General features: G+C 55.3%; 47 protein-coding genes and 1 pseudogene (2 of these 48 only partly in view). 34 read left to right on the top strand and 14 right to left on the bottom strand.

Annotation, left to right across the window (positions count from 1 at the left end; genetic code table 11):
* Positions 1–1,412, top strand: the final stretch of a protein-coding gene (gene purL / locus HVX64_RS17085) for a phosphoribosylformylglycinamidine synthase (protein WP_044253138.1). It extends 2,476 nt beyond the left edge of the window; 1,412 of the gene's 3,888 nt are visible here — the last part of the coding sequence; its start codon lies off the left edge, out of view; it ends in the stop codon at positions 1,410–1,412.
* A 58-nt stretch (positions 1,413–1,470) separates the two neighbouring features.
* Here the strand turns inward: purL and HVX64_RS17080 are convergent, their stop codons facing one another.
* Positions 1,471–2,541 carry an aryl-sulfate sulfotransferase gene (locus tag HVX64_RS17080; protein WP_181825066.1) on the bottom strand — a complete coding sequence of 357 codons (1,071 nt, stop codon included), beginning with the start codon at positions 2,539–2,541 and terminating at the stop codon, positions 1,471–1,473.
* Positions 2,540–3,460 (bottom strand): annotated as a pseudogene (locus tag HVX64_RS17075) (metallophosphatase); the annotation flags it as partial. The pseudogene HVX64_RS17075 and the gene HVX64_RS17080, both read right to left, overlap by 2 nt.
* 133 nt (positions 3,461–3,593) lie before the next feature.
* Between HVX64_RS17075 and HVX64_RS17070 the strand changes: the two are divergent.
* From HVX64_RS17070 to glnB, 5 genes are all read left to right on the top strand, one after another.
* The gene (locus HVX64_RS17070; protein ID WP_052443872.1) at positions 3,594–4,841 is read left to right on the top strand and encodes an IS1 family transposase; all 1,248 of its coding nucleotides are present in this window, start codon (positions 3,594–3,596) and stop codon (positions 4,839–4,841) included.
* Between the two features lie 479 nt (positions 4,842–5,320).
* Positions 5,321–6,751: a two component system sensor histidine kinase QseE/GlrK gene (qseE, locus tag HVX64_RS17065; RefSeq protein WP_042999796.1), complete on the top strand. Its 1,431-nt coding sequence runs from the start codon at positions 5,321–5,323 to the stop codon at positions 6,749–6,751.
* Between the two features lie 21 nt (positions 6,752–6,772).
* A complete protein-coding gene (qseG, locus tag HVX64_RS17060; RefSeq protein ID WP_044253128.1) occupies positions 6,773–7,504 on the top strand; it encodes a two-component system QseEF-associated lipoprotein QseG in 732 nt (243 codons plus the stop codon).
* The gene (gene glrR / locus HVX64_RS17055; protein WP_086512879.1) at positions 7,504–8,838 is read left to right on the top strand and encodes a two-component system response regulator GlrR; all 1,335 of its coding nucleotides are present in this window, start codon (positions 7,504–7,506) and stop codon (positions 8,836–8,838) included. The genes qseG and glrR overlap by 1 nt, the downstream gene beginning before the upstream one ends.
* 60 nt (positions 8,839–8,898) lie before the next feature.
* Positions 8,899–9,237 (top strand): nitrogen regulatory protein P-II, encoded by a 339-nt coding sequence (gene glnB / locus HVX64_RS17050; protein WP_012906673.1) that lies wholly within the window; start codon positions 8,899–8,901, stop codon positions 9,235–9,237.
* Positions 9,238–9,333: 96 nt separating this feature from the next.
* On the opposite strand, the gene hmpA is transcribed toward glnB, so the two are convergent.
* Positions 9,334–10,524 (bottom strand): NO-inducible flavohemoprotein, encoded by a 1,191-nt coding sequence (hmpA, locus tag HVX64_RS17045; RefSeq protein WP_044253124.1) that lies wholly within the window; start codon positions 10,522–10,524, stop codon positions 9,334–9,336.
* A gap of 327 nt (positions 10,525–10,851) precedes the next feature.
* On the opposite strand from hmpA, the gene glyA reads away from it, so the two are divergent.
* Positions 10,852–12,105, top strand: coding sequence for a serine hydroxymethyltransferase (gene glyA, locus HVX64_RS17040; protein ID WP_042999800.1), 1,254 nt, complete (start codon positions 10,852–10,854; stop codon positions 12,103–12,105).
* A 48-nt stretch (positions 12,106–12,153) separates the two neighbouring features.
* Here glyA and HVX64_RS17035 read toward each other — a convergent pair whose 3' ends face one another.
* Both HVX64_RS17035 and HVX64_RS17030 read right to left on the bottom strand, forming a co-directional pair.
* Positions 12,154–12,576: a DoxX family protein gene (locus HVX64_RS17035; protein WP_042999801.1), complete on the bottom strand. Its 423-nt coding sequence runs from the start codon at positions 12,574–12,576 to the stop codon at positions 12,154–12,156.
* A 75-nt stretch (positions 12,577–12,651) separates the two neighbouring features.
* The gene (locus tag HVX64_RS17030) at positions 12,652–13,845 is read right to left on the bottom strand and encodes an ROK family transcriptional regulator (RefSeq protein ID WP_044253121.1); all 1,194 of its coding nucleotides are present in this window, start codon (positions 13,843–13,845) and stop codon (positions 12,652–12,654) included.
* A gap of 113 nt (positions 13,846–13,958) precedes the next feature.
* Between HVX64_RS17030 and HVX64_RS17025 the strand changes: the two genes are divergently transcribed.
* The 4 genes from HVX64_RS17025 (at position 13,959) to HVX64_RS17010 (ending at position 20,805) form a co-directional block, all read left to right on the top strand.
* A complete protein-coding gene (locus HVX64_RS17025) occupies positions 13,959–17,225 on the top strand; it encodes a DUF5107 domain-containing protein (RefSeq protein ID WP_044253118.1) in 3,267 nt (1,088 codons plus the stop codon).
* 70 nt (positions 17,226–17,295) lie between these two features.
* Complete coding sequence (locus HVX64_RS17020) at positions 17,296–18,735, top strand: sugar porter family MFS transporter (RefSeq protein WP_044253116.1); 1,440 nt, start codon at positions 17,296–17,298, stop codon at positions 18,733–18,735.
* Entirely contained in the window at positions 18,735–19,577 is an 843-nt protein-coding gene (locus HVX64_RS17015) for an aldose 1-epimerase (RefSeq protein ID WP_044253113.1), read from the top strand. Before HVX64_RS17020 ends, HVX64_RS17015 begins: the two co-directional genes overlap by 1 nt.
* 88 nt (positions 19,578–19,665) lie before the next feature.
* Positions 19,666–20,805, top strand: coding sequence for a 3-phenylpropionate MFS transporter (locus HVX64_RS17010; protein WP_044253110.1), 1,140 nt, complete (start codon positions 19,666–19,668; stop codon positions 20,803–20,805).
* Here the strand turns inward: HVX64_RS17010 and csiE are convergent.
* The 7 genes from csiE to HVX64_RS16975 all read right to left on the bottom strand — a co-directional run bounded on the left by csiE (position 20,797) and on the right by HVX64_RS16975 (position 29,094).
* Positions 20,797–22,077, bottom strand: coding sequence for a stationary phase inducible protein CsiE (gene csiE, locus HVX64_RS17005; protein ID WP_042999807.1), 1,281 nt, complete (start codon positions 22,075–22,077; stop codon positions 20,797–20,799). The genes HVX64_RS17010 and csiE overlap by 9 nt on opposite strands.
* A gap of 234 nt (positions 22,078–22,311) precedes the next feature.
* The gene (locus tag HVX64_RS17000) at positions 22,312–22,911 is read right to left on the bottom strand and encodes an SIS domain-containing protein (protein WP_044253106.1); all 600 of its coding nucleotides are present in this window, start codon (positions 22,909–22,911) and stop codon (positions 22,312–22,314) included.
* On the bottom strand, positions 22,908–24,545 hold the full coding sequence (locus tag HVX64_RS16995; protein WP_042999809.1) for an FGGY-family carbohydrate kinase: 1,638 nt from the start codon (positions 24,543–24,545) through the stop codon (positions 22,908–22,910). Before HVX64_RS16995 ends, HVX64_RS17000 begins: the two co-directional genes overlap by 4 nt.
* Positions 24,546–24,561: 16 nt before the next feature.
* A complete protein-coding gene (locus tag HVX64_RS16990) occupies positions 24,562–25,515 on the bottom strand; it encodes an ABC transporter permease (RefSeq protein ID WP_042999810.1) in 954 nt (317 codons plus the stop codon).
* Position 25,516: 1 nt separating this feature from the next.
* Positions 25,517–26,506, bottom strand: coding sequence for an ABC transporter permease (locus tag HVX64_RS16985; RefSeq protein ID WP_044253103.1), 990 nt, complete (start codon positions 26,504–26,506; stop codon positions 25,517–25,519).
* Entirely contained in the window at positions 26,499–28,007 is a 1,509-nt protein-coding gene (locus tag HVX64_RS16980; RefSeq protein WP_044253100.1) for a sugar ABC transporter ATP-binding protein, read from the bottom strand. Before HVX64_RS16980 ends, HVX64_RS16985 begins: the two co-directional genes overlap by 8 nt.
* A 103-nt stretch (positions 28,008–28,110) precedes the next feature.
* The gene (locus tag HVX64_RS16975) at positions 28,111–29,094 is read right to left on the bottom strand and encodes an autoinducer 2 ABC transporter substrate-binding protein (protein WP_042999813.1); all 984 of its coding nucleotides are present in this window, start codon (positions 29,092–29,094) and stop codon (positions 28,111–28,113) included.
* A 419-nt stretch (positions 29,095–29,513) separates the two neighbouring features.
* On the opposite strand from HVX64_RS16975, the gene HVX64_RS16970 reads away from it, so the two are divergent.
* Together HVX64_RS16970 and HVX64_RS16965 are read left to right on the top strand one after the other, a co-directional pair.
* Complete coding sequence (locus HVX64_RS16970; protein WP_228530483.1) at positions 29,514–30,152, top strand: DUF1007 family protein; 639 nt, start codon at positions 29,514–29,516, stop codon at positions 30,150–30,152.
* On the top strand, positions 30,143–31,123 hold the full coding sequence (locus HVX64_RS16965; RefSeq protein WP_044253094.1) for a nickel/cobalt transporter: 981 nt from the start codon (positions 30,143–30,145) through the stop codon (positions 31,121–31,123). The genes HVX64_RS16970 and HVX64_RS16965 overlap by 10 nt, the downstream gene beginning before the upstream one ends.
* A gap of 83 nt (positions 31,124–31,206) precedes the next feature.
* On the opposite strand, the gene suhB is transcribed toward HVX64_RS16965, so the two are convergent.
* Positions 31,207–32,010 carry an inositol-1-monophosphatase gene (suhB, locus tag HVX64_RS16960; RefSeq protein ID WP_042999816.1) on the bottom strand — a complete coding sequence of 268 codons (804 nt, stop codon included), beginning with the start codon at positions 32,008–32,010 and terminating at the stop codon, positions 31,207–31,209.
* A gap of 118 nt (positions 32,011–32,128) precedes the next feature.
* Here suhB and trmJ point away from each other — a divergent pair, with 118 nt between their 5' ends.
* From trmJ to sseB, 11 genes are all read left to right on the top strand, one after another.
* Complete coding sequence (trmJ, locus tag HVX64_RS16955) at positions 32,129–32,860, top strand: tRNA (cytosine(32)/uridine(32)-2'-O)-methyltransferase TrmJ (RefSeq protein ID WP_042999817.1); 732 nt, start codon at positions 32,129–32,131, stop codon at positions 32,858–32,860.
* A gap of 173 nt (positions 32,861–33,033) precedes the next feature.
* Positions 33,034–33,525 (top strand): Fe-S cluster assembly transcriptional regulator IscR, encoded by a 492-nt coding sequence (gene iscR / locus HVX64_RS16950; RefSeq protein WP_042317591.1) that lies wholly within the window; start codon positions 33,034–33,036, stop codon positions 33,523–33,525.
* 235 nt (positions 33,526–33,760) lie between these two features.
* The gene (gene iscS / locus HVX64_RS16945) at positions 33,761–34,975 is read left to right on the top strand and encodes a cysteine desulfurase (protein WP_042999818.1); all 1,215 of its coding nucleotides are present in this window, start codon (positions 33,761–33,763) and stop codon (positions 34,973–34,975) included.
* 25 nt (positions 34,976–35,000) lie between these two features.
* Positions 35,001–35,387: a Fe-S cluster assembly scaffold IscU gene (gene iscU / locus HVX64_RS16940; protein WP_002913991.1), complete on the top strand. Its 387-nt coding sequence runs from the start codon at positions 35,001–35,003 to the stop codon at positions 35,385–35,387.
* 19 nt (positions 35,388–35,406) lie between these two features.
* Positions 35,407–35,730, top strand: a complete 324-nt coding sequence (iscA, locus tag HVX64_RS16935) for an iron-sulfur cluster assembly protein IscA (RefSeq protein WP_003037681.1) — start codon at positions 35,407–35,409, stop codon at positions 35,728–35,730.
* Between the two features lie 76 nt (positions 35,731–35,806).
* The gene (hscB, locus tag HVX64_RS16930) at positions 35,807–36,322 is read left to right on the top strand and encodes a co-chaperone HscB (RefSeq protein WP_042999820.1); all 516 of its coding nucleotides are present in this window, start codon (positions 35,807–35,809) and stop codon (positions 36,320–36,322) included.
* Positions 36,323–36,337: 15 nt separating this feature from the next.
* Positions 36,338–38,188 (top strand): Fe-S protein assembly chaperone HscA, encoded by a 1,851-nt coding sequence (gene hscA / locus HVX64_RS16925; protein ID WP_044253086.1) that lies wholly within the window; start codon positions 36,338–36,340, stop codon positions 38,186–38,188.
* 1 nt (position 38,189) lies between these two features.
* Positions 38,190–38,525, top strand: a complete 336-nt coding sequence (fdx, locus tag HVX64_RS16920) for an ISC system 2Fe-2S type ferredoxin (RefSeq protein ID WP_042999822.1) — start codon at positions 38,190–38,192, stop codon at positions 38,523–38,525.
* An 11-nt stretch (positions 38,526–38,536) separates the two neighbouring features.
* Positions 38,537–38,737 carry a Fe-S cluster assembly protein IscX gene (gene iscX / locus HVX64_RS16915; RefSeq protein ID WP_042999823.1) on the top strand — a complete coding sequence of 67 codons (201 nt, stop codon included), beginning with the start codon at positions 38,537–38,539 and terminating at the stop codon, positions 38,735–38,737.
* 53 nt (positions 38,738–38,790) lie between these two features.
* Positions 38,791–40,074, top strand: a complete 1,284-nt coding sequence (pepB, locus tag HVX64_RS16910) for an aminopeptidase PepB (protein WP_044253083.1) — start codon at positions 38,791–38,793, stop codon at positions 40,072–40,074.
* A gap of 107 nt (positions 40,075–40,181) precedes the next feature.
* Complete coding sequence (gene sseB, locus HVX64_RS16905) at positions 40,182–40,958, top strand: enhanced serine sensitivity protein SseB (RefSeq protein WP_042999825.1); 777 nt, start codon at positions 40,182–40,184, stop codon at positions 40,956–40,958.
* A gap of 508 nt (positions 40,959–41,466) precedes the next feature.
* On the opposite strand, the gene sseA is transcribed toward sseB, so the two are convergent.
* A complete protein-coding gene (sseA, locus tag HVX64_RS16900; protein ID WP_044253079.1) occupies positions 41,467–42,318 on the bottom strand; it encodes a 3-mercaptopyruvate sulfurtransferase in 852 nt (283 codons plus the stop codon).
* A gap of 208 nt (positions 42,319–42,526) precedes the next feature.
* Between sseA and HVX64_RS16895 the strand changes: the two genes are divergently transcribed.
* The 10 genes from HVX64_RS16895 to der all read left to right on the top strand — a co-directional run.
* Complete coding sequence (locus HVX64_RS16895) at positions 42,527–47,470, top strand: alpha-2-macroglobulin (protein ID WP_181825065.1); 4,944 nt, start codon at positions 42,527–42,529, stop codon at positions 47,468–47,470.
* The gene (gene pbpC / locus HVX64_RS16890; protein ID WP_044253074.1) at positions 47,471–49,783 is read left to right on the top strand and encodes a peptidoglycan glycosyltransferase PbpC; all 2,313 of its coding nucleotides are present in this window, start codon (positions 47,471–47,473) and stop codon (positions 49,781–49,783) included.
* Positions 49,784–49,918: 135 nt separating this feature from the next.
* Entirely contained in the window at positions 49,919–50,350 is a 432-nt protein-coding gene (gene ndk / locus HVX64_RS16885) for a nucleoside-diphosphate kinase (protein ID WP_042999829.1), read from the top strand.
* 159 nt (positions 50,351–50,509) lie between these two features.
* Complete coding sequence (locus tag HVX64_RS16880; protein ID WP_042999830.1) at positions 50,510–51,676, top strand: bifunctional tRNA (adenosine(37)-C2)-methyltransferase TrmG/ribosomal RNA large subunit methyltransferase RlmN; 1,167 nt, start codon at positions 50,510–50,512, stop codon at positions 51,674–51,676.
* Positions 51,677–51,963: 287 nt separating this feature from the next.
* Complete coding sequence (gene rodZ / locus HVX64_RS16875; protein WP_044253072.1) at positions 51,964–52,956, top strand: cytoskeleton protein RodZ; 993 nt, start codon at positions 51,964–51,966, stop codon at positions 52,954–52,956.
* A 26-nt stretch (positions 52,957–52,982) separates the two neighbouring features.
* Positions 52,983–54,101 carry a flavodoxin-dependent (E)-4-hydroxy-3-methylbut-2-enyl-diphosphate synthase gene (gene ispG / locus HVX64_RS16870; protein ID WP_042999832.1) on the top strand — a complete coding sequence of 373 codons (1,119 nt, stop codon included), beginning with the start codon at positions 52,983–52,985 and terminating at the stop codon, positions 54,099–54,101.
* Between the two features lie 110 nt (positions 54,102–54,211).
* On the top strand, positions 54,212–55,486 hold the full coding sequence (hisS, locus tag HVX64_RS16865; RefSeq protein ID WP_042999833.1) for a histidine--tRNA ligase: 1,275 nt from the start codon (positions 54,212–54,214) through the stop codon (positions 55,484–55,486).
* Between the two features lie 13 nt (positions 55,487–55,499).
* A complete protein-coding gene (locus tag HVX64_RS16860) occupies positions 55,500–56,120 on the top strand; it encodes a YfgM family protein (RefSeq protein WP_042999834.1) in 621 nt (206 codons plus the stop codon).
* 10 nt (positions 56,121–56,130) lie between these two features.
* Positions 56,131–57,309, top strand: a complete 1,179-nt coding sequence (gene bamB, locus HVX64_RS16855; protein ID WP_044253070.1) for an outer membrane protein assembly factor BamB — start codon at positions 56,131–56,133, stop codon at positions 57,307–57,309.
* A gap of 118 nt (positions 57,310–57,427) precedes the next feature.
* Positions 57,428–57,671 carry the beginning of a ribosome biogenesis GTPase Der gene (der, locus tag HVX64_RS16850; protein ID WP_042999836.1) on the top strand. It continues 1,229 nt past the right edge of the window, so 244 of the gene's 1,473 nt are visible here — the first part of the coding sequence; it begins with the start codon at positions 57,428–57,430; the stop codon falls past the right edge of the window.

Below are 57,671 nucleotides of genomic sequence, written 5' to 3'. Positions count from 1 at the left end.
TGCTGCTGATCGACCTGGGCCGTGGCCACAACGCGCTGGGCGCGACGGCGCTGGCGCAGGTATACCGCCAGCTTGGCGATACGCCGGCAGATGTGCGTGACGTCGCGCAACTGAAGGGCTTCTACGACGCGATGCAGGCGCTGGTGGTGCAACGTAAACTGCTCGCTTATCACGACCGTTCCGATGGCGGCCTGCTGGTGACGCTGGCGGAAATGGCCTTTACCGGTCACTGTGGGGTGCAGGCGGATATCGCCGCACTGGGCGACGATCGTCTGGCGGCGTTGTTCAACGAAGAACTTGGCGCGGTGATTCAGGTTCGCGCAGCGGATCGCGAGGCGGTGGAAGCACTGCTGGCGCAACACGGTCTGGGCGATTGCGTACATTACCTGGGTCAGGCCGTCACGGGCGATCGTTTTGTTATCGAAGCCAACGGTCAGACCGTCTTCAGCGAAAGTCGCACGACGCTTCGCATCTGGTGGGCCGAAACCACCTGGCAAATGCAGCGTCTGCGTGATAACCCGGAGTGTGCCGATCAGGAGCACGATGCGAAAACCAACGATGCCGATCCGGGCCTTAGCGCGAAGCTGACCTTTGATATTAATGACGATATCGCCGCACCGTATATTGCGACCGGTGCGCGTCCGAAAGTGGCGGTACTGCGTGAGCAAGGGGTGAACTCTCACGTCGAAATGGCTGCGGCGTTCCAGCGTGCAGGCTTTGACGCGATTGACGTGCACATGAGCGATCTGCTCGGTGGCCGCACGGGTCTGGGTAACTTCCAGGCGCTGGTGGCCTGCGGCGGCTTCTCTTACGGCGACGTACTGGGCGCGGGTGAGGGCTGGGCGAAATCAATTCTGTTCAACAACCGCGTGCGCGATGAGTTCGAAACCTTCTTCCATCGTCCACAAACGCTGGCGCTGGGTGTGTGTAACGGCTGTCAGATGATGTCGAATCTGCGTGAACTGATCCCGGGCAGTGACCTGTGGCCGCGCTTTGTGCGTAACCATTCGGATCGCTTTGAAGCCCGCTTCAGCCTGGTTGAGGTGACCCAGAGCCCGTCTCTGTTGCTGCAGGGCATGGTCGGGTCAATGATGCCTATCGCCGTCTCGCACGGAGAAGGGCGCGTTGAAGTTCGCGACGCAGCCCATCTGGCGGCGCTGGAAAGCAAAGGTCTGGTCGCACTGCGCTTTGTCGATAACTTTGGCAATGTAACGGAAACCTACCCGGCTAACCCGAACGGCTCGCCGAATGGGATTACCGCTGTCACCACGGAAAGTGGTCGTGTGACGGTGATGATGCCGCATCCGGAACGTGTGTATCGTACCGTCAGTAACTCATGGCACCCGGAAAACTGGGGTGAGGACGGTCCGTGGATGCGTATCTTCCGTAACGCCCGCAAGCAGTTGGGATAAACCTTCTGAAACAGAAAAACCCGGTGAAATAAACACCGGGTTTTTTTACTGAACGGTATCAATTGTTCGCGGTATCAAACCCAACGTTGATCAGAGCGGTGAGTTCATTGCTGGCAAATAGCCTTGCCCGGTAGCATTCTCCAGGAAACTCCGGATAGCCATCCAGTGAACAGATAAGATCGTAAATCGTTGCAATGAAATTCCCGCTGGCGTCGCTGATAAAGAAAGAACGCGCGTGGTTGGTATAGATAGTGTAGTTGTCATTGTGATCAAAAACCGCCCCCATGAAGTCCGTTACTTGTGGGACACGGGCTGATGCCAATGAAATAGGTTCTGCTGCTTTCGTGATGGTTCTGGCCGTTAAATCAACGGCGTAAAACAAAACACGAGCTTCCAGGGTTTGATACTGCTTTGCAGCGTCTGCATCCGCGTCGATAGGGCGGATAACAGGCTGACCATCAGACGTTATGCAAGAGCGGTTATCAAAGACAGAAAGGACAAACTTCCCTGCGTTGTAATCTGTGAGACTGGAAAATGCGCTATTACTGGTGACTAAAACGGTATGGCCGCCGTTTTCATTATCGCCAATTCCGGTTGTACTGATATTTATAACCGATTGATCTGCAGGGAATTGTGGGTTGAAACCGCCAGTATCGATTGTCCAGAGAATCCGGCCATCTTCTGGCGATACGCCAAAAGTAACCCCGGCTGAACGGGTGTGGACAATAATAGCCTCACTGTTTTCAGAGCCTGCTGGGATCCAGGAGAGTGAGTTAAGATGCGCATCATTGGTTGGGCTATTATTCAGAATCGAGGCGTTATCGAAGGCGCGAGTGTAATTTTTGGCCCAGATCATTTTCCCCGACTGTTCATTGAATTTTAAGATCCAGGCATCCTGTCTCATTGTAGATGTCGAACGATCCGGTATATCGTTACCGATCATATAAAGGTTATTTGCCGAATCCCAGGCTAGATCGTGCGTATTTGCGTAAAGATTGCCATCACTATCGCGTAAATCATATTCAAGGATTTCATTGCCAAGAATATCAATTTTAAAGAAGCGACGGCCATACCAATGTTCGTCCTCGTCGCTACCTATGTAAAAATACCCATCGTGCGTTCTTAACATTTGGTTTCCATTCATCCGCAAAAATTGTTTTCAGTTCAAAGCTTTTAACCGTGTGACGATGATTTTTTGTGTTGACATCCAGCACCAGTTTACCGATATCAATGCCACCGCTGTCGGTCGAGAGGATGAGGGTATTGCCCACTTTAATTGGTTCTGGCGTGCCAACATGCGCATGGCCAGTAATGAGAAGATCGAGGCCTTTGACCTGTTTTGCGGTCTGAATATCCTTATCCAGCGCACGTCTGACGTCCGCATTGCCGATGCTGGACTGGCGCGCCGGTGTGCCTTCGTGCATTAACGCGACGGTGATATCCACTTTTCCACGCAGCTCATCCAGATAGCGCTGTAGATACTTGACTTCATCACGCGCTTCAATTCCCTGGCGCATGGCTGACGACACCGTATCGTCGAAGGCAAACACACCGTGCAAACCGATGACACCGATTTTGACGCCGTCTTTTTCCACAATAGTGTACGGTTTATTCCAGAAGGGCAGAGTGCTGTTCTTAAAAAAGACGTTACCCAATAAAATAGGGAACGTCGCCTGGCTGAACTGCAAAAGGGTATTATCCCAGCCATGGTCAAATTCATGATTCCCGACAGAGGCCGCATCCACCGACATTGTATTCATTATATCGATAATTGCTTTTCCTTTAGTCAAGCTGCTTATATATGGACCGGTAAAATAATCACCGGCATCAAAATAAAACGTCGCCTTATTTTTAGCTTTTTCCTGTTTAACCAGTGTGGAAATATTAGCAAAACCGCCAATCTCCCGTTTACCTTCAGCAATATACGGCAGTTTATACGGTTCAACGTGGGCGTGGAGATCATTGGTATAGATGACGGTAACATCCTGCGCACAGGCATATCCCGCATATCCAGCGATGAGTAACGAGGCAATCAAGCGTTTTTTCATTGTTTATCCTTAACGTATAAATGAGAGTGCTATTGTCGTTTCCGCTTGCCTGGATTTTGTGAGGCTCCTCACGACAGTAAATCTGAATAACCGCCAGAGTTATTCGACTGACAAAATCAGTTGGTCGAGTGAAATGGAAATCCAGGACAAAATACATCTCAATGTTTGTAAAAGTTGGTCGTGCCCCAATCTCGGCGTGGCGGAAGCGGCTGACTATCTTTATCCCGTTTATCGTCTGGGGTATGCGGCGCTGGAATGCCAGAAATGTGGCAGTCTGCCCCCCTTATTTAATGAGCGTGAATTTAACCACTGGTTTGCACGGTTAATAAAAAATAAACCGGACGCAACCGGAACAGAATGCCCGCGCTGCTCTGCCAGCGACGTGATTCGCTATGGGCGAACGCAGGCAGGTCATAGTCGATTCCAGTGTCGTCTTTGTCGGACGGTTTTCACTCCCCGACAGACGAAGCGCTGTTTCGAACGCACCATCGAGCCGTTTCTCTTGCGACTTCAGCAGGGTGATTACGCGGCAGAAACCACGCAATATCGACTGCTGGCGAAAGCGGTTAACTGGTGTGAGCAGCAAGCGCATCATGCTAACCGTGATGTGAAACGCGTTGCGACAAAGGTTCTGGCGTTGCCTTTCCAGGGACAGGCGGCAGAACAGCGGCTGTATGTGGTGATCAGCGCTGATGCCTGTTCTGGTCATATTCTCCAGGTCACAACTAACTACTGTGATGAGGCGGTAGGTGACTCTTTGCTTTATACCGGTTCGGCGAGTCCTGTGCCGCAAATGGCGCATGAGTGCTCGGTGGAGTCCCTTCGCTGGCAGGAAATGCAGTTCATGCAAAGATGTCAGTTTGATGAAATTCACTATGGCAGTGCGCGACTGAAAGGCAACGATCGCGGGTGTATCCTTCGCCCTGCGATCGCGATTCACGGTCATTTCCAGCGGTTGAAACGGCGGTTTCCTGCTATCACCGATCACTACCTGGCGCACGAGTGTGTGCTGCGTGGCGCAGCGATTACGGCCTGGTCAGCGGAAGTACAGCGTGGTACGACGAATCTGTGGTTTGTGCTGGAAGATGCCAACCCGCCATCCGGGACAGAGGCGGAGTACAGGCTGACAGGCAGGTGGAACATTGGGTGGTGGAACAATGTCTGGCAGCGGTGGAGTTGCGGCGGAGCGGATAAGATCGTCTGCTCATTAACCGGGCAAAAGCAGGCCGGGAACATTGCTCCGGTTTCTCTGCGCGCCAGCGATGTCTTTGTTCGCTGGCTGTATACGCACCCGTGGTCCTCGGGTCAGTCAGGATTAGGGCCGAAGGTGTTGAGCCGGCATGTCGTGTGCCTTGCGTATCTTTATAATCACTATCGTTAATTTGGTCTGTCGGGAATTCACGACAAATGCGCGCAAGGGGTGTCTCCAAAAAGAGACATATAACTTGTTGATTTTTATGGGGCTAAATCCATTTCGTTTAAGGTGTTGCTAATTGGCGACAGTTTGTATGAAAGTCGTTCACTGCATTAATCGATTAATTATCAATAAAAAACAATTAAATTCAGGGTGTTAATAATTTGTTTTGAATGTTGGCATAGTTACTGCATAATAGTAACCAGTGGCTCATTCACCTTCTTATGTCAGCCCCTTCGGGACGTGCTACATAAACTTCGAATGACGCACAACAAGGTGCCTGCCGTCCAACTTCTGATAATAGCGCTGCTTTATCAACCATCGGGCGAAACGTCGAGTTAGGCACCGCCTTATTCCATAACAAAGCCGGGTTCAGCCCGGCTTTGTTGTATCTGGCGTTTCCCTCAGTTAGCATCGTTCTATTCATCTCCTGTGAGAGTAATGCCTTGAAGCGCTGGTCTGTTTTTCCCCGGTCACTACGCCAACTGGTGACGCTGGCATTCCTGCTGATCCTGTTACCGCTGCTGGTCCTCGCCTGGCAGGCGTGGCAAAGCCTGAACGCGCTTAGCGCCCAGGCGGCGCAGACTAACCGTACTACCCTTATCGATGCGCGTCGCAGTGAGGCGATGACCAATGCCGCCCTGGAGATGGAGCGTAGCTATCGTCAGTATTGCGTGCTTGACGATCCGACGCTGGCAAAGGTGTATCAGAGCCAGCGCAAACGCTACAGTGAAATGCTGGACGCCCATGCGGGTGTTCTGCCTGACGATAAGCTGTATCAGGCGTTACGTCAGGATCTGAACGACCTGGCGCAACTGCAATGCCGGAACAGTGGGCCTGAAACCGCCGCGGCCGCGCGACTGGAAGCATTTGCCAACGCCAATACCGAAATGGTGCAAGCGACGCGTACCGTGGTTTTTTCACGCGGGCAGCAGCTACAACAAGAGATTGCCGAGCGTGGACAGTTCTTCGGCTGGCAGGCGCTGGTATTGTTTCTGGTGAGTCTGGCGATGGTGCTGTTGTTCACGCGGATGATTATCGGGCCGGTAAAGGGCATTGAGCGGATGATCAATCGTCTGGGGGAAGGGCGATCGCTGGGCAATACCGTCACCTTTACCGGACCGCGCGAACTGCGTTCCGTTGGGCAGCGGATCATCTGGTTGAGCGAGCGCCTCTCCTGGCTGGAGTCTCAACGCCATCAATTTTTGCGCCATCTCTCCCATGAGTTGAAAACCCCGCTGGCCAGCATGCGTGAAGGCACTGAACTGCTGGCGGACCAGGTAGTGGGGCCACTGACGCCGGAACAAAAAGAGGTGGTTGGCATTCTCGATGACAGTAGCCGTAACCTACAAAAATTGATTGAACAACTGCTTGATTACAACCGCAAACTGGCGGATAGCGCCATTGAAATGGAAAGCGTGGAGATTGAACCGCTGGTAGATATGGTGGTTTCCGCTCATAGTCTACCGGCTCGCGCTAAAATGATGCATACCGACATTGCGCTGGCGGCCGATCGCTGCCTGGCCGAGCCGATGTTACTGATGAGCGTACTGGATAATCTTTATTCCAATGCGGTGCACTATGGGGCTGAATCCGGTAACATCCGTATTCGCAGCCGCTTACAGGGATCAACCGTGTATATCGATGTTATCAACACCGGAACTCCTATTCCTGAAGCGGAAAGAACTATGATTTTCGAACCTTTTTTCCAGGGAAGTCATCAACGGAAAGGGGCAGTGAAAGGGAGCGGACTGGGGCTAAGTATCGCCAGAGATTGTATCCGCCGTATGCAGGGTGAGCTCTATCTTGTCGATGAACAGGCGCAAGAGGTTTGCTTCCGCATAGAACTGCCGTTATCTGCAACGAAAAACGACTAAATAATGCTAAGCCTGGTGAATATGCCACACGTTTTTTCTCACATTTTCCAACGTCTATTCTCCCGCCAGTTCATCCTGGCGGGAATGCCGTGCCTTGCGCTGATGGGGTGTACGCCGCATTCAGTGAAGCACATCACCGGGGATGCGCCGCAGGATGCCCTCCCGACGTATCAACTGGCGGATTATCTGTCTGTTGAGTGTACTGATATCTGGGCATTGCAGGGGCAATCGACGGATACCAACCCTCTTTACTGGCTGCGCGCCATTGACTGCGCAGATCGCCTGTTACCGGTGCAGTCGCGCAGCGAGGCCCGCTCGCTGAGTGACGACAGCTGGCAAAACGCTTTTAAGCGCGGCATCTTGCTGGCGAATGCCAAAATTACGCCGCTGGAGCGTCGCGAAAACGTCTCGCGACTGGATGCGTTCAGCCCGCAGATCCCGGCGCAGGTGCGCCCGCTTTATCAGGTCTGGCGCGACGGACAGTCGTTACAGCTCCAGCTCGCCGAAGAACGCCAGCGTTACAGCAAACTGCAGCAAACGACCGATGGCGATCTGGATACGCTGCGTCAGCAGCATCAGCACCTTCAGGCACAGCTCGATCTCACCACGCGTAAACTGGAGAACCTGACCGATATTGAGCGCCAGCTTTCCACCCGTAAACCGGCGGGAAATTACAATCCGGATGCGACGCATGGCGGCGACAAGTCTGAAGGACAAGCCCCGGAATCATCACAAGATGAGGTGACCCCATAATGAGTCGTAAACCGGCGCATTTACTGCTCGTGGATGATGATCCAGGCCTGTTAAAACTGCTGGGCATGCGTCTGACCAGTGAAGGCTATAGCGTGGTGACCGCAGAGAGCGGGGCAGAAGGGCTGCGTGTTTTGAACCGTGAAAAAGTGGATCTGGTGATAAGCGATCTGCGGATGGATGAGATGGACGGCATGCAGCTGTTCAGCGAGATCCAGAAGGTGCAGCCGGGAATGCCGGTCATCATTCTTACCGCCCACGGTTCGATTCCGGATGCGGTCGCGGCAACGCAAAAGGGCGTGTTCAGCTTCCTGACTAAACCCGTGGATAAAGATGCGCTGTATCAGGCGATTGACGAGGCGCTTGAGCAGTCGGCACCCGCCACGGATGATAGCTGGCGTGAATCGATTGTTACCCGTAGCCCGCTGATGCTGCGTCTGCTGGAGCAGGCGCGGATGGTGGCACAGTCCGACGTCAGCGTATTGATCAATGGTCAGAGCGGTACCGGGAAAGAGATCTTCGCCCAGGCTATTCACAATGCCAGCCCGCGCAGCAGTAAACCGTTTATTGCCATCAACTGTGGGGCGCTACCGGAACAATTGCTGGAGTCGGAGTTATTCGGCCACTCGCGCGGCGCGTTTACCGGCGCGGTGAGTAACCGCGAGGGGCTGTTTCAGGCGGCGGAAGGCGGGACGCTGTTCCTGGACGAGATTGGCGACATGCCCGCGCCGCTACAGGTCAAACTGCTGCGCGTCTTGCAGGAACGCAAAGTCAGACCGCTTGGCAGCAACCGCGACATCGATATTGATGTGCGTATTATCTCGGCAACCCACCGTGACTTGCCGAAAGCCATGGCGCGCGGCGAGTTTCGTGAAGATTTATACTACCGCCTCAACGTGGTAAGTCTGAAGATCCCGGCGCTGGCGGAGCGGACCGAAGATATTCCGCTGCTGGCAAATCATCTGCTGCGCCAGTCGGCGGAGCGGCATAAGCCGTTTGTGCGGGCGTTTTCGACGGATGCAATGAAGCGGCTAATGACCGCCAGTTGGCCGGGCAACGTGCGTCAACTGGTGAACGTGATTGAACAGTGTGTGGCGCTGACCTCTTCGCCGGTTATCAGCGATGCGCTGGTGGAACAGGCGCTGGAAGGGGAAAATACCGCGCTGCCGACTTTTGTTGAAGCGCGTAACCAGTTTGAACTGAACTATCTGCGCAAGTTGCTGCAAATCACCAAAGGCAATGTGACGCATGCGGCAAGAATGGCGGGCCGTAACCGGACGGAGTTCTACAAACTCCTGTCACGCCATGAGCTGGATGCAAACGATTTCAAAGAATAACGTTGCGTAATATGTTACGTTTACCCGATTAAAAGACAGGCGACCTTTTCAAGGACTAGCATGAAAAAGATTGATGCGATTATTAAACCCTTCAAGCTCGATGATGTTCGTGAAGCGCTGGCTGAAGTCGGTATTACCGGGATGACCGTCACCGAAGTGAAAGGCTTTGGGCGTCAGAAAGGGCATACCGAGCTGTACCGCGGCGCGGAATACATGGTGGATTTTCTGCCGAAGGTGAAAATTGAAATCGTCGTACCAGACGATATCGTTGAAACCTGCGTGGATACCATTATTCGCACAGCGCAGACGGGCAAAATCGGCGATGGTAAGATCTTCGTCTTTGATGTGGCGCGCGTGGTGCGTATCCGTACCGGTGAAGAAGACGACGCGGCAATTTAAGCCGCGCCGTGCGCATGCCGGATGGTGGCGTAAACGCCTTATCCGGCCCTGCATCCTATAGGCCGGATAAGCACAGCGCCATCAGGCATGACATCATTACAAGACCTTATGCGGGCCGAAGCATTCGTAATGAATGTTTTCGTTTTTCACACCCAGCTCAACAAGCTGCTTCGCGGCAAACTGCATAAAGCCCACCGGACCGCACAGATAAAACTGCATCGCCGGATCGCTGATTGCGCCTTCCAGTTTGTTCAAATCCATCAGCCCAACGCTATCAAACGCGCCTTTCGCGCGATCGGCTTCGGTTGGCTCACGATACCAGGTGTGGGCGCTAAAGCGTGGCAGCATTTTACCCAGTTCACTCACTTCATCGGCAAACGCATGGACGTCGCCGTTTTCTGCGGCGTGGAACCAGTTGACCTGCGCGGTGTGGTTTGCTTTTGCCAGCGTATCCAGCATTGCCAGCATGGGCGTTTGACCGACGCCAGCAGAGATCAGGGAAACCGGCGTATTCGGGGTGACTGCCATAAAGAAATCGCCAGCAGGTGCGGCCAAATGCACGACATCGCCGATGTTCGCATGGTTATGCAGCCAGTTTGATACCTGACCGCCTTCTTCACGTTTCACGGCAATACGGTAGCTTTTACCATCCGCTTTACGGGTCAGAGAATACTGACGAATCTCCTGATGCGGGAAGCCTTCCGGTTTCAGCCAGACACCAAGATACTGGCCAGGCTGGTATTCGGCCACGGTGCCGCCGTCTACCGGTTCAAGTTCAAAGCTGGTAATCAGTGCGCTGCGCGGGGTTTTCGCCACGATCCGGAACGGACGCGTGCCTTCCCAGCCACCGTTTTTACGGGCGTTTTCACTGTAGATTTGCGCTTCGCGGTTGATAAAGACGTTCGCCAACACGCCGTAGGCTTTGCCCCACGCATCCAGCACGTCCTGGCCTGGACTGAACATTTCGTCGAGGGTTGCCAGCAGGTGTGTACCGACAATGTTGTACTGCTCAGGTTTGATCTGGAAGCTGGTGTGCTTTTGGGCGATTTTCTCAACCGCAGGCAGCAGGGCAGGCAGATTCTCAATATTGCTGGCATAAGCGGCAATGGCATTAAACAGGGCTTCACGCTGATCGCCATTACGCTGGTTGCTCATGTTAAAAATTTCTTTGAGTTCAGGGTTATGAGCGAACATGCGATCGTAAAAATGGGCGGTCAGTTTGGGGCCGGTTTCTACCAGCAGGGGAATGGTGGCTTTTACAGTGGCGATGGTTTGGGCGTCAAGCATACGGTCTTCCTTTATGTGAATCTTTAATGATGTATGTCAAATACATCTTATAAAAAATATCCCTGCTTTGTAAATGGTTCTTTGACGCTTGACGTGTTAAACGTTACAACGTGAAAAATCTGCATCACAAACCTGAAAAGAAATCCGTTGAAATTCGTAAGGTCTTCATTCCGCAAAGCCTTGTGTCCTGTGAAGGTAATCGTTTGCGTAAATTCCTTTGTCAAGACCTGTTATCACAGAATGATTCAGTTATACTGTTGCCCGTTGTCCAACAGGACCGCCTTTTAAGGCCAAAAATTCTATCGTTAGCTGAGTCAGGAGATGCGGATGTTAAAGCGTGAAATGAACATTGCCGATTATGATGCCGAACTGTGGCAGGCTATGGAGCAGGAAAAAGTACGTCAGGAAGAGCACATCGAACTGATCGCCTCCGAAAACTACACCAGTCCGCGTGTCATGCAGGCGCAGGGCTCTCAGCTGACTAACAAATACGCTGAAGGATATCCGGGCAAGCGCTACTACGGCGGCTGCGAATACGTCGATATCGTTGAGCAACTGGCGATTGATCGCGCCAAAGAACTGTTTGGCGCAGACTACGCTAACGTACAGCCGCACTCCGGCTCTCAGGCTAACTTCGCGGTCTACACCGCGCTGCTGCAACCCGGTGATACCGTTCTGGGTATGAACCTGGCGCAAGGCGGCCACCTGACTCACGGCTCTCCGGTGAACTTCTCTGGCAAACTGTACAACATCGTACCTTACGGTATCGATGAGTCCGGTAAAATTGACTACGAAGAGATGGCGCAACTGGCGCAGACGCACAAACCGAAAATGATCATCGGTGGCTTCTCAGCTTATTCCGGCGTGGTTGACTGGGCAAAAATGCGTGAAATCGCTGACAGCATCGGTGCGTACCTGTTCGTTGATATGGCCCACGTTGCGGGTCTGATTGCCGCAGGCGTTTACCCGAACCCGGTTCCGCATGCACACGTTGTGACCACCACCACCCACAAAACCCTGGCGGGTCCGCGCGGCGGCCTGATCCTGGCGAAAGGCGGTGATGAAGAGCTGTACAAAAAACTGAACTCTGCCGTTTTCCCAAGCGCGCAGGGCGGCCCGTTGATGCACGTGATTGCCGGTAAAGCGGTTGCACTGAAAGAAGCGATGGAGCCAGAGTTCAAAGTCTACCAGCAGCAGGTTGCGAAAAACGCCAAAGCGATGGTGGAAGTGTTCCTGAACCGTGGCTACAAAGTGGTGTCCGGCGGTACTGAAAACCACCTGTTCTTGCTGGATCTGGTGGACAAAAACCTGACCGGTAAAGAAGCTGACGCCGCGCTGGGTCGTGCCAATATCACCGTGAACAAAAACAGCGTGCCGAACGATCCGAAGAGCCCGTTCGTCACTTCCGGTATCCGTATCGGTTCTCCGGCCATTACGCGTCGCGGCTTTAAAGAAGCGGAAGCGAAAGAGCTGGCGGGCTGGATGTGTGATGTGCTGGACAACATCAATGATGAAGCGGTAATCGAGCGCATCAAAGGGAAAGTTCTGGATATCTGCGCACGCTTCCCGGTTTACGCATAATTCCGTTTTGCTGCAAGCAAAAGGCCGCCGATGCGGCCTTTTTCCTTTTTAGCGCCGGTCAATGGAAATCGCGCCCGGCCCCGTCAGTGCCAGCAGCAGGAAACCGCCTGCGATACTGACATTCTTATAGAAGTTAATCATATTCGGTCCCACCGCATCACCGGTCATATTCCAGAAGTGATGGCCGATCACGGCGGTACCCAGCGTATAGAAAACGAAAATAACCGCCAGTGGACGCGTGAAAAAGCCCAGCACAATCAGTATCGCTGCCGGAACCTCCATAACAACGGCAATGATCGCAGCAAGCATCGGCGCAGGGGTACCGAGAGACGTCATATATTGTACGGTACCGTCGAACCCTGTCAGTTTAGGAAAGCCAAAAATAATAAACAGAATTGCCAGCGCAATACGGGCAATCAATAAAAACAGATGGCGTGATTCTCCAAAATCAAAATAACGTAACGTGTTCATAGCAGGCTCATTAGCATGAGTAATGTACTTTAAAACTACTACACAACCCCGAGCCTCGCCATTCGCGCCATAAGCTTATATTTCGTTCAGTTGCGACTCCACGTACAGATAGCCAATGCCCATCAGTTGCTGGGCGCGGGTCAGCGTGCCAACGCTAATTTGCGTCGCTTTCGCCCGCGGGTTATCGCCGTGATCGAAAGGGTTAAATCCCGTCTGTTGCCGTAGCGTATTGAGCCAGGATTCACCAAAGGCGCAACTGCGTCCGTACAGCCAGATCTGGTTGATATTCAGGATATTAAGAAAGTTATACAGGCTTAAACCAATCGCGCTGGCGGCATGTTCCACCCATGCCTGAATGCGTACATCACCCTTGCGCCAGGCGTCGATCAGTAAATCCGTGGTCAGCGTTTCCGGATCCCTTCCCGGCACTGGCTGCGCCTTCATCCAGACTCTGGCCTGCTTTTTCAGCGCGCTCAGGGAGGCGACGGTTTCCAGACAGCCGTAACGACCGCAGTCGCAGGCGATCCCGTCGGGGTTAACAATGGTATGCCCAATCTGACCGCTGCCGTACAGGCTGCCGCGCCAGATATTGTCGTGAATGACGAACGATGAGCCAATGCCGTAATCGACGTTAATCACGCAGAAGTCCTCGTTGGCCGCCGGGTTTTGCCACTTTTCCGCCAGCGCCAGCATTACGCAGTCGTTGTCGAGGCGGACCTGTATACCGAGCCGTTCCTCCAGCAGATACTTGATTTCCACCGGCGTTTTCCACGGCGCCTGTGGCATCGTTTTCGATGCACCGGTGATCGGATCCACCTGACCGTGGACGCCCAGCGCGAGGTTGATCGTGGTGTCGGGATAGCGCTGACGCCAGCGCCGCCAGTGGTTGGCTATTGCGGCAAGCAGCGCGTCAGGCGTCGCGGCATTAATCACCTCATGCTGCCAGTCGCCAACCGCCACCAGACGCGCATCGGCCAGCTGGCTGGTCAGACTGGTCGGGGTGACGTTCATGCACAGCGTCCACGTGCCCTGTACCGGCAGATGAAAACTCCCGCTGCTGAGTCCGCGCTGGCTCAGCGTTTCACGGGAATGGCACAGCCGCCCTTCGTCCAGCAATTCTTCAAGAATGTTACTCACCGCCGGAATCGACAGGCCGGTGAGCTGCGCCAGCTGCGATTTACTGAGCTGCTTTTCGCGCCACAAATGCGACAGGAAGATCTGTTTATTCGCCTGTCTGACACGGGCGTTATTGAATCCCGAACGCTGCATACACTTAACTCCCTTAACTATATTGCGTGAGCATTGCGCATTTTACCGCCAGTTAACTGCCACACAATAGCCACATGATGACATTTTACTTTTGTTTATTGAGTGGAGGCAGCATGTACGGTTCAGTTAAGGTCTGGCAGGAAACCCTCTCACTACCGACCTGGACGGTGGGTGAGGAAGATCCGAACCCGATGTTTCTGGAAAAACGGGTTTATCAGGGCTCTTCAGGTGCGGTTTACCCCTACGGCGTGATCGACACCCTGACCGGCAAGCGCGAAATGCGCGATTACCAGGCCGTGTGGATGGAAAACGATTTTATCCGCGTCATGCTGCTGCCCGAACTGGGGGGGCGTATTCACCGTGCGTATGACAAAGTGCAGCAGCGCGATTTTGTCTATTACAACGAAGTGGTGAAGCCTGCGCTGGTTGGCCTGTTGGGGCCGTGGATCTCCGGCGGGATCGAATTTAACTGGCCGCAGCACCATCGCCCCACCACTTTTATGCCGGTAGATTTTACACAGCGGGCAGGGGAACACGGCGAACAAACCGTCTGGATGGGTGAAGTGGAGCCGATGCGCGGTCTGCAGGTGATGACTGGATTCACCCTCTACCCGGATCGCGCGTTGATAGAAATCACCGGTAAAGTCTTCAACGGCAACGCCACGCCACGTCATTTTTTATGGTGGGCGAACCCGGCGGTGAAGGGCGGCGACGATCATCAAAGCGTGTTCCCGCCTGATGTCACGGCGGTGTTCGATCACGGCAAGCGCGATGTCTCCGCTTTTCCGATCGCCACGGGCACCTATTACAAAGTTGACTACTCGGCAGGGGTGGATATCTCCCGCTATAAGAATGTGCCGGTGCCGACTTCGTACATGGCGGAAAAATCGGACTATGATTTTGTCGGTGCCTGGCATCACGGTGAGCGCGGCGGGTTGCTCCATGTTGCCGATCATCACATCTCGCCGGGGAAAAAGCAGTGGAGCTGGGGCTACGGGGATTTTGGCGTGGCCTGGGATCGTAACCTGACCGATGAGAATGGCCCGTACATCGAATTAATGACCGGGGTGTTTACCGACAACCAGCCGGATTTCACCTGGCTTGCACCTTATGAAGAGAAGGTATTCGTCCAGAACTTCCTGCCATACAGTGAATTAGGAATGGTGCAAAACGCCAGTACCGACCTGGCGTTGCGACTGGTGCGTGATGAAAGCCAGCTGTCCGTTGGTGTCTATGCGGTTGCGCCATTGCAGGATGTGCAAGTGACGCTCAGTGCAGACGGCGCGCCTTTCTTCGAAACCGCGCTGACGCTGGCACCGGGGAAAAGCTGGCTGACGACGCTTGCCGATTCGGGCTATGCGCGGATCACCATGACGGTCACCCGTCACGATGGTCAGACATTGCTGCAATACGAAGAGCATATTGCTGACGATTTGCCGCTGCCCTCGGCGGCAACGGCCCCGGCACAGCCGGAGGCATTATCTAACACTGATGAACTTTACTTTATCGGTCAGCATCTGGAGCAGTACAACCACGCCAGTCGTTACGCCGGGGATTACTATCGCCGGGCGCTGGAAATAGATCCGCTGGATTACCGCAACAACGTTGCACTGGGGACGCTGGCATTGAACCAGGCTGACTGGGCGCAAGCTGAACGCTGCGCGAAAGCGGCATTAGCGCGGGCGCATCACCTGAACAAAAACCCGCGCGATGGCGAAGCCAGTATGCTGTTAGCCGCTGCGCGGGAGCGCCAGGGCGATTGCCAGCAGGCCTGGGATCATTACTACAAGGCGAGCTGGAGCGGAAACTGTCGCGACGCGGCCTTCTGGGCACTGGCCCGGCTTGCGATGGCGCGTGGCGATCATGCAGATGCACTGGCAAAAGTAACGCAGAGTTTGCGCTTTAACGGCAGCAACAATCTGGCGATGGGACTGAAAGCGCTGGTACTGGCAGAACTGGGGCGCACGTCTGAGGCGCTGAAGTACATCGAGCAGCAGCGTAATGACTATCCGCTTAGCTACGTGCTGCACTATGCCCGCTGGGCGATACGCCGGGATGAACCGTCGAAAACGGCGCTTATCACTATTACCGGTCGCCGAGGTACTAACGCCTGCGAACTGGCAGGATGGCTACTCTCTTTCGGTCAAAAAGCTGCAGCCCGCGAACTGCTGGAACTGCTGGACAGTCAGGAAACGCTGCCGTTGCTGTGGCGGGCGTCGCTGAGCGACCATCCGCAGCCGTTCATCGCCCAGGCGCGTGCTTGCCTGCCTAACCGGGTACGTTTCCCGAATACCCTCGACGAAGTACAGATGCTGCAAACGCTGGAGCATAGTGCTTACGCCCGCTATCTGTTGGGCTGCTTCTGGTACAGCAAACGCCGCTACGAAGAGGCGCTTACCTGCTGGCAATTTACCCTGCAACAGGAGCCTGAATTTGCGCCTGTGCACCGTCTGCTGGGGATTTATGCGTGGAACAAACAGCACGATGGCGTCAAGGCACACCAGTATTTGTCACAGGCCGTGGCGCTGGAACCTGATAACGCCCGCTTCCTGTTTGAACTGGATTACCTCAATAAACTCCTGGCGACGCCTGCTGAACAGCGTCTGCAACAGCTGGAATCGCGTAAGGCGGTGGTGTTCCAGCGTGACGATTTAACCGTGGAGTTGCTCAGCCTGTGGAACGGACTGGGCCATTACGATGATGCCGCAAAGGTGCTTGGTGAGCGCGTATTCCACCCCTGGGAAGGGGGCGAAGGGAAAGCGACCGGGCAGTACCTGTTGAACCAGATGCACCGGGCGCTGGCGGCGATTGGCAAAGAGGAATTCTCCGACGCAGTCAGTCTGCTACAACAGGCGCTGATCTATCCGCATAACCTGGGGGAAGGGCGCTTACCCGGACAAACCGATAACGATATCTGGTATTTGTTGGGCTATTGCGCTCAGCGTCAGGGATATCATGACGAAGCGCATCGTTACTTTGCCCGCGCCACCCGTGGTGGAAGCACGCTGGATGCCGGACGCTACTACAACGATCAGCCCGTGGACTATCTCTTCTGGCAGGGCATGGCGCTGAAACAGTTGGGTGAACGTGACGATGCAGAGCAGCTTTTCCACAGCTTCCTGCAATGGGTGACATCACAACGCGACCACGTGCCGGAGGTGGATTTCTTCGCCGTCTCATTACCGGATCTGGTGGTGCTCGATACGCCGGCGGAGGCAAAGCACCAGCAGCACTGCCTGTTTATTACCGCGTTGGGGCATCTGGGGCTTGGGGATTTATCCGCCTGCCAGCAGGCGCTTGACGCACTTCTGCAACAGAACCCGGCGCATGACAAAGCTCTGCTTGTGCGCCATGTCATCAGACTGGAGTTATTGCACTAACCCTGAACCGGTGGCGGTAACGCCACCGGAAACCTACTGTTCCCTGCGTTTCCCTGAAAGAGGAATCATAATGAATAACGCGCAGACACATTTGAAAATCGGCTACGTCTGGACTATCTGTCTGGTCGCAGCCTGTGGTGGTTTGCTGTTTGGCTACGACTGGGTGGTGATTGGTGGGGCAAAGCCTTTTTATGAAGCGTACTTCTCGATAACCGATCCGGCGCAGTCGGGCTGGGCGATGAGCTCCGCGCTGGTGGGCTGTATTTTTGGCGCGCTGATTTCGGGCTGGTGCGCGGATAAATTTGGTCGAAAAATGCCGCTCATCCTCTCTGCTATTTTGTTCAGCGCCTCGGCATGGGGAACCGCCGTTGCCAGCAACTTCGACATGTTCGTGATTTACCGCATCGTTGGCGGCGTCGGGATTGGTCTTGCGTCAGCGCTCAGCCCGCTGTACATCGCTGAAGTCAGTCCGGCGGAAAAACGCGGACGTTTTGTGGCGGTGAACCAGTTGACCATTGTCATTGGCGTTCTGGCGGCGCAACTGATCAACCTGATGATCGCTGAACCCGTTGCCACAGGGGCGACACAGCAGGCGATTGTTGAGAGCTGGAACGGGCAGATGGGCTGGCGCTGGATGTTTGGCGCAGAACTGGTTCCCGCGTTGGCGTTTTTGGTGCTGATGTTTTTCGTCCCGGAATCCCCACGCTGGCTGGTGAAGGCGGGTAAACCGGAGCGTGCGCGTGCCATGCTGCTACGCATTGGCTCTGCGGAGTACGCCGGACAGACGCTAAAAGAGATCGAACACACGCTGCTCAAAGATAATCACAGAGTCGCATGGTCAACGCTGCTGCAACCGCAGATCAAACCGATCGTGATCATCGGCATGGTGCTGGCGGTCTTCCAGCAGTGGTGTGGGATCAACGTGATCTTTAACTACGCGCAGGAGATTTTCGCCTCTGCCGGTTTCGACATCAACGGTACGCTGAAATCGATCGTTGCGACCGGCATTATCAACCTGGTCTTTACCCTCGCCGCACTGCCGCTGGTGGACAAAATTGGCCGGCGCAAGCTGATGCTGTTCGGCGCATCCGGCCTGACGGTGATTTATGTGTTGATTGCCGGTGCCTACGGGATGGGGATTATGGGCTGGCCGGTGCTGGTTCTGGTGCTGGCGGCCATTGCCATTTATGCCCTGACGCTGGCACCGGTCACCTGGGTGCTGCTGTCTGAAATCTTTCCTAACCGCGTGCGCGGGCTGGCGATGTCGCTGGGTACGCTGGCGCTGTGGATTGCCTGTTTCCTGTTGACCTATACCTTCCCGCTGCTCAATGCCGGGCTGGGTGCCGCCGGGAGTTTCCTGCTCTACGGCGTGATTTGCGCAATGGGATATGTGTATGTGCTGCGTAATGTACCGGAAACCAAAGGCGTAACGCTGGAAGCGCTGGAAGAACAACTGGCGGCGAGACATTTGAAAGCCAGTCCGTCGGTACAGCCAAAAAGCGTGCGCTGATGACCACGCCGCTGACGCTGCATAACGCGCATCTGCGGATGCGCGTGGATCCTCAGGGCGGCGCGCTGTTGTCGCTGTTTTCGTTACAACATCAACAACCGGTTCTACGCGAAAGCGAGGGAAAAACCGCCGGTGATGGCGGGCTGTTTCCGATGCTGCCGGTTGCCAATCGCGTGGCCGGTAACCGCTTCAGCCAGCGCGGAACCGAGGTGCAATTGCCGTTATATGAGGTCGACGACGCGTTTTTCCTGCACGGTGACGGCTGGCTTAAACGCTGGGAAGTGACGGCGGCGACCGATGATAGCTGTTCGCTGCGTCTGCGCAGTCAACTGGCATGTGGCTATGATTATCAGGCGGAACTGCAGTATGTGCTTGACGCGTCAGTATTCAGGGCGTCGCTGACGATCGCTCATCTGGGCAAGCGCCCCATGCTGTACGGCTGCGGTTTCCACCCGTTTTTTGTCTTTGATGCGCGAAGCACCGTGCAGTTTTCTGCCAGCGGTTACTGGCCGGAAGGCGCGCACCATTTGCCGCTGGCCTGGCAGAGTGAACTGCCGACGGAGGCTGATTTTACCAGGGCGCAGTATGGCGCGGATCGCTGGTTAAATGTGGGGTATTCCGGCTGGAGTGGGCAGGCGATCGTTCAACGTAATGTGATGCGCGTCACGATTTCTGCGCAAACTCCCTGGCTTATGCTTTTCAGAATGCCGGGTGAGTCATTTCTTTGTCTGGAACCGCAGACGCATCCGGTGAATGCCCACCACATGCCGGGGCAGCCGGGATTACGGATGTTAGGCTCTGGAGAACAGTGCCGTTTCGCGATGGAGATTCGCGTTGATTAGCGGCAAAACGTTGTTATGTTGCTGTTAATGTTCACTTGCGCCAACCTGCGTTTATCGCCAGACTATCGCCTCCACACGGGAGGGGATCATGTCTTTGCACTCCACGCGCTGGCTGGCGCTCGGTTACTTCACCTATTTTTTTAGCTACGGGATTTTTCTTCCCTTCTGGAGCGTCTGGCTTAAAGGGCTTGGCCTCACGCCGGAGACGATCGGCCTCTTATTGGGCGCTGGTCTGGTCGCCCGTTTTCTTGGCAGTTTGATCATTGCCCCGCGGGTCAGCGATCCATCACGGCTGATCTCCGCGTTACGCATTCTGGCGCTACTGACGCTGATCTTTGCGCTGGCCTTCTGGGCCGGAACCCATGTCGCCTGGCTGATGGTGGTGATGGTCGGCTTTAACCTCTTCTTCTCGCCGCTGGTGCCGCTCACGGACGCGCTGGCGAATACCTGGCAAAAGCAGATCACCATGGATTATGGACGGGTGCGTCTGTGGGGATCGGTCGCGTTTGTGATTGGTTCGGCGCTAACCGGCAAACTGGTCAGCCTGTTTGATTACCGGGCGATTCTGGCGCTGCTGACGCTGGGCGTCGCCTCAATGTTGCTGGGAATGCTGATTCGCCCCAGCGTGTTGCCCAAAGGGGAAAACCGTCACCAGGAGAGCGCTGGCTGGCCCGCCTGGCGTTCGCTGGTCACACAAAGCTGGCGCTTTCTGGCCTGCGTCTGTCTGTTGCAGGGGGCGCATGCCGCCTACTACGGTTTTAGCGCTATTTACTGGCAGGGGGCGGGGTATTCCGCGTCGGCGGTCGGCTATCTCTGGTCGCTCGGCGTGGTGGCAGAAGTGATTATCTTCGCCCTGAGCAATAAGCTGTTCCGCCGCTTTAGCGCCCGCGATCTGTTACTGCTCTCCGCTATCTGCGGTGTGATTCGCTGGGGACTGATGGGCTGGACGACGGCGCTGCCGTGGCTGATTGTGGTGCAGATCCTCCATTGTGGCACCTTTACCGTCTGCCACCTGGCGGCGATGCGTTATATTGCGGCGCGTCAGGGAAGCGAAGTCATTCGTCTGCAGGCGGTCTATTCTGCTGTGGCGATGGGCGGCAGCATTGCCATCATGACCGTGTTTGCTGGCTTCCTGTACCAGAATCTGGGCAACGGCGTCTTCTGGGCGATGGCGCTGGTGGCGTTGCCGGCTATGGTACTGCGGCCAAAAGTGGCCGCTTCAGCCTGATTCCAGCATCTTGCGGATCTGCTGCTGCTGATGTGGCGTTAGCGCCTGATCCGCATGAATCAACGGGGGTGAAAAGAGCGGCAGCAGCGTGGCGTAAGGGGTAACAATCAGCGCCACGCCGCGCGGTGAGCCTTCCTGCTGGAAAGTTCGCATCGGCAATGGCTTGATGTTCAGCGGCAGTAGCGTCAGTTCACGCAGTTGTTGTTCTATCTGCTGCTCCAGTTGCGGATTATCACCGGTCAGTAAGACGACCTGTTTCTCATGCAGGTCATTATCCTGCATCAGCCATGCGCCAAAAATCACCGCCACCAGTCCCGTCTCTTCTTCAGAAAACTCAACGGCATACTCTTCTTCAAACCCGCGTAACGCATCGCGGGTGGTACGCATCAGACGCGGATAGAGGCGGGCGAACTCTTCCGGCAAGGTGTTATCGATGCCAATCGAAAACAGGCAGCGGTTCAGCGCCTGGGACAGATGGATATAGAGCTGATCGTTTAGCCCCTGCTCGTCGTTAAAACGCACCGCGCCCATTTCGCGAAAACGCAGGATCAGGCGGGCGATCGCCAGACGCAACCGCCGGTTCTGCTGATGGTTATCGCGAATCGGGTCCGGGATGCGGACCATCGAAAACAGCAGCGCCATAAACAGCGATTCCGTTAATGGCGCATCCTGCCGGACACGACGCTGCCAGTGACGGCCAATCTCCTGCGCTAACGCGTATTCGGCGCAGGACTGCGCCCAGCGCTGCTGGACGGGATTGAATTCCGGCGAGATCCCCGCATGATGTTGCAACAGACAATATTGCAGATAGAGGCGCAGGAACTGGATGTCCCGGCACTCGAACGGCTTTTGCAGACGACGCGCACAAAGGTTAATCAGCGCATGCAGATTGGTATCGTCATACAGCGTGCGCAGGATCCCCCGCTGTTTTAGCTCAATTTTGAGGGCGGGGGCAAAGTGTTGATTAATGAACGCCGGACACAAACGCAGGCCGCGTCTGAGCCAGTGTAAGAGGCAGAGGCGTTGGTTAAGCGCGGTACCTTCGATCCGGTAGCACCCATTCGGACCAGTGCTAATGCTAAGTCGATGATAGCGTTGGATCTCCAGTCCCGTTTCGACAATATCCTCACGGGCAACAGTATCATCGACACCATTTAGCGCACTGAACATTTCCGCGGTGGCAATCTGCCCCGGCTGGAAAAGCGTCAGCAAAACCTGGCAACGGCGCTGGGGAGCAGAAAGTACAGATGGCGGAGCAAGCGTTGTCATCATCTGTCGGATCTCCCTTAGGTATGTTAGATAAGAATAGCTAAAGTTTTTCCATAGCCATTACGAATGAAATGTTTTGCGTCAGGAATGTAGGGAGAGGTCACAGAATTTTTCACGTGTGCAACCGCGTAAGAGAGTTTAACGCAGCGCTTTATTAGGATTTTCCGCGTTTTTATCTTCAGATTGTGCAGTAAAAAGCCTCGCCAGGGGAGACGAGGCTGAAAGGTTATTAATGGATTAACGATTCTGTCGCAGGGTTAACCCGACATCCCCACCCGGATGCACGGCCAGCAGCGTTTCTCTGGTATAGCCGCTTTCACTCATCAGGCAGGCGCAGGCAGCATCAAAGATCGCAATCACCAGCATGATGGAGGTGGTCGCCAGCATGTTCAGCGGATCCGCCTCGCGCTGGACGCCGGTGGAAATCACCAGCCGGGCGGCCTTTGCAATGGCGGAATTCGCGTTTTCCGTAACGCTGATAATCGGCACGTTGCGCGCCGCAAGGCCTGGCAATAAGCGCGTGAGCTCGTCAGAGTTACCGCCGCGCGAGAGTAAAATCATCCGATCGTCAGCGCGTAAAAAACCGAGATCGCCGTGCGCGGCATCGGTGGCGTTGAGGTAGATCGCCGGGCGCTCAACGCAGGAGAGCATGTGGGCGATTTTACGCGCCGCAATGCCAGAGGTGCCGACGCCGGTGACCACGATTTTTCCCCGACATTCGCGCAATTCCGTCATTAATGCATTCCAGACCGGTTCGCTCAAATGCTGACCCAGACCGGCCAGCGCCTCACTGTAGAGGGTCCAGGTATCGGTGGCCTGTTGCCATGGGCTACTCATGCATCCCCCTGCATCAACTGACGGTACTTCATGTGATCCTGATACATCTCGTGGAACACCTGATATTTACGGTCGTAATACTGCTTAATGCGATTGGTCTGCGGGGTGACCGTTTTACCTATCCGGCTCATGGCCGACATTGCTTCCGGGAAGGTCTCGAACACGCCGGCGGCGATGGTGCCCATCATTGCGCCACCGAGCAGCATCGCTTCGCTCTCTTCCGGAAGTAGCATGGCGCAACCAGTGGCATTGGCATGTTCCTGCACAAAGATAGGGTTCTTGGTGCCGCCGCCGCTGGCCATGATAGTGTCGATGCTGTACCCACTCTGGTTCATGGTTTCAATGATGTGACGCGTACCCAACGCGATGGCCTGAATGGTTGCCAGATAGTGCAGCGCCATGTCTTCCGGCGTGCGGGAAAGCTTCAGCCCACTGATCGCCCCGGTCAGCGTCGGATTGGCGCGCGGCGAACGGTTGCCGTGGAAGTAGGGCAGGATATGAATATCACGGGTCAGGAAGGCGATATTCTCCGGCTCGCCTGCCATTTTACGCAGCAGCGCGTTCAGCACTTCATAAATGGTTTGCCCCTGCGCTTTGGCTTGCGCCAGCAGCGTATCGTAACAAGGGTGCGACTGAATAATGTGGTCGATCAGCGCGCCGGTCGCGGACTGTCCGCCTTCATTGAGCCAGTATTCCGGCAACACGGCGGAATAGTAAGGACCCCAGACGCCGCCAATAAAGCGAGGCTCTTTTGAGATCGCCATGTGCCCGGTAGAGGTTCCACCAATCAGGGCAACGCGACGGTCAAAGTCAGCGACTTCGCCAGAGACACCGCAGGCGCCAAGCGTGCCGAGGGTACCCGCATGGGCATCAATGATCGACACGCTGACGGCAGTGCCTGGAATCAACCCCATTTCACTGGCGGCGCGCTGAGTCAGTCCGTGACCAAGCGGTTCGCCCATCGTTTTCACATAGCGACCAATTTTTGCCGCATCGTGTTCCAGCAGATCTTCCAGTCCGATCTCCCGGAAGTAGCTGGCATCCCACTTGTCTTCATGGCCCATGTAGGTCCATTTGCACACCGTGGAACACAGTGAACGCGTGTCGTCGCCGGTGGCGCGCCAGGTCAGGAAGTCGGGTAAATCAAAATAGTAGCCCGCGTTGGCCCAGGTGTTAGGCATATGCTGTTTCAGCCACAGCAGTTTCGGCGTTTGCATTTCCGGGGAGATGATCCCGCCTACGTAGTCCAGCACCCGATGGTGCATCGCGTTGATGCGCTCGGCCTGGGTGATGGCGCGGTGATCCATCCACACGATGATGTTTTGCTCGCTGCGCCCGGAAGGGCTGATGGTCAGCGGTTTGCCCTCCTTATCCAGCACCACCAGCGAACAGGTGGCGTCAAATCCCAACCCTTTCACCTGAATGGGGTTGATATCGGACTGATTAATGGCATCACGAACCGCGTTGCAGACAGCCTGCCAGATGTTATCGGACGACTGCTCGACGAAATCGGCCTGCGGGCGGTAAATTTCAATCGCGCGAGTGGCCTGGCCGACCATTCTGCCGTTGAGATCAAACACCCCTGCGCGAGCGCTGCCGGTTCCTACATCCACACCAATAAAGTAACTCGCCATAATTTTTCTCCTGAAATCAGGCTCTACGATTCTGTAATGCGATAAAGAGGATGAGTACCGCGCCCCAAAGCGCCATCGTCAGATAGCTACTGATCCCCAGCAAGTTAAAGCCGCTTTCCAGCATTTGCAGCACAATCAGCGCCAGCACCAGGCCGATGATACGGCCAAATCCGCCGTCCGGATTGATGCCGCCCAGCACCGAGGCGAGAATAGTGACCAGCAGATAAGACTCACCGTATCCGGCCTTCGCCGAGTTGAATTTCGCCATCATTAAGATTGCGGCCACCCAGCCGAGCAGGGCGGAAATGACGTAGACGGAAATCTGCACCCGAACGGTATTCACGCCGCTGTAGCGGGTCGCCTGTTCGTTGGATCCCATCAGATAAAGACTACGCCCGAGCGTGGTGTGTTCCAGCAATACCCACAGCAGCACCGCAACCACGATGAACAGCAGCAGAGCCACGGGAATACCTGCGAGGGTGGCGTTGCCGAGGTACTGAATTGCCGCCGGAAAGCCAGAAATCACCGTGCCGTTAGAGAGCAAAATGTTCAGCCCGGAGATCAGCGTCATGGTGCCGAGCGTGGCGAGGATCGGTGACACGCCAACCCAGGCGATCAGCGCGCCGTTCAGTGTCCCTATCGCCACGGCGACCGCTGCACCGGCCAGCAGCGCCAGTGCGAGGAACAACGGGTTGTCCGGATGGCTGACGATGACCGCCGCCATCACCAGCGAACAGGCGTTGGCACCGGCAATAATCGACAGGTTAATGCCGCCCGTCAGCATGGTCATCCCCATTCCCAGCGCCAGCATGCCGAGGATCGGTAACTGTGAGCCGATGGACTGGAAGTTTGCGACGCTGAAAAAGCGAGTGCCCAACAGCGCTGAGAAGACGACGGCGACGACGATAATAATCACGCACTGCAGGCGGATGATGGCATCACCGGGTAATACTCTTGCGAACGCTTTCATCTCAAAGCTCCCTTGCCAGTTTGCGTTTTTCGTTCCACGCGGTGGCGCTGATGCTGACCAGGATAATGATGCCGCTGAAAACGGTGTGCCAGTACGAGGAGACGCTGAGTAGCGTCAGACCGTTTTGCAAAAAGGCCAGCAGAATCACCCCCAGCAGCGTTCCGGTCAATGTGCCCCGACCGCCGCTCATGCTGGTGCCGCCGAGCACCACCGCCGCCAGCACCGTCAGCTCAAAACCGAGCAGCGAGTTTGGCGCTACGGACTGGGTGATCTGCGCCTGCACGACGGCGGCGACGCCGGCCAGAATACCCATGTAGCCGTAGACATAGAAATGCAGTTTCAACAGATTCAGCCCGAGGCGGGAGGCGGCGTCACGGTTACCGCCCATCGCGTAAATCTGGCGACCGAGACGGGTGTAGTTCATCAGGATAGCGGTGAAGACGATCACTGCCGCCAGACACAGTAACGGCAGGGTAATACCGTAGTCATAGCCATCTGCTGCGGTGAACGAGAACCAGTTGATACCGTTCATGAACCAGTCCGGGAAGCCGTACAGCCAGGTGCCTTTGGTGGCGTAAACCAGCAGACCGTAATAGACGTTAAGCGTGGCGATGGTGATGATGATAGCGGGCACGCGCAGCCAGTAGACCAGGAAGCCGTTAATCAGCCCGAGCAATAACCCGACGGCGATGGCGATGGTCAGCGCCAGCAGAAAGTTGCCGCCGTGGGCGATCACCCAGCTTGCCATCGCGTACTGCGCTATCGCCGTCATCGCCGGGAACGAAATATCGATTCCGCCGGAGATCAGCACGACAAACAGCCCGCAGGCGAGAATACCGAGAATGGCGTAGCTGGTGGCGACGTCCGTCAGATTACCGAGTGACAGGAACTCGTCAGTGCTGACGCTCAGCCCAACGGCAAGCGCAATCACCAGCAGGCCCAGCCAGAATTCATGGTGCCCGATTAAACGGGAGAGATGAAAGTTATTCATGGATGACCTCGACCACCTCTGCAATGTCTTCTTCACGACAGCGATGCGGATTAAACTCGGCAACCAGCTTTCCGCGACGCATGACCAGTACGCGGTGGCTGTTGTAATACGCTTCCGGGATCTCATCGCAAATCATCAGCACCGCCATGCCTTGTTCCGCTAGATTGCGGGCGATCTGGTAGATCCCCTCTTTGTTGGCGATATCAACCCCCACCGTTGGGGAGTCCAGGATCAGGATATGCGGTTGGGTCGCCACCCATTTGGCGATGGCGATACGCTGGGCGTTGCCGCCGGAGAGCGTTTTGACCGGCAACTGCGGATCGGAAACTTTAATGTTCAGTTCACGGATCAGGTCGGCGACCAGCGTTTTGGCTTTACCGTGATCGAGCAGGCCGCTGCGGGTATGCAGTTTGTCAAAGACCGTGACAATCGTGTTGTCGTAGATCGACTGTTCCATGATCAGCCCCTGGGTCAGGCGATCTTCCGAGACATAGCCGATCCCGTGTCTGATAGCGTCATGGTTGTTGCGCAGTTGAATCGGTTTCCCGTTAATGCGAATTTCCCCGCTGTCCGGATGCGTCATGCCAAACAGACTCAGGCAGAGCTCGGTGCGGCCCGCGCCAAGCAGGCCGACAATTGACACGATCTCACCGCTGCGCAGCGACAGGTTGATGTCCTGATATTTTCCTTTTCGGCTCAGGTTGCGCAGTTCCAGCATTGGCTCCTGCTCAACCGGCGGTTTTTCCGGCAGCGGACTGTAGTGGAAGCGTTGACCGGTCATCAGGAATGCCAGTTCATGGCTGTCGAGTTCGCTGGCGGGATACGTCCCCACCAGTTTGCCGTCGCGCATTACGCTGATGCGGTCCGCCACTTCCATCACCTCATCGAGACGGTGGCTGACGAACACCACGCAAATCCCGTCGGCTTTCAGTTCGTTGACCACGCGCAGCAGGCCGTTGACCTCCTGGCGCGTCAGGGAAGCGGTGGGTTCGTCCATAATCACCAGACGCGCGTCGGCGGCAATGGCGCGACAAATCGCGACGAGCTGACGGTCGGCAATGGAGAGTTTTTCCACTTTTTTATCGGGATCGATGCTGACGCCAATCCGCTTCATTGCCGCCAGCGCCTGTTGCTTCATCGTACCGCGCCGCACCCAAATGTCGCCGCCGGGCAGGTAGCGGTTGACGGCAATATTCTCCGCCACGCTGAAGTTAGGAAAGAGGGATAAATCCTGATAGATAACCTGGATGCCGTAATGCGAAGAGAGCTGTGGTGACAACTGGTGAAACAGTTTGCCATCCAGCAGGATCTGCGCTCCTTTTTCCGGCTGATAGACTCCGGAAATCACTTTAATAATGGTGCTTTTACCGCAACCGTTCTGTCCTGCCAGACAGTGAACTTCGCCTTTTTTCAGCGTCAGATTCACATTATCCAGCGCCAGCACGCCCGGGAATTGCTTGCTGATATTCTCAAGAGTGATAAATGCGGTGGTGTCTGTCATGGACAATACCCCTGCGAGCGCCCTGACGGGCGCAGAGTGTTAAGCCTGTTGATAGCGCCGACCAGACGGTCGGCGTTAGGTTTCCCTGGTGGTGGCTGGAGCCTTAGAAACCGAGTGATTGCGCGTTGTCTTTGGTGACTTCGAGGATCTTGTTAAAGCGGATCACTTTCTTCTCCATGTCGACATCGGCTTTCCCTAATCCTTCAATGGTCAGATCTGGCGTGACCTCTTTGCCCTGCAGCAACTGATCTGCCACGGTCACCAGCGCGTAGCCGGCATCTTTTGGATCCCACAGCATCGCTTTTTTGATGTCGCCACGCATCAGATAAGGCGCTGCCTGTGCGGGCATTGCAATCCCCACCACGGCAATTTTATCTTTCGCGCGTTTTTTCTGTACTGCCTGACCGGCACCAATCGGACCCAGCGAACCGAAGCCAATGATGCCCTTCATCTGCGGATAGGTTTTCATCAGGTCCAGCGTCGTGGAGTAGGATTTGTCGATGCTCTCAGCCACCGGCAGACGAGTGGTGACTTCAAACATCTCCGGGTATTTTTCTTTCTGGTACTTGATGGCGTAATCGGCCCAGGCGTTGTGCAACGGCACGGTCAGCGAGCCGACGTAAATGGCATAGCCGCCTTTCCCGCCCATATCCTTCGCCAGCTCGTCAACGTTAGCCTGCGCGTACTTCTCGCTGTCGATCGTTTCGATATCCCACTGGCCGATTTGCTGATCTGGCGATTCGTGAGTCAGGACGACAATACCCTTATCGCGCGCTTTTTTAAGCACGGGCTCAAGCACCTTGGCGTCATTAGGTACCACAATGATCGCGTTAACGTTCTTGGCAATGAGATCTTCAATCACTTTTACCTGCTGAGCCGGATCCGGTGTGGAAGGGCCAGTCTGGTAAGCATTCACATCCAGTTTCTTCGCGGCTTCATTCACGCCGGTTTCCATACGGTTAAACCACGGAATACCGGTGACTTTAGCAACCACAGCGATTTCATATTTTTCTGCCGCAAAGGACGGGCCGGACAACATGCATGCAGAAACCAGGGTTGCACTGAGTAATGCGAGTTTGAATTTCATAGTTGTACCTTTTGTAGGGACCGGGGCATGTCACGAACAGGAGGTTATCAACGAAGGGAAGAGGTAATGAATCTCAAGTTTCATAAATGTGATAAATGCCCATTTTTGTTAATTTATGGGTGTTTTATGGTTAAATTATAGTTAATTTGAGCGATTGAAATGCTTTTTTGGTTAATTTAATTGTTAATAATTATCGAAAAATGCTTATTTGTTTTTATAATTCATTATCAAATTGGCTATTGCACACAGAAAATAACCGCAGCAGGCGTACCGCCCTCAGCGACGAAATCGCAAATCTGAGAACTGAATCGAGTCCAGAAATCAGCGCCCAACATTCCTCATTTCAATGTTATTCTCACGGACAATCCTGCCACGACGATCGTGACTCGCGTGGCCCGTCCTGTTTTTGTGGGGAGTTGATACCATTCATGATACGCGGCGCTTTGCTGGTATTACTCGCATTTTTGACGTCTACGGTGAGTGCACATCCTCACAGTTTTATTCGTCTGAAAACGGAAGTGATCGGCGATAACGGGACTTTTGTGGCGCTGAAGATGCGCTGGACAATGGATGAACTGACCTCTGCCGATCTGCTTTATGATGCGGGCGACGCTCAACCGGGTTCTGAAATCTGGAAGAAGCTGGCGGCGGAAGTGATGGCGAATGTGCTGGGACAGCATTACTTTACCGAAATGTGGCATAACGGGCAGCGCGTTAAATTTAAGAACCGCCCCACGGAATATAGCATGGAGCGTGTTGAGCATCAGGCCGTGCTCACCTTTGTGCTGCCGCTTGCCGAACCGCAACCATTGAGCGGGCAGCGTTACACCTTCTCGACCTTTGATCCCTCTTATTATGTCGATATGAGCTACGAAGAAGATAACGATGTAACGCTATCGTCGGCGTTGCGTGAGCAATGTGAAATCGCCGTGAACACACCGACGCCGAGCGAAGAATCGCTCAGCTTTGCCCAGTCGCTGGATAAAGAAGACGCGCCTCCGGAGGATATGGAACTGGGGAAACAATTTGCACAGACGGTGACGGTCTCATGTCAGTAATATCCACAACCCGCATTCGCGCACGGCGTTGGCTGTCGCTGTGGCCGCTGGCGCTGTTTTTGCTGATTGCAGCGATCGGTGGTGTCTGGCTGTGGTACGCCTGGCCGCAGGTGATGATCAAAAGTATTGTCTGGCAGCGGGAGGTGAATCAGCAGATGAGCGTATTGCTGAAGGCCGTTGCCGCCAGTCCAGCCCAGGCGGGTGGGTCATTGCTGCTGTTTAGCTTTTTATATGGTGTGCTGCACGCACTGGGACCGGGGCATGGAAAGGTCGTGATCACCACCTGGCTGGCGACCCATCCTTCAAAGCTTAAGTCGAGCATCGGGCTGACGCTGGCTTCTTCGTTATTGCAGGGGCTGGTGGCAATCGGGCTGGTCGTGGTCGTGCTCAGCATACTGCAACTGCCGGCGAGACAGTTACATCTGAGCGGTTTCTGGCTGGAGAAGGGGAGCTATGCGCTGGTGGGGATTCTGGGCGTTTTGCTCTGCTGGCGGGCGCTGAAGAAACTGCATGCGCTGCTGCGCAAACCCAGGTTTGTCGCCTTCACGCCACACCATGTGCACCATGAAAACTGTGGCTGCGGGCATCAGCACATACCGAATCCGGAGCAGATCCACCACGATGATGACTGGCGCGCGCGGCTAATGATTATTCTGTCGATGGGGATGCGTCCCTGTTCCGGGGCGATCATGGTACTGCTGTTCAGCAAAGTCATCGGCGTCTTTGGCTGGGGAATAGTTTCGGCGCTGGCAATGGCGGCGGGAACGTCGCTGACGATTACCTCTCTGGCGCTGCTGGTGCACAGTTTTCGTACGCTGGCAGTCAGGTTGAGCAGCAATCATGCACCGGTACTATGGCGGCAGGTCGGTTGGTTAACGCTGGCGTTAGCCGGTGGCGCAATATTAGTGGTGGCAGCAGGAGTGATGTGGGTGAGTGCGGTGCCAATGGGAAGGGGATTAAGACCGTTTTGATTTTGCCGGATGGCGTTAGCGCTTATTTGGCCTACTGTTCGTGTAGGCCCGGTAAGCGTTAGCGCCACCGGGCAGTACTGAGATTAACGCTTCAGCGCGTCGCTCAGTTCGTCACGCATATTCGCCAGCATCGCTTTAACCACGCGCGGGTTACCCGCCACGATGTTGCCGGTCGTCATGTAGTTGTGACCACCGGTAAAGTCGCAGACCAGGGCGCCAGCTTCACGGGCGATCAGTTCACCCGCGGCGAAATCCCACGGACGCAGACCAATTTCGAAATAACCGTCAACGCGCGCAGCGGCAACATAGGCCAGATCCAGCGCAGCAGAACCGGTGCGACGGAAGTCAGCACACTCGGTAAACATTTTGCCGAGGATATTCATGTAAGAGGTGGCGTGCTGTTTGGCTTTGAACGGGAAGCCGGTCGCGATAATAGTGCCGTCCAGGTCACGCGCATTGCTGCCGCGCAGACGGTAACCATTCAGCTGTGCGCCCTGACCGCGAGTTGCGGTGAACAGTTCATTACGCATCGGATCGTAAACCACGGCGACTTCAGTGCGGCCTTTAATACGTACGGCGATGGAAACCGCGAAGTGCGGCAGACGTTTTACGAAGTTGGTGGTGCCATCCAGTGGATCGATAACCCATTGAACATCCTGATCGGTACCTTCATGTTCACCGCTTTCTTCGGTGATGATGGTGTGCTGCGGGTAAGATTTGCGGATCGTTTCGATAATAATCGCTTCAGCGGCTTTATCGACGTTGGTCACGAAATCATTGCTGCCTTTCTGGCTGGTTTCTACTGAGTCAGGCGTTTCGTAGTGTTTGGCAATTACATTACCCGCCTTGCGCGCTGCGCGCACGGCGATGGTCAGCATCGGATGCATCGGTCTCTCTCACTGGATGTTAAAGAACGGGAAAACGGCGCAGAGTATAGCAGCGAGATCGGAATATGTCTTCGATTTATGATAATATGGCTGAATAATCTTTAGCTGAAGAAAGACAATGCTGCAAAATATTCGAATCGTGCTGGTGGAAACGTCTCACACCGGCAATATGGGCTCTGTTGCCCGCGCCATGAAAACAATGGGGTTAACCAACCTGTGGCTGGTGAACCCGCTCGTGAAACCTGATTCCCAGGCTATCGCCCTGGCGGCAGGGGCCAGTGATGTGATCGGCAACGCGCAGATCGTCGATACCCTCGATGAAGCGCTGGCCGGATGTAGCCTGGTGGTCGGGACCAGCGCACGTTCGCGTACGCTGCCGTGGCCGATGCTTGACCCGCGCGAATGCGGTTTAAAAAGCGTAGCGGAAGCGGCAAATACCCCCGTGGCGCTGGTGTTTGGTCGTGAACGCGTTGGGCTGACCAATGACGAGCTGCAAAAATGCCATTACCATGTCGCGATTGCGGCGAACCCGGAATACAGTTCGCTGAACCTGGCAATGGCGGTACAGGTCATCGCGTATGAAGTGCGCATGGCCTGGCTGGCGACGCAGCAAAATCCTGATGCGGTCGTGCATGAAGAAGCACCGTACCCGCTGGTAGACGATCTGGAGCGGTTTTACGGTCACCTTGAGCAGACGTTGCTGTCAACGGGGTTTATCCGTGAAAACCATCCGGGACAAGTGATGAACAAGTTGCGCCGTCTGTTTACGCGTGCGCGTCCGGAGAGCCAGGAGCTGAATATTCTGCGTGGAATGCTTGCTTCTATTGAGCAGCAGAATAAAGACAAGTAAGTGCAAGCCATCCGGCAAAGCAAAATGGCACTGAAGGTTAAATACCTGACTAAAACAGTCAAGTAAATAGTTGACTGATTTAGTCGGGAATGTCAGACTTGGCCCTGCTATGCAATACCCCCATTTTACAATAAAAAACCCCGGGCAGGGGCGAGTTTGAGGCTAAGTAAGACATGAGACTGACATCTAAAGGGCGTTATGCCGTGACCGCAATGTTGGACGTTGCGCTCAACTCCGAAGCGGGCCCGGTACCGTTGGCTGATATTTCTGAACGTCAGGGAATTTCCCTTTCTTATCTGGAACAGCTGTTCTCCCGTTTGCGTAAAAATGGTCTGGTGTCCAGCGTACGTGGGCCAGGCGGTGGTTATCTGCTGGGTAAAGATGCCGGCAGTATTGCAGTCGGTGAAGTGATTAGCGCTGTTGACGAGTCGGTAGATGCGACACGTTGTCAGGGCAAAGGCGGTTGTCAGGGCGGCGATAAATGCCTGACCCACGCGCTGTGGCGCGATCTGAGCGACCGTCTGACCGGTTTCCTCAACAACATTACGTTAGGTGAACTGGTGAATAACCAGGAAGTCCTGGATGTGTCTGGTCGCCAGCACAGCCACGACGCTCCACGCACAAATCGTGCACAAGACGCGATTGACGTTAAGTTACGCGCTTAATTTAACCGTCCTGTTTCGGGTTGCATCTGCGTTGGCTGCACATGTTCACCCCGCTTACTTTTGTAAGCTCTCGGGGATTCGCATGTTTACCGCCTTGCTAAACGCGAAACAGTTAGGTTAACGATAAGAAGATTTTCGAGTCAGGCCGGAGCGTTTGCGCTCCGTTAACACGGTCGTACATCCAGCCGGTTGCCTGACTCCTTGCATTGAAGCGATGTACGGAGTTTATAGAGCAATGAAATTACCGATTTATCTCGACTACTCCGCAACCACGCCGGTGGACCCGCGTGTTGCCGAGAAAATGATGCAGTTCCTGACACTGGACGGAACCTTTGGTAACCCGGCCTCCCGTTCACACCGTTTCGGCTGGCAGGCTGAAGAGGCGGTTGATATCGCCCGTAATCAGATTGCCGATCTGGTGGGTGCCGATCCGCGTGAAATCGTCTTTACTTCCGGTGCGACTGAATCCGACAACCTGGCGATCAAAGGTGCAGCCAACTTTTATCAGAAAAAAGGCAAGCACATTATCACCAGTAAAACCGAGCACAAAGCGGTACTGGATACCTGCCGTCAGTTGGAGCGTGAAGGGTTTGAAGTGACCTACCTGGCGCCGCAGAGCAACGGGATTATCGATCTCAAAGAACTGGAAGCGGCGATGCGTGACGACACCATCCTGGTTTCCATCATGCACGTGAATAACGAAATCGGCGTGGTACAGGATATCGCGACTATCGGCGAAATGTGCCGTGCTCGCGGCATCATCTATCATGTTGACGCCACCCAGAGCGTGGGCAAACTGCCTATCGATCTGAGCCAGTTGAAAGTTGACCTGATGTCCTTCTCCGGTCACAAAATTTATGGCCCGAAAGGGATCGGCGCGCTGTACGTTCGTCGTAAACCGCGTATTCGCATTGAGGCACAGATGCACGGCGGCGGTCACGAGCGTGGCATGCGTTCCGGTACGCTGCCTGTCCACCAGATCGTCGGTATGGGCGAAGCCTATCGCATCGCGAAAGAAGAGATGGAAACCGAGATGGCGCGTCTGCGCGGTCTGCGTAACCGTCTGTGGAACGGCGTGAAAGATATGGAAGAAGTCTACCTGAACGGTGACCTTGAGCAGGGCGCACCAAACATCCTCAACGTCAGCTTTAACTACGTTGAAGGCGAGTCGCTGATCATGGCGCTGAAAGACCTCGCGGTCTCTTCCGGTTCTGCCTGTACCTCTGCGAGCCTCGAGCCTTCCTACGTGCTGCGCGCACTGGGAATGACCGACGAGCTGGCACATAGCTCTATTCGTTTCTCTTTAGGTCGTTTTACTACCGAAGAAGAGATTGATTACACCATCGAACTGGTTCGTAAATCTATCGGCCGTCTGCGTGACCTTTCTCCGCTGTGGGAAATGCACAAGCAGGGCGTGGATCTGAACAGCATCGAATGGTCACATCATTAATCGGTACCGATAAGGAGAATTCATCATGGCTTACAGCGAAAAAGTAATCGATCATTACGAGAATCCACGTAACGTGGGCTCTTTTGACAACAGCGACGAGAACGTGGGTAGCGGCATGGTGGGTGCACCAGCCTGTGGCGACGTGATGAAGTTGCAGATCAAAGTTAACAATGAAGGTATCATTGAAGACGCGCGTTTCAAAACTTACGGCTGCGGTTCCGCTATCGCCTCCAGCTCCCTGGTTACCGAATGGGTGAAAGGGAAATCACTGGACGAAGCACAGGCGATCAAAAATACCGATATTGCCGATGAGCTTGAGCTGCCGCCAGTGAAAATTCACTGTTCTATTCTGGCAGAAGACGCGATCAAAGCCGCCATTGCGGACTACAAAAGCAAACGTGAAGCAAAATAAGAAGAGTTGAGGTTTTATTATGTCGATTACACTTAGCGACAGTGCAGCAGCGCGAGTAAATACCTTCCTGGCGAACCGTGGTAAAGGGTTTGGCCTGCGTCTGGGCGTGAGAACCTCCGGCTGCTCAGGTATGGCGTATGTACTGGAATTTGTTGATGAACCGGCGGCAGAAGACACCGTGTTTGAAGACAAAGGCGTTAAGGTTGTGGTCGACGGGAAAAGCCTGCAATTTCTGGACGGAACGCAGTTAGACTTCGTGAAAGAAGGTCTGAACGAAGGGTTCAAGTTCACAAACCCGAACGTGAAAGACGAGTGTGGTTGCGGCGAAAGCTTCCACGTGTAACGCGCGTCATCCGAAAACCCCGCCGTGGCCTTGCTACGTGTGGGGTTTGTTCTAACAGGCTACCCCTGAGAATGTTATGGACTACTTCACCCTCTTTGGCTTACCGGCCCGTTATCCGCTCGATATTCAGGCGCTGAGCCTTCGTTTTCAGGATCTGCAACGCCAGTATCACCCTGATAAATTTGCCAGCGGTACCCAGGCGGAACAGCTTGCTGCCGTCCAGCAATCTGCCACTATCAACCAGGCCTGGCAAACGCTGCGCCATCCCCTGATGCGCGCAGAATATCTGCTGTCGCTACACGGTTTTGATCTCAGCAACGAGCAGCACACGGTGCGCGATACCGCGTTCCTGATGGAACAACTGGAACTGCGTGAAGAACTCGATGAGATCGAACAGACGAAAGACGAGGCGCGGCTGGAACAGTTTATTCAGCGCGTGAAAAAGATGTTTGATAGCCGCCATCAGTTGATGGTGGAACAACTGGATAGCGAGACGTGGGACGCCGCGGCCGATACCGTGCGTAAACTGCGTTTTCTCGATAAACTGCGAAGCAGTGCAGAACAACTCGAAGAAAAACTGCTCGATTTTTAAACTTCGGAAGCAATTATGGCCTTATTACAAATTAGTGAGCCTGGTCTGAGCGCAGCGCCACACCAGCGTCGTCTGGCTGCGGGTATCGATCTCGGGACCACCAACTCTCTGGTCGCAACCGTGCGTAGCGGTCAGGCGGAAACGCTGGCCGATCACGACGGTCGTCATCTGCTGCCGTCCGTCGTTCACTATCAGCCGCAGGGCCACACGGTCGGCTATGATGCGCGCGCTAATGCCGCGCTGGATACTGCCAATACTATCAGTTCAGTGAAACGCATGATGGGACGTTCACTGGCGGATATTCAGACTCGCTACCCGCATCTGCCATACCGTTTCCAGGCAAGTGAAAATGGCTTGCCTATGATTGAAACGGCGGCGGGTTTGCTAAATCCGGTCCGTGTTTCAGCCGATATCCTGAAAGCGTTGGCGGCGAGAGCCTCTGAGTCGCTTTCCGGCGATTTGGATGGCGTGGTGATTACCGTACCGGCGTACTTTGACGATGCACAGCGTCAGGGGACCAAAGATGCCGCACGCCTGGCGGGCCTCCATGTGCTGCGCCTGCTCAATGAACCGACCGCTGCGGCGATTGCCTACGGTCTGGATTCCGGCAAAGAGGGCGTCATTGCAGTGTATGACCTCGGTGGCGGAACGTTTGATATTTCTATTCTGCGCCTGAGTCGCGGGGTGTTCGAAGTGTTGGCGACAGGCGGGGATTCCGCGCTTGGCGGCGATGACTTCGACCACCTGCTGGCGGATTACATCCGTGAACAGGCGGGAATTGCCGATCGCAGCGATAACCGCGTGCAGCGCGAACTGCTGGATGCCGCCATCGCGGCGAAAATCGCGCTCAGCGATACCGAGTCAGTCACGATTAACGTGGCGGGCTGGCAGGGCGAGATTACCCGCGAACAGTTTAATGAACTCATTTCCGCGCTGGTTAAGCGTACGCTGCTGGCCTGTCGTCGTGCCCTGAAAGATGCCGGCGTTGAGGCGCAAGAGGTGCTGGAAGTGGTGATGGTTGGCGGTTCCACGCGCGTACCGCTGGTGCGTGAACGTGTGGGCGAATTCTTCGGTCGCCCGCCGCTGACGTCAATCGACCCGGATAAAGTGGTGGCGATTGGCGCGGCAATCCAGGCGGATATTCTGGTTGGTAATAAACCGGACAGTGAAATGCTGCTGCTCGACGTGATCCCGCTGTCGCTGGGACTGGAAACGATGGGCGGCCTGGTGGAGAAGGTGATTCCGCGTAACACTACGATTCCGGTGGCGCGCGCGCAGGACTTTACTACCTTCAAAGACGGCCAGACCGCGATGTCTATCCACGTCATGCAGGGTGAACGTGAACTGGTGCAGGACTGCCGTTCGCTGGCGCGCTTTGCCCTGCGTGGTATTCCGGCGCTCCCGGCAGGCGGCGCGCATATTCGCGTGACCTTCCAGGTGGATGCTGACGGTCTGCTGAGCGTCACTGCGATGGAAAAATCCACCGGCGTTGAGGCTTCTATTCAGGTGAAACCGTCCTACGGTCTGACCGACAGCGAAATTGCCTCAATGATTCAGGATTCGATGAGCTTTGCCGAGCAGGACGTAAAAGCCCGTATGCTGGCAGAGCAGAAAGTCGAAGCGGCGCGCGTGCTGGAGAGTTTAACCGGCGCGCTGACCGCTGATGCCGCGCTGCTAAGCGCCGCAGAACGTCAATTGATCGACGATGCCGCCGCGCACCTGAGCGAAGTGGCGCTGGGCGATGATGTTGACGCTATCGAACAAGCCATTAAAAACGTAGACAAACAAACCCAGGAATTTGCCGCTCGCCGTATGGATCAGTCGGTCCGTAGCGCGCTGAAAGGCCATTCCGTGGACGAGGTTTAATATGCCAAAGATTGTTATTTTGCCTCATCAGGATCTCTGTCCGGATGGCGCAGTTCTGGAAGCTAAGACCGGTGAAACCATTCTTGACGTTGCGCTGCGCAACGGTATCGAGATTGAGCACGCCTGCGAAAAATCCTGTGCCTGTACGACCTGCCACTGCATTGTGCGTGAAGGTTTTGACTCCCTGCCGGAAAGCACGGAAGAAGAAGACGACATGCTGGATAAAGCCTGGGGACTGGAGCCGGAGAGCCGTTTAAGCTGTCAGGCTCGCGTAACCGGGGATGATTTGGTAGTCGAAATCCCACGTTACACAATCAATCATGCTCGTGAGCATTAACAGAGGGTAGTATGGGACTGAAGTGGACCGATAGCCGCGAAATCGGTGAAGCGCTGTACGATGCGTTCCCCGATCTCGATCCAAAGACCGTTCGTTTCACCGATCTTCATCAGTGGATCTGCGATCTTGAGGAATTTGATGACGACCCTGACGCATCCAATGAAAAAATTCTGGAGGCGATTCTGCTAGTCTGGTTAGATGAAGCAGAGTAAGTCACATAACGGGCTGCCATGAGGCGGCCCGTTTGCTAATAAGGATAAATAACATGACAGAAGCCATGAAAATTACGCTTTCCACACAACCTGCTGACGCACGCTGGGGTGAAAAAGCCACATACAGTATCAATAACGATGGTATTGCCCTGCACCTTAATGGGAAAGATGACCTGGGTCTTATTCAGCGCGCGGCACGTAAAATCGACGGCCTTGGCATCAAGCATGTGCAACTGGCAGGCGAGGGCTGGAATGCAGACCGCTGCTGGTCATTCTGGCAGGGCTACAAAGGGCCGAAAGGCAGCCGAAAAGTGGAATGGCCAGAGCTGGACGACGTACAGCGTCAGGAGCTGGATAACCGTCTGACCATCATTGACTGGGTGCGTGACACCATTAACGCACCGGCGGAAGAGCTGGGGCCAGAGCAACTGGCGCAGCGTGCCGTTGACCTGCTGTGCAGCGTGGCGTGCGATCACGTCTCTTACCGTATTACCAAAGGCGAAGATCTGCGTGAGCAGAACTATATGGGGCTGCATACTGTGGGGCGCGGCTCTGAACGTCCTCCGGTCCTGCTGGCGCTCGACTACAACCCGACAGGAGATAAAGAAGCCCCAGTTTTTGCTTGCCTGGTCGGGAAAGGGATCACCTTTGATTCCGGCGGTTACAGCATCAAGCAGAGTGCCTTTATGGACTCCATGAAGTCCGACATGGGCGGTGCCGCAACGGTAACCGGCGCGCTGGCGTTTGCGATCACGCGCGGTCTGAACAAACGCGTGAAACTGTACCTGTGCTGTGCGGATAACCTGATCAGCGGTAACGCGTTCAAGCTGGGCGATATCATCCACTATCGCAACGGTAAAAACGTCGAAGTGATGAATACCGACGCGGAAGGGCGTCTGGTGCTGGCGGATGGCCTGATTGACGCCAGCGCGCAGAAGCCAGAGCTGATCATTGATGCTGCGACGCTGACCGGAGCCGCGAAAACCGCGCTGGGTAACGACTACCACGCGCTGTTCAGCTTCGATGACCAACTGGCGAACCGTCTGCTGGCAAGCGCAGCCGAAGAAAACGAGGCGTTCTGGCGTCTGCCGCTGGCGGAATTCCACCGCAACCAGTTGCCGTCTAATTTTGCCGAGTTGAACAATACCGGCAGCGCGGCGTATCCGGCAGGGGCGAGCACAGCCGCAGGATTCCTGTCGCACTTTGTGGAAAACTACCAGCAGGGCTGGCTGCATATCGACTGTTCGGCAACCTATCGCAAAGCGCCGGTTGAGCAGTGGTCTGCCGGGGCGACCGGTTTGGGCGTGCGTACAATCGCGAATCTACTGACTGCCTGAAGGGTATTTTTGTAGGCCGGGTAAGCGAGGCGCTCCCCGGCATTTTGCCTGATGGCGACGTCATACGTCTTATCAGGCCTACAATCCATATATTATTTGTGATCTCTATGTCTGAAACAAAAAATGAATTAGAAACCCTGCTGGAGCAGGCGGCGACTGAACCCGCACACCGTCCGGCATTTTTCCGCACCCTGTTGGAATCCACTGTCTGGGTACCTGGTACTGCGGCAGACGGCGAAGCGATTGTCGAAGACAGCGCGCTCGATCTTCAGCATTGGGAAAAAGAAGATGGCACCACCGTTATCCCCTTTTTCACCTCGCTGGAAGCGTTGCAGCAGGCCGTCGAAGATGAGCAGGCGTTTGTGGTGATGCCAGTACGGACGCTGTTTGAAATGACGCTCGGCGAAACGCTGTTCCTCAACGCCAAATTGCCGACTGGTAAAGAGTTTATGCCTCGCGAAATCAGCCTGCTGATGGGGGAAGAGGGCAATCCACTGAGCACGCAGGAAGTGCTGGAAGGTGGGGAATCGCTGATTCTCTCCGAAGTGGCTGAACCACCAGCACAGATGATCGATTCGCTCACGACGCTGTTTAAGACCATCAAGCCGGTGAAGCGTGCGTTTCTCTGCTCAATTAAAGAGCGCGCGGACGCTGAGGCAAATCTGCTGATTGGTATTGAGGCCGATGGCGATATTGAGGAGATTATTCAGGCTGCGGGCAGTGTGGCAACTGATACGCTACCGGGCGATGAACCGATCGATATCTGTCAGGTGAAAAAAGGGGAGAAAGGGATCAGCCACTTTATCACCGAACACATCGCGCCGTTCTACGAACGCCGCTGGGGCGGGTTCCTGCGTGATTTCAAACAGAACCGAATTATTTAAGTGAAGGAAAGCCGCCCCGAAAGGCGGCATCCTCGTTTACCTGCCCTGGTCGCTGGTCTTTACGAGAACAGAATTACTGGGGTAACTCTGGTCTGCGTGAAGGCACAACACACCAGAAACAAGAAGCACGATACAGACGTACCGTATCTTCATTGTGCGGTCCATGCAAAGACCGCTTCACGACAGCACCACTGGCGATAATGCCGTGACAGCAAGCACTACGACATGCCTGCGCTAACGGCCAAGGGACATCCTTTTCTGAAGCCAGTGCCCGCTTGCGAGGCGGCGAAAAGGGCCGGGAAGAATGATACATCAACTTCCTAATAGTTTCCTGGCTAACTAACTTGACATTATCTTCCTTAAAAGAGAGTATTACCCCACTACGGCATGCCTGCATTGCTATGGCAACACAGCCAGCTGGAAAGGCCGCGAACCGGACCAGCACAAAAAAACCGCTCAAATGTTTGAGCGGTTTTTTTGTGGGCGAAGCTGACTAAGAAATCAGAATTTATTCAGCGTCAGCCGGTTCTACCGGTAAATCGGTACGCGATCCCCATTCACTCCACGCGCCGTCGTACAACGTGACGTCTGGCACGTCCAGCGTCGCAAGCGCCAGCACGACGATGGCTGCCGTCACGCCAGAACCACAACTGGCGATAATCGGACGATCAAAACTGACGCCGTGGCGAAAGAAGATGGCATCCAGTTCGTCGGTTGTTTTCAATTCGCCTTCCTGAACCAGTTCTGTCCACGGCACGTTTAAGGCGCCGGGTATATGACCGCGTCTGAGACCTGGACGCGGCTCGTCGACTTCAGCATTAAAACGTGCTGCCGGGCGGGCATCGACAATCTGTGCGCTTTTCTCATGGCTGGCGAGCAGGACGTCGGTGACGCGCACGACGGCTTCAGAGGTAAACGCTGCATCAAACTCACCTTCCGGGAGTTCGACGTTACCTTCCTGTAGCGGCAACTCATCACGTTGCCAGCCCGCCAGACCACCACCCAGAATGGACACGTTCTCCACGCCAAAGGTGCGCAGCATCCACCACGCGCGCGGGGCGGAGAACAGATTACCCTCGTCATACACGATCAGATGTTTATCCTGATGTACCCCCAGTTCACGCATCGCCACGGCGAAGCTTTCCGGGCGTGGCATCATATGCGGCAGAGGTGAAGTGTGGTCGGAGAGCGCTTCGATATCGAAAAACACCGCACCCGGGATATGTCCCGAGCGATACTCTTGCGCAACGTCGCGGTCTTCCTGTCCTGGCGGCGCCATGCGGGCGTCGATAATTTGAATCTGCGGATCGTCAATATGCTCGGCAAGCCAGTCGGCGGCGACAAAAAAGGCGGTAGTCATGGGGATCTCCATGTTTATCAGGTGTCCGGTAAATTGTCAGGCCTTTGCCGACAGGGGACAAGTAAAAGAGGCTGATTTGTCCGGTGATCCCACATTTCTTAATTAAATTCAGACAAGATGGGAGGGGAAAGAGACTTACACAAAGTGAAATCTCACGCATAATAACGATTCTACGTTGCTAACGGGCCATACAGGCCAGGGATGAAAAATGAAACACATACGCGTAGTCGCCTGCATGCTCATGCTGGCGCTGGCTGGGTGCGACAACAACGATAAAGCTCCGATAGCGGCAAAAAACGACGCTCCCGCCGCACAACCCGCGGCGGAAAAGAAAGCAGAAAAAGATACCGCGCAGTTGCAGAAACTGGCCCGAGAAAGCGAGGGCAAAGCGCTGACGCTGCTGGATGTCTCAGAGGTGCAACTGGACGGTGCATCGACGCTGGTGTTGACCTTTTCCATCCCGTTAGATCCTGAACAGGATTTTGCCCGTCTCGTCCACGTGGTGGATAAAAAAAGCGGCAAAGTCGATGGCGCATGGGAACTGTCGCCGAATCTGAAAGAGCTGCGTTTACGCCACCTGGAACCGAATCGTGACCTGCTGGTGACCATTGAGCGCGATCTCAGGGCGCTGAACAACGCGACCTTCGAAATCAACTATGAGAAAAGCCTCACCACGCGTGATATTCAACCCAGCGTGGGTTTTGCCAGCCGTGGTTCACTGCTGCCGGGGAAAGTGGTGGAAGGGCTGCCCGTGATGGCGCTCAACGTGAACAACGTAGACGTTAACTTTTTCCGCGTGAAACCTGAATCGCTGGCGGCCTTTGTCAGTCAGTGGGAGTACCGGAATTCGATGTCCAACTGGGAGTCCGACAATCTGCTGAAAATGGCGGATTTGGTCTATACCGGTCGCTTTGATCTCAATCCTGCGCGTAACACCCGCGAAAAACTTCTTCTGCCGCTGAGCGAGATTAAGCCGTTGCAGCAGGCGGGTGTCTACGTCGCGGTGATGACCAAAGCCGGGCAGTACGAGTACAGCAACGCCGCAACGTTGTTCACGCTCAGCGACGTCGGCGTATCGGCACATCGCTATCAGAACCGGCTCGATGTGTTTACGCAAAGTCTGGAGAATGGTGCCGCGCAGCAGGGGGTAGATGTCGCTTTGCTGGATGAAAAAGGACAGACCCTGGCGAAAGCGACCAGCGATGCGAAAGGCCATGTACAGCTTGAAAATCACCAGAATGCCGCGCTGTTGCTGGCGCGTAAAGAGGGGCAAACCACGCTGCTGGATCTGAAACTCCCGGCGCTGGATTTAGCAGAGTTCGACATCGCGGGGGATCCCGGCTACAGCAAACAGTTCTTTATGTTTGGCCCGCGCGATCTCTACCGTCCTGGCGAGACGGTGATCCTCAACGGTCTGCTGCGTGACAGCGACGGCAAGACGCTGCCCGATCAGCCAGTGAAACTGGAGGTCGTTAAACCGGACGGCCAGGTGATTCGTACTGTCGTCAGTCAACCGGATAACGGGTTGTATCACTTTACTTATCCGCTGGACAGCGGTGCGCCAACCGGAATGTGGCACATTCGCGCCAACACGGGCGATAACCAAAGCCAGATGTGGGATTTCCACGTTGAAGATTTCATGCCGGAGCGAATGGCGTTGAATCTCACCAGCCAGGAAACGCCTTTGTCGCCGTCTGATAAGGTGACGTTCTCGGTGGTGGGCTACTACCTCTACGGCGCCCCGGCGAATGGCAATGCGCTGCAAGGGCAGCTGTACCTGCGCCCACTGCGTGATGCCGTGCCGTCACTGCCCGGCTTCCAGTTTGGCAATATTGCCGAGGAGAACCTGTCGCGCAGTCTCGATGAAGTCCAACTGACGCTGGATGAAACCGGGCGTGGTGACATCAGCACCAATAGCGAGTGGCGTGAGACCCACTCACCGTTGCAGGTGATCTTGCAGGCCAGCCTGCTGGAGTCCGGTGGTCGTCCTGTTACGCGTCGCGCTGAGCAGGCGATCTGGCCGGCAGACACATTACCGGGTATCCGCCCGCAATTTGCCGTTAAAGCGGTATATGACTACCGCACCGATACTACGGTGAATCAGCCGATTGTTGATGAAGACAGCAACGCCGCTTTTGACATTGTCTATGTCGATGCCCAGGGAGAGAAGAAAGCGGTCTCCGGCTTACAGGTGCGTTTGATTCGTGAGCGTCGCGACTATTACTGGGACTGGCTGGAAAGCGAAGGCTGGCAGTCGCGCTTTGATCAAAAAGATCTGGTGGAAGGTGAGCAGACGCTGGATCTGAAAGCCGATGAAACCGGCAAAGTGACATTCCCGGTCGAATGGGGTGCCTACCGACTGGAAGTGAAAGCGCCAAACGATGCGATCAGTAGCGTCCGTTTCTGGGCAGGTTACAGTTGGCAGGATAACAGTGATGGCAGCGGGGCGGCTCGGCCGGATCGCGTGACATTGAAGCTGGACAAACCGGCCTATCGTCCGGGCGACACCATGAAGCTACATATTGCAGCACCGGCGGCGGGGAAAGGCTATGCGATGGTAGAATCCAGTGAAGGTCCGCTGTGGTGGCAGGAAATTGATGTCCCGGCACAGGGGCTGGAGCTCTCCATTCCGGTCGATAAATCATGGAATCGCCACGATCTCTACCTGAGCACGCTGGTGGTGCGTCCGGGAGATAAATCTCGTTCTGCAACGCCGAAACGTGCCGTAGGCTTGCTGCATTTACCGCTGGGAGACGAAAACCGACGTCTGGAGCTGGCGCTGGAAAGCCCGGCTAAAATGCGTCCGAACCAGCCGTTGACCGTGAAGATCAAGGCCAGCAGTAAAAACGGCGAGACGCCAAAACAGGTTAACGTCCTGGTGTCGGCAGTGGATAGCGGCGTGTTGAACATTACCGATTACGTTACGCCGGATCCGTGGCAGGCCTTCTTTGGACAAAAACGCTACGGCGCGGATATTTATGACATTTATGGTCAGGTGATTGAGGCCCAGGGGCGTCTGGCCGCACTGCGCTTTGGCGGTGATGGCGATGAACTGAAGCGCGGCGGTAAACCGCCGGTCAACCATGTAAATATCGTGGCGCAGCAGGCGCAACCGGTCACGCTCAATGAGCAGAGTGAAGGCAGTGTGACGCTACCGATTGGCGATTTTAACGGCGAGCTGCGCGTGATGGCGCAGGCGTGGACGGCGGATGACTTTGGCAGCAATGAAAGCAAAACTATTGTCGCCGCCCCGGTCATTGCTGAGCTGAATATGCCGCGCTTTATGGCCGGTGGCGATACCTCGCGACTGGTGCTGGACGTGACCAACCTTACCGATCGACCACAGTCACTGAACGTGACGCTGGCCGCCAGCGGACTGATCGAACTGGTCAGCGACCAGCCTGCGCAGGTCAATCTGGAGCCGGGCGTGCGCACGACCTTGTTTGTTCCTGTTCGTGCAAAAGAAGGATTTGGTGATGGTGAGCTGCAGGCGACGTTAAGTGGATTGAACGTGCCGGGAGAAGACATCGGACCGCAGCAAAAGCAGTGGAAAATTGGCGTACGTCCGGCATTCCCGGCGCAAACAGTCAATAACGGCGTGATGCTGCAACCGGGGGAAAGCTGGACCCTTCCTGAAGAAGGGGTGATGAACTTCTCGCCGGTGACGGTACAGGGCCAACTGTTGCTCAGTGGTAAACCGCCGTTAAATCTGGCGCGCTATATTCGTGAACTGAAGGCGTATCCATACGGCTGTCTGGAACAAACCACCAGTGGCCTGTTCCCGTCGCTTTATACCAATGCCGCGCAGCTACAAGCGCTGGGCATCACGGGTGATACCGACGAGAAGCGTCGTGCGGCAATCGAAACCGGGATTGCCCGCCTGTTACAAATGCAGCGTGATAACGGTGGTTTCGCGCTGTGGGACAAAAATGGTCCGGAAGAGTACTGGCTGACCGCCTATGCGATGGATTTCCTGGTTCGGGCGGGTGAGCAGGGCTATAGCGTTCCAGCGGCGGGGATCAATCAGGGCAATGCGCGCCTGCTGCGATACCTGCAGGATCCGGGAATGATGTCGATTCGCTACTCCAGCGATACGCAGGCAAGCAAATTTGCCGTGCAGGCTTATGCCGCGCTGGTCCTGGCGCGGCAGCAAAAAGCCCCACTTGGCGCGCTGCGCGAGATCTGGGAACGGCGCAGTCAGGCGGCATCCGGCTTACCGCTGCTGCAATTAGGTATAGCGTTGAAAACGATGGGGGACGCGAAACGGAGTGACGATGCGGTTGCGCTGGCGCTCTCCACCCCGCGTCACGATGAACGTCAGTGGCTGGCTGATTACGGTAGTCCGCTTCGCGATAACGCCCTGATGCTGGCGCTGCTGGAAGAGAATAACCTTAAGCCGGACGTCCAGAACTCGCTGCTGAACACGCTCTCTGAACAAGCGTTTAGTCAGCGCTGGCTGTCAACGCAAGAGAATAATGCGCTGTTCCTGGCAGCCCGTTCGCTGCAGGATCTACCCGGTACCTGGCAGGCGCAGACTTCTCTTGCGGAGCAACCGCTGACGGGCGATAAAGCACAAACCCGTAATCTGGATGCCGATCAACTTGCGGCGTTGCAGGTGACGAATAACGGTGCTCAACCGATGTGGTTGCGCCTGGACGTGAGCGGCTATCCACAATCGGCTCCGGCACCTGCCAGCAATGTGCTGCAGATTGAGCGTCATATTCTGGGCAGTGACGGGCAGAGCAAATCGCTGGATTCCCTGCGTAGTGGTGAACTTGTTCTGGTCTGGCTGGAAGTGAAAGCCAGTCAGGATGTACCGGATGCGTTGGTGGTGGATCTGCTGCCAGCCGGGCTGGAACTGGAAAACCAGAATCTGGCAAACGGTAGCGCCAGCTTGCAGGACAGCGGCAGCGAGGTGCAAAACCTGCTCAATCAAATGCAGCAGGCAGATATTCAGCACGTTGAGTTTCGGGATGACCGCTTTGTTGCCGCCGTGGCCGTGAATAGTGGACAGCCGGTGACGCTGGTCTATCTGGCGCGAGCGGTGACGCCGGGAACCTATCAGGTGCCGATGCCCATGGTAGAATCGATGTATGTTCCACAATGGCGGGCGACCGGTGTAGCCGGGGACATTCTGATTGTTAAGCCGTAAATGGGGCGATTAACCGGCAAACGCGGCGGTTGGCTTTGGCTGACCGCCGCGTCTGTTTTACTCGTTTGCGCCGTCTGGGTGGCAGATAAAATCTGGCCGCTGCCTTTACGTGAGGTCAATCCGGCGCGGGTGGTCGTGGCCCATGACGGAACGCCGCTGTGGCGGTTTGCTGACGCGGATGGCATCTGGCGCTATCCGGTAACGCCTGAAGAGGTCTCTCCGCGTTATCTTGAGGCGCTCATTAACTACGAAGACCGCTGGTTCTGGAAACATCCGGGGGTAAACCCTCTCTCCATACTTCGTGCCGCCTGGCAGGATCTCTCCTCCGGACGAGTGATTTCTGGCGGCAGTACGCTGACCATGCAGGTAGCGCGATTACTCGATCCACATCCCCGCACTTTAGGCGGTAAGTTTCGCCAGCTCTGGCGCGCTCTGCAGCTCGAATGGCATCTCTCAAAACGCGACATCCTGACGCTGTACCTCAATCGTGCGCCGTTTGGCGGCACGTTGCAGGGAATTGGCGCGGCCAGTTGGGCCTATCTCGGAAAACCTCCGTCACAGCTCAGTTACTCTGAAGCTGCGTTACTGGCGGTATTACCGCAGGCACCGAGTCGACTGCGCCCTGATCGCTGGCCGGATCGGGCAGAAGCTGCGCGCAACAAAGTGCTTGAGCGGATGGCAATGCAGGGGATTTGGTCGCCGCACCAGGTGGAGGAATCACGTGAAGAGCCGGTCTGGCTGACGCCTCGCCAGATGCCGCAACTGGCACCGCTGTTCTCGCGGATGATGTTGGGTAAAAATCAAGGCGACAAAATTGTCACCACCCTGGATGCCGGGCTGCAACGACAGCTGGAAGAACTGGCACAAAACTGGAAGGGCAGGCTGCCAGCGCGAAGTTCGCTGGCGATGATCGTCGTCGATCACACTGACATGAGCGTGCGTGGCTGGGTCGGTTCGGTCGATCTGAATGATGCCACGCGTTTCGGTCATGTGGATATGGTCAAGGCGATTCGATCGCCCGGTTCCGTGCTTAAGCCTTTTGTCTATGGGCTGGCGCTGGATGATGGATTAATCCACCCGGCGTCTTTATTGCAGGATGTACCGCGCCGTAGTGGGGATTATCGTCCAGGTAATTTTGACAGCGGTTTTCATGGCCCTGTCAGTATGAGCGAAGCGCTGGTGCGCTCGCTGAATTTACCTGCGGTACAGGTGCTTGAGGCCTACGGTCCGAAGCGTTTTGCCGCACAATTACGTAATAGTGGACTGCCGCTGTACTTGCCTGCGGGCGCGACTCCTAATTTGTCGCTTATTTTGGGGGGCGCAGGCGCGCGGCTTGAGGATATGGTCGCGGCGTACAGCGCTTTTGCTCGCCACGGCAAAGCGGGAAAATTGCGTTTGCAGCCGGGCGATCCCCTTGTCGAACGCAGACTGATGTCGCCCGGTGCGGCGTGGATCATCCGGCGTATTTTGGCCGATGAAGCGCAGCCGCTGCCGGATAGCGCGCTTCCCCGGGTGGCCCCGTTGGCATGGAAAACGGGCACCAGCTATGGCTATCGCGATGCGTGGGCGATTGGCCTCAATGCTCGCTATGTCATCGGTATCTGGACGGGCAGACCGGACGGTACGCCCGTTGCCGGACAGTTCGGTTATGCCAGTGCAATCCCGCTGCTCAATCAGGTAAACAACCTGCTCTTAGCCCGTGGCGCCTCGCTGCCGGAAGATCCGCGCCCGCAGTCGGTCACCCGTGGCGTTGTGTGCTGGCCTGGCGGGCAGTCTCTTCCCCCTGGTGACAGCAATTGTCGGCGTCGTCTGGCCACCTGGCTGCTGGAAGACGTGCAGCCGCCCACGCTGTTGCTGCCGGAGCAGGAAGGGGTGAGCGGTATTCGTTTCCCGATCTGGCTGGATAAGGCAGGCCGACGCGTTGCCGCAGATTGTCCGCAGGCGCAAGAACAAATGCTGATTGTCTGGCCGTTGCCGCTTGAACCGTGGTTGCCCGCCGCTGAGCGTCGCCGTGCGCGCTTGCCGTTATCCTCAACGGTGTGTCCGCCGCACGGGCAGGATCCCGCATTACCACTGTTGCTGTCTGGCGTGCGTGATGGCGCAATCGTCAGACGTTTACCGGGGGCTACAGAGGCGAGCGTAACGCTTCAGAGCAGCGGCGGCACAGGAGAGCGCTGGTGGTTCCTTAATGGCGAACCGCTACAAGAACGTGGGCGCGGTGTCACGTTACGTCTGCGCGAAAAAGGTGACTATCAGCTACTGGCGATGGATGAGAGCGGGCAGGTTGCGACGGTGAGGTTTACGTTGCAGTAGACCAGGTTGACACTTTTTGTTGCTAATGCTCATCTTATTTTAAAAAAATGTTACCTTCATCCATATGCAATAGCCGGGATGCTCTTTATAATCCGCGCCAGGTAAAACACAACAGAACATCTTTCAGAGGTAATCATGGCTATTGAACGTACTTTTTCCATCATCAAGCCAAACGCGGTGGCAAAAAACGTTATTGGTAATATCTTTGCGCGCTTTGAAGCAGCAGGGTTCAAAATCGTCGGTACCAAAATGCTGCACCTGACCGTTGAACAGGCGCGCGGTTTCTATGCTGAGCATGATGGCAAACCGTTCTTTGACGGTCTGGTCGAGTTCATGACCTCTGGTCCTATCGTGGTGTCCGTGCTGGAAGGCGAAAACGCGGTACAGCGTCACCGCGATCTGCTGGGTGCAACCAACCCGGCTAACGCCCTGGCGGGTACGCTGCGTGCCGACTACGCCGACAGCTTCACTGAAAACGGGACTCACGGTTCGGATTCAGTGGAATCCGCCCAGCGCGAAATCGCCTATTTCTTCGGTGAAGGCGAAGTGTGCGCTCGCACTCGCTGATCCCTTCGGGAATAATTTTCGGTAAATGCCGCGTGCAAACGTGGCATCCTTGCGCCAGACTTTGTACAATGCAACGCCCCGGATGAGCACAGCTTACCGGGGCGTTTCTTTTCAACCTCCCATGGGCCATAACGTGTAACAACGAGGCCGGAAAAAATTATGTCTGAATTAGTTAACACTTCCGAAATCATCACCCCTGCGGTTCCTGCGAAAAATGGCAAAATCAACCTGCTGGATCTGAACCGTCAGCAGATGCGCGAATTCTTTAAAGAGATGGGTGAGAAGCCGTTTCGCGCTGACCAGGTGATGAAATGGATGTACCACTATTGCAGCGACAACTTTGATGAGATGACTGACATCAACAAAGTGCTGCGCAACAAGCTCAAAGAGGTGGCGGAAATCCGCGCACCGGAAGTGGTTGAAGAACAGCGCTCCTCCGATGGCACCATCAAATGGGCAATTGCCGTGGGCGATCAGCGCGTCGAAACGGTGTATATCCCGGAAGATGATCGCGCCACGCTGTGCGTCTCTTCGCAGGTGGGTTGTGCGCTGGAATGTAAATTCTGTTCAACCGCACAGCAGGGTTTTAACCGTAACCTGCGCGTTTCTGAAATTATTGGTCAGGTCTGGCGTGCGGCGAAAATTGTCGGCGCGGCGAAAATCACCGGTCAGCGTCCAATCACCAACGTGGTGATGATGGGGATGGGGGAACCGCTGCTCAACCTGACTAACGTTGTGCCAGCCATGGAAATCATGCTTGATGATTTCGGCTTCGGTCTGTCCAAGCGTCGCGTCACGCTGTCGACTTCCGGCGTCGTGCCTGCGCTCGACAAATTAGGTGACATGATTGACGTCGCGCTGGCGATTTCGCTGCACGCGCCGAATGACGACATTCGTGACGAAATTGTACCAATCAACAAAAAGTACAATATCGAAACCTTCCTGGGCGCGGTTCGCCGCTATCTGGAGAAATCCAATGCCAACCAGGGACGCGTCACTATTGAATACGTCATGCTGGATCACGTTAACGATGGCACAGAGCATGCGCATCAACTGGCAGAGTTGCTGAAAGACACGCCTTGTAAAATCAACCTGATCCCATGGAACCCGTTCCCGGGGGCACCTTATGGACGTAGTTCTAATAGCCGTATTGACCGTTTCTCTAAGGTGCTGATGAGCTACGGCTTTACCACCATTGTGCGTAAAACGCGCGGTGATGATATTGACGCTGCCTGCGGACAACTGGCGGGGGATGTGATTGACCGGACTAAACGTACTCTACGTAAGCGTATGCAGGGTGAGGCTATCGACGTTAAAACCGTCTGATGCACATTGCGCTACAGCCGGATTTTTGTGCTGTGGCGCAATGTAATTTGCATGAGGGCCAGGGTTGTACTTGTCCGGTCAATAATAACGGTGCGTTTTTGTCGACTTTAAGGCAGTATGTACGGCGCGACAATAGTTTAGCCCTCAGGCTTAAGCTGTTTTTGTTAAGAGTCAGCAGAGAGGTTTATACTGTTTGACTCAGGTTGACTGAACCGATTTTCGCGGTGTGGGTGGGCATTGTGACTCACCGGCGCCTGAACCCTAATTTTCACCAGCAGCTGTAGCGAATGAATACTGAAGCCACTCACGACCAACATGAAGCACAATCCACCGGCGTTCGCCTACGTAATGCCCGTGAACAACTCGGACTCAGCCAGCAGGCTGTCGCTGAGCGACTTTGCCTGAAGGTATCCACCGTACGCGACATTGAAGACGATAAGGCGCCTGCCGACCTGGCTTCAACGTTCCTGCGCGGATACATTCGCTCTTATGCACGCCTGGTCCATATTCCTGAAGAAGAACTGTTACCGGCTCTGGAGAAACAGGCTCCGGTTCGTGCGGCGAAAGTGGCACCGATGCAGAGCTTCTCATTAGGCAAGCGTCGTAGAAAGCGTGATGGCTGGTTGATGACGTTTACCTGGCTGGTGCTGTTTGTGGTGGTCGGCCTGACGGGCGCATGGTGGTGGCAAAACCACAAAGCGCAACAGGAAGAGATCTCCAAGATGGCCGATCAATCCTCTGCTGAGCTGAACGCCAACAGCGAAAACACACAAAGCGTGCCGCTGGACACCAGCGCGACGGCAACTCAGGACAACACACCAGCGGCAACCGGTCCGGCGGAGACGGTGCAAACGCCTGCGCCGACGACGGCACCTGCGGTTGACCCGCAGCAGAACGCCGTAGTCGCGCCTTCTCAGGCCAACGTTGATACCGCTACAACCTCTCCTGCGACACCGGCAACGCCGGATGGCGCGGCACCGTTGCCGACCAATCAGGCGGGTGTGGAAGCCGCTGCGGATCCAAACGCGCTGGTGATGAACTTTACCGCCGATTGCTGGCTGGAAGTCAGCGATGCGACAGGTAAAAAGCTGTTCAGCGGAATGCAGCGTAAAGATGGTAATTTAAACCTGACCGGTCAGGCACCTTACAAGCTTAAAATTGGCGCGCCGGCTGCGGTGCAGATCCAGTATCAAGGAAAACCTGTCGATCTGAGCCGTTTTATCAGAACTAACCAGGTTGCGCGTCTGACCCTAAATGCCGAACAATCACCGGCGCAGTAATAGACGGGTAACGCGGGAGATTTTTCATGCATAACCAGGCTCCAATTCAACGTAGAAAATCAACGCGAATTTACGTTGGGAATGTGCCGATTGGCGATGGGGCTCCCATCGCCGTCCAGTCGATGACCAACACGCGGACCACGGACGTGGAAGCGACGGTTAATCAGATCAAAGCGCTGGAACGCGTTGGCGCTGACATTGTTCGTGTCTCCGTACCCACGATGGATGCCGCAGAAGCCTTCAAACTGATCAAGCAACAGGTTTCTGTTCCGCTGGTCGCCGACATTCACTTCGACTACCGTATTGCGCTCAAAGTGGCGGAATACGGCGTTGACTGCCTGCGGATTAATCCAGGCAACATCGGCAATGAAGAGCGTATCCGCATGGTGGTGGATTGCGCGCGCGACAAGAATATCCCGATTCGTATCGGTGTTAACGCCGGATCGCTGGAAAAAGATCTACAGGAAAAGTACGGCGAACCCACGCCGCAGGCCTTGCTGGAATCGGCAATGCGCCATGTGGATCATCTCGATCGTCTGAACTTTGATCAGTTCAAGGTCAGCGTAAAAGCGTCTGATGTTTTCCTCGCCGTTGAATCCTATCGCCTGCTGGCGAAGCAAATCGATCAACCACTGCATTTAGGGATCACCGAAGCCGGTGGTGCGCGCAGTGGTGCGGTGAAATCGGCAATCGGTCTTGGTCTGCTGCTGTCCGAAGGGATTGGCGATACGCTGCGCGTTTCGCTGGCTGCCGATCCGGTGGAAGAGATTAAGGTTGGCTTCGATATCCTGAAGTCTCTGCGCATTCGTGCTCGCGGGATAAACTTCATCGCCTGTCCGACCTGCTCGCGTCAGGAGTTTGACGTGATCGGTACGGTCAACGCCCTGGAGCAGCGTCTGGAAGACATCATTACGCCGATGGACGTTTCCATCATTGGCTGTGTCGTTAACGGACCGGGTGAAGCACTGGTTTCGACGCTGGGCGTGACGGGCGGTAACAAAAAAAGCGGCCTCTATGAAGACGGCGTGCGAAAAGATCGTCTGGATAACAGCGATATGATTGACCAGCTTGAAGCCCGTATCCGCGCCAAAGCGACGATGCTCGACGAAGCGCAGCGGATTAACGTGCAGCAGGTTGAAAAATAATAACGTGATGGGAAGCGGCGTGCTTCCCGTGTATGATTGAACCCGCATGGCTCCCGTATCGCTCGGGGAAGCGCTGAGGGTTCATTTTTATATTCAGAAAGAGAATAAACGTGGCAAAAAACATTCAAGCCATTCGCGGCATGAACGATTATCTGCCTGGCGAGACCGCCATCTGGCAGCGCATTGAAGGCACACTCAAAAACGTGCTCGGCAGCTACGGTTACAGTGAAATCCGCTTGCCGATTGTAGAGCAGACCCCGTTATTCAAACGCGCGATCGGCGAAGTGACCGACGTGGTTGAAAAAGAGATGTACACCTTTGAGGACCGCAATGGCGATAGCCTGACGCTGCGTCCGGAAGGCACGGCGGGCTGTGTACGCGCCGGCATCGAGCATGGTCTCCTGTACAATCAGGAACAGCGCCTGTGGTACATCGGGCCGATGTTCCGCCACGAGCGTCCGCAGAAAGGGCGCTATCGTCAGTTTCATCAGTTGGGTGTCGAAGCCTTTGGTCTGCAAGGGCCGGATATTGATGCCGAACTGATTATGCTTACCGCGCGCTGGTGGCGTGCGCTGGGTATCGCTGAACATGTCAATCTTGAGCTGAACTCCATCGGATCGCTGGACGCGCGTGCAAACTACCGCGATGCGCTGGTGGCATTCCTGGAGCAGCATGTTGAGAAACTGGACGAAGACTGCAAACGTCGCATGTACTCCAACCCGCTGCGCGTGCTGGATTCAAAAAATCCGGACGTACAGGCGCTGCTCAACGATGCTCCTCAGCTTGGCGACTATCTGGATGACGATTCCCGCGAACACTTTGCTGGCCTGTGCAAACTGCTGGAAGCCGCAGGGATTGCCTACACTGTCAACCAGCGTCTGGTTCGTGGTCTCGACTACTACAACCGCACCGTGTTTGAGTGGGTCACCAGCAGCCTGGGCTCGCAGGGTACCGTCTGTGCGGGCGGTCGTTATGACGGACTGGTTGAGCAACTCGGCGGTCGCGCGACGCCGGGAGTGGGCTTTGCAATGGGCCTGGAACGCCTTGTTTTACTGGTTCAGGCAGTTAATCCGGAATTTAAAGCCGATTCTGTTGTCGATATATACCTGGTCGCTTCAGGTGCGGATACGCAGTCTGCGGCAATGACACTGGCTGAGCGCGTGCGTGATGAAATCCCGGGCGTGAAGCTAATGACAAACCACGGCGGCGGCAACTTTAAGAAACAGTTTGCCCGAGCTGATAAATGGGGTGCCCGCGTTGCACTGGTGCTTGGCGAGTCCGAAGTGGCTGCCGGTACTGTTGTAGTGAAGGATTTGCGCTCCGGTGAGCAAACTGAAGTTGCACAGGATAGCGTTGCAACGCATTTGCGCACGTTAATGGCTTAAGGAGAAGGACTGCGTGGAAATTTACGAGAACGAAAACGATCAGGTTGAGGCGATTAAACGCTTCTTTGCCGAGAACGGCAAAGCCCTGGCTGTTGGGGTTATTTTAGGTGTTGGTGCGCTGGTAGGCTGGCGCTACTGGAACAATCATCAGATTGAGTCCGCACGCTCTGCTTCTCTGTCATATCAAACCGTGGTGAGTTCGCTCAGCGCGGGTAAAGCGGAAGACCTGTCAGCCGCAGAGAAATTTGCTGCCGACAATAAGAACACCTACGGCGCGTTAGCGTCGATGGAACTGGCGCAGCAGTTTGTCGATCAGAATCAACTTGAGAAGGCCGCAGCCCAGCTTCAGCAGGGACTGGCCGCCACGAGTGATGAGAATCTTAACGCAGTGATCACGCTGCGTCTTGCTCGCGTTCAGATTCAACTCAAGCAGGCGGATACGGCGCTGAAAACCCTGGAGAGTGTGAAGGGTGAAGGATGGGCGGCGATTGTTGCCGATCTGCGCGGCGAAGCGCTGCTGAGCAAAGGTGATAAACAAGGTGCGCGTAGTGCGTGGGAAGCGGGCGTGAAAAGTAACGCCTCCCCGGCACTGAGCGAAATGATGCAGATGAAAATCAATAATTTGTCCATCTGAGAGGGACCCGATGCAATTGCGTAAATTACTTCTGCCAGGGCTGCTTTCCGTTACCCTGTTGAGCGGCTGTTCACTGTTTAGTGGCGAAGAAGACGTTGTTAAAATGTCCCCATTACCGGTGGTTGAAAATCAGTTTACCCCGTCTACGGCCTGGAGCACGTCTGTAGGCAATGGTATCGGCGATTTCTATTCCAACCTCCACCCGGCGTATGCCGATAACGTGGTCTACGCAGCCGATCGCGCTGGCGTGGTGAAAGCGTTAAATGCTGATGACGGCAAAGAAGTCTGGTCGGTGAACCTGGGTGAGAAAGATGGCTGGTTCTCGCGTTCGTCAGCGCAGTTGTCTGGCGGCGTAACGGTTGCTGGCGGTCACGTCTATATTGGTAGCGAAAAAGCGCAGGTTTATGCGCTGAGCGCAGCGGACGGTACGGTTGCATGGCAAACCAAAGTGGCTGGCGAAGCGCTTTCCCGTCCGGTAGTCAGTGACGGCATGGTGCTGATTCATACCAGCAACGGTCAGTTGCAGGCACTGAACGAAGCCGATGGCGCCATTAAGTGGACCGTGAACCTGGATATGCCTTCGCTGTCACTGCGTGGCGAATCTGCGCCGGCAACCGCCTTTGGTGCGGCCATTGTCGGTGGCGATAACGGCCGCGTGAGCGCCGTACTGATGCAGCAAGGCCAGATGATTTGGCAGCAGCGTATTTCTCAGGCGACCGGTTCTACAGAGATTGACCGTCTGAGCGATGTGGACACCACTCCGGTCATCGTCAATGGCGTCGTTTACGCCCTGGCTTATAATGGTAACCTGACCGCGCTGGATCTGCGCAGTGGCCAGATCATGTGGAAACGTGAACTGGGCTCGGTGAATGACTTTATCGTCGACGGCAACCGTATCTATCTGGTGGATCAGAATGACCGCGTACTGGCGTTGACAACCGATGGCGGCGTTACGCTGTGGACGCAAAGCGATCTGCTGCACCGTCTGCTGACTTCCCCGGCGTTGTATAATGGCAACCTGGTGGTGGGTGACAGCGAAGGGTATCTGCACTGGCTTAACGTCGAAGATGGCCGTTTTGTGGCTCAGCAGAAAGTAGACAGCTCCGGCTTCCTGACTGAACCGGTCTCAGCCGATGGCAAGCTGCTGATCCAGGCCAAAGACGGTACCGTGTATTCTATTACACGTTAATCGTCCTGGTCGTACGCTTTAAAAAACGGCTCCTGGTGCAGGGGCCGTTTTCCTGTTTTTAACAACGGCGCAAAAATCGCGTCTGTTGTCTGATGATTTTTAAAATGAGGCTTTAAACATGGTACCTGTGGTCGCGCTTGTCGGGCGCCCTAACGTCGGAAAATCCACGTTATTTAACCGTCTAACTCGCACCCGAGATGCGCTGGTGGCGGATTTCCCGGGTCTGACTCGTGACCGTAAGTACGGTCGTGCGGAGATTGAAGGCCGTGAGTTTATCTGCATTGATACCGGCGGGATTGATGGCACCGAAGATGGCGTAGAAACCCGTATGGCGGAACAGTCGCTACTGGCAATTGAAGAGG

The sequence above is a fragment of the Citrobacter sp. RHB20-C16 genome (assembly GCF_013890155.1).
GTDB lineage: Bacteria > Pseudomonadota > Gammaproteobacteria > Enterobacterales > Enterobacteriaceae > Citrobacter_A > Citrobacter_A amalonaticus.
The sequence above is the reverse complement of the archived record's forward strand: the minus strand, read 5'-3'. Positions and strand labels throughout refer to the sequence as shown.

What these genes read in the sequence shown, in the direction of transcription:
- HVX64_RS17080 (WP_181825066.1), bottom strand. Translation starts at nt 2,541, where the DNA reads ATGTTAAGAACGCACGATGGGTATTTTTACATAGGTAGCGACGAGGAC.
- HVX64_RS17070 (WP_052443872.1), top strand. Translation starts at nt 3,594, where the DNA reads ATGGAAATCCAGGACAAAATACATCTCAATGTTTGTAAAAGTTGGTCG.
- qseG (WP_044253128.1), top strand. Translation starts at nt 6,773, where the DNA reads ATGCCACACGTTTTTTCTCACATTTTCCAACGTCTATTCTCCCGCCAG.
- glrR (WP_086512879.1), top strand. Translation starts at nt 7,504, where the DNA reads ATGAGTCGTAAACCGGCGCATTTACTGCTCGTGGATGATGATCCAGGC.
- glnB (WP_012906673.1), top strand. Translation starts at nt 8,899, where the DNA reads ATGAAAAAGATTGATGCGATTATTAAACCCTTCAAGCTCGATGATGTT.
- hmpA (WP_044253124.1), bottom strand. Translation starts at nt 10,524, where the DNA reads ATGCTTGACGCCCAAACCATCGCCACTGTAAAAGCCACCATTCCCCTG.
- glyA (WP_042999800.1), top strand. Translation starts at nt 10,852, where the DNA reads ATGTTAAAGCGTGAAATGAACATTGCCGATTATGATGCCGAACTGTGG.
- HVX64_RS17035 (WP_042999801.1), bottom strand. Translation starts at nt 12,576, where the DNA reads ATGAACACGTTACGTTATTTTGATTTTGGAGAATCACGCCATCTGTTT.
- HVX64_RS17030 (WP_044253121.1), bottom strand. Translation starts at nt 13,845, where the DNA reads ATGCAGCGTTCGGGATTCAATAACGCCCGTGTCAGACAGGCGAATAAA.
- HVX64_RS17025 (WP_044253118.1), top strand. Translation starts at nt 13,959, where the DNA reads ATGTACGGTTCAGTTAAGGTCTGGCAGGAAACCCTCTCACTACCGACC.
- HVX64_RS17020 (WP_044253116.1), top strand. Translation starts at nt 17,296, where the DNA reads ATGAATAACGCGCAGACACATTTGAAAATCGGCTACGTCTGGACTATC.
- HVX64_RS17015 (WP_044253113.1), top strand. Translation starts at nt 18,735, where the DNA reads ATGACCACGCCGCTGACGCTGCATAACGCGCATCTGCGGATGCGCGTG.
- HVX64_RS17010 (WP_044253110.1), top strand. Translation starts at nt 19,666, where the DNA reads ATGTCTTTGCACTCCACGCGCTGGCTGGCGCTCGGTTACTTCACCTAT.
- csiE (WP_042999807.1), bottom strand. Translation starts at nt 22,077, where the DNA reads ATGATGACAACGCTTGCTCCGCCATCTGTACTTTCTGCTCCCCAGCGC.
- HVX64_RS17000 (WP_044253106.1), bottom strand. Translation starts at nt 22,911, where the DNA reads ATGAGTAGCCCATGGCAACAGGCCACCGATACCTGGACCCTCTACAGT.
- HVX64_RS16995 (WP_042999809.1), bottom strand. Translation starts at nt 24,545, where the DNA reads ATGGCGAGTTACTTTATTGGTGTGGATGTAGGAACCGGCAGCGCTCGC.
- HVX64_RS16990 (WP_042999810.1), bottom strand. Translation starts at nt 25,515, where the DNA reads ATGAAAGCGTTCGCAAGAGTATTACCCGGTGATGCCATCATCCGCCTG.
- HVX64_RS16985 (WP_044253103.1), bottom strand. Translation starts at nt 26,506, where the DNA reads ATGAATAACTTTCATCTCTCCCGTTTAATCGGGCACCATGAATTCTGG.
- HVX64_RS16980 (WP_044253100.1), bottom strand. Translation starts at nt 28,007, where the DNA reads ATGACAGACACCACCGCATTTATCACTCTTGAGAATATCAGCAAGCAA.
- HVX64_RS16975 (WP_042999813.1), bottom strand. Translation starts at nt 29,094, where the DNA reads ATGAAATTCAAACTCGCATTACTCAGTGCAACCCTGGTTTCTGCATGC.
- HVX64_RS16965 (WP_044253094.1), top strand. Translation starts at nt 30,143, where the DNA reads ATGTCAGTAATATCCACAACCCGCATTCGCGCACGGCGTTGGCTGTCG.
- suhB (WP_042999816.1), bottom strand. Translation starts at nt 32,010, where the DNA reads ATGCATCCGATGCTGACCATCGCCGTGCGCGCAGCGCGCAAGGCGGGT.
- trmJ (WP_042999817.1), top strand. Translation starts at nt 32,129, where the DNA reads ATGCTGCAAAATATTCGAATCGTGCTGGTGGAAACGTCTCACACCGGC.
- iscR (WP_042317591.1), top strand. Translation starts at nt 33,034, where the DNA reads ATGAGACTGACATCTAAAGGGCGTTATGCCGTGACCGCAATGTTGGAC.
- iscS (WP_042999818.1), top strand. Translation starts at nt 33,761, where the DNA reads ATGAAATTACCGATTTATCTCGACTACTCCGCAACCACGCCGGTGGAC.
- iscU (WP_002913991.1), top strand. Translation starts at nt 35,001, where the DNA reads ATGGCTTACAGCGAAAAAGTAATCGATCATTACGAGAATCCACGTAAC.
- iscA (WP_003037681.1), top strand. Translation starts at nt 35,407, where the DNA reads ATGTCGATTACACTTAGCGACAGTGCAGCAGCGCGAGTAAATACCTTC.
- hscB (WP_042999820.1), top strand. Translation starts at nt 35,807, where the DNA reads ATGGACTACTTCACCCTCTTTGGCTTACCGGCCCGTTATCCGCTCGAT.
- hscA (WP_044253086.1), top strand. Translation starts at nt 36,338, where the DNA reads ATGGCCTTATTACAAATTAGTGAGCCTGGTCTGAGCGCAGCGCCACAC.
- fdx (WP_042999822.1), top strand. Translation starts at nt 38,190, where the DNA reads ATGCCAAAGATTGTTATTTTGCCTCATCAGGATCTCTGTCCGGATGGC.
- iscX (WP_042999823.1), top strand. Translation starts at nt 38,537, where the DNA reads ATGGGACTGAAGTGGACCGATAGCCGCGAAATCGGTGAAGCGCTGTAC.
- pepB (WP_044253083.1), top strand. Translation starts at nt 38,791, where the DNA reads ATGACAGAAGCCATGAAAATTACGCTTTCCACACAACCTGCTGACGCA.
- sseB (WP_042999825.1), top strand. Translation starts at nt 40,182, where the DNA reads ATGTCTGAAACAAAAAATGAATTAGAAACCCTGCTGGAGCAGGCGGCG.
- sseA (WP_044253079.1), bottom strand. Translation starts at nt 42,318, where the DNA reads ATGACTACCGCCTTTTTTGTCGCCGCCGACTGGCTTGCCGAGCATATT.
- HVX64_RS16895 (WP_181825065.1), top strand. Translation starts at nt 42,527, where the DNA reads ATGAAACACATACGCGTAGTCGCCTGCATGCTCATGCTGGCGCTGGCT.
- pbpC (WP_044253074.1), top strand. Translation starts at nt 47,471, where the DNA reads ATGGGGCGATTAACCGGCAAACGCGGCGGTTGGCTTTGGCTGACCGCC.
- ndk (WP_042999829.1), top strand. Translation starts at nt 49,919, where the DNA reads ATGGCTATTGAACGTACTTTTTCCATCATCAAGCCAAACGCGGTGGCA.
- HVX64_RS16880 (WP_042999830.1), top strand. Translation starts at nt 50,510, where the DNA reads ATGTCTGAATTAGTTAACACTTCCGAAATCATCACCCCTGCGGTTCCT.
- rodZ (WP_044253072.1), top strand. Translation starts at nt 51,964, where the DNA reads ATGAATACTGAAGCCACTCACGACCAACATGAAGCACAATCCACCGGC.
- ispG (WP_042999832.1), top strand. Translation starts at nt 52,983, where the DNA reads ATGCATAACCAGGCTCCAATTCAACGTAGAAAATCAACGCGAATTTAC.
- bamB (WP_044253070.1), top strand. Translation starts at nt 56,131, where the DNA reads ATGCAATTGCGTAAATTACTTCTGCCAGGGCTGCTTTCCGTTACCCTG.